Annotated in this window: 52 protein-coding genes (2 of these 52 only partly in view); 28 read left to right on the forward strand and 24 right to left on the reverse strand. The window is 64.1% G+C overall.

Annotated elements, in window-relative coordinates; translation table 11 throughout:
- Positions 1 to 684, reverse strand: partial view of a succinyl-diaminopimelate desuccinylase gene (gene dapE / locus ACX1DW_RS02775; RefSeq protein WP_200595530.1) — the 5' portion only. Its footprint begins 465 nt before the window's first position; only the first 684 of its 1,149 coding nucleotides appear in the window; the start codon lies at positions 682 to 684; the stop codon falls past the left edge of the window.
- A 127-nt stretch (positions 685 to 811) separates the two neighbouring features.
- On the opposite strand from dapE, the gene tcdA reads away from it, so the two are divergent.
- The 3 genes from tcdA (at position 812) to ACX1DW_RS02790 (ending at position 4,292) form a co-directional block, all read left to right on the forward strand.
- Entirely contained in the window at positions 812 to 1,621 is an 810-nt protein-coding gene (gene tcdA / locus ACX1DW_RS02780; RefSeq protein WP_063539937.1) for a tRNA cyclic N6-threonylcarbamoyladenosine(37) synthase TcdA, read from the forward strand.
- 167 nt (positions 1,622 to 1,788) lie between these two features.
- Complete coding sequence (locus ACX1DW_RS02785) at positions 1,789 to 3,078, forward strand: OprO/OprP family phosphate-selective porin (protein WP_278390960.1); 1,290 nt, start codon at positions 1,789 to 1,791, stop codon at positions 3,076 to 3,078.
- Between the two features lie 83 nt (positions 3,079 to 3,161).
- A complete protein-coding gene (locus tag ACX1DW_RS02790; RefSeq protein WP_256069253.1) occupies positions 3,162 to 4,292 on the forward strand; it encodes a GNAT family N-acetyltransferase in 1,131 nt (376 codons plus the stop codon).
- 9 nt (positions 4,293 to 4,301) lie between these two features.
- Here ACX1DW_RS02790 and ACX1DW_RS02795 read toward each other — a convergent pair whose 3' ends face one another.
- The 3 genes from ACX1DW_RS02795 to ACX1DW_RS02805 all read right to left on the reverse strand — a co-directional run bounded on the left by ACX1DW_RS02795 (position 4,302) and on the right by ACX1DW_RS02805 (position 6,312).
- The gene (locus ACX1DW_RS02795; RefSeq protein WP_014597140.1) at positions 4,302 to 4,724 is read right to left on the reverse strand and encodes a DUF6306 domain-containing protein; all 423 of its coding nucleotides are present in this window, start codon (positions 4,722 to 4,724) and stop codon (positions 4,302 to 4,304) included.
- Positions 4,725 to 4,821: 97 nt separating this feature from the next.
- The gene (locus tag ACX1DW_RS02800) at positions 4,822 to 5,376 is read right to left on the reverse strand and encodes a peptidylprolyl isomerase (RefSeq protein ID WP_458992735.1); all 555 of its coding nucleotides are present in this window, start codon (positions 5,374 to 5,376) and stop codon (positions 4,822 to 4,824) included.
- 27 nt (positions 5,377 to 5,403) lie between these two features.
- Complete coding sequence (locus ACX1DW_RS02805) at positions 5,404 to 6,312, reverse strand: LysR family transcriptional regulator (protein WP_458992736.1); 909 nt, start codon at positions 6,310 to 6,312, stop codon at positions 5,404 to 5,406.
- A gap of 60 nt (positions 6,313 to 6,372) precedes the next feature.
- Here ACX1DW_RS02805 and ACX1DW_RS02810 point away from each other — a divergent pair, with 60 nt between their 5' ends.
- On the forward strand, positions 6,373 to 6,693 hold the full coding sequence (locus ACX1DW_RS02810; RefSeq protein ID WP_014597137.1) for a hypothetical protein: 321 nt from the start codon (positions 6,373 to 6,375) through the stop codon (positions 6,691 to 6,693).
- 30 nt (positions 6,694 to 6,723) lie between these two features.
- On the opposite strand, the gene ACX1DW_RS02815 is transcribed toward ACX1DW_RS02810, so the two are convergent.
- The gene (locus ACX1DW_RS02815) at positions 6,724 to 7,155 is read right to left on the reverse strand and encodes an anti-virulence regulator CigR family protein (protein WP_045632514.1); all 432 of its coding nucleotides are present in this window, start codon (positions 7,153 to 7,155) and stop codon (positions 6,724 to 6,726) included.
- A gap of 148 nt (positions 7,156 to 7,303) precedes the next feature.
- On the opposite strand from ACX1DW_RS02815, the gene ACX1DW_RS02820 reads away from it, so the two are divergent.
- A complete protein-coding gene (locus ACX1DW_RS02820; protein WP_458992737.1) occupies positions 7,304 to 8,635 on the forward strand; it encodes a DEAD/DEAH box helicase in 1,332 nt (443 codons plus the stop codon).
- Positions 8,636 to 8,652: 17 nt separating this feature from the next.
- On the opposite strand, the gene ACX1DW_RS02825 is transcribed toward ACX1DW_RS02820, so the two are convergent.
- Complete coding sequence (locus tag ACX1DW_RS02825) at positions 8,653 to 8,949, reverse strand: hypothetical protein (RefSeq protein WP_208216319.1); 297 nt, start codon at positions 8,947 to 8,949, stop codon at positions 8,653 to 8,655.
- A 143-nt stretch (positions 8,950 to 9,092) separates the two neighbouring features.
- Here ACX1DW_RS02825 and ACX1DW_RS02830 point away from each other — a divergent pair, with 143 nt between their 5' ends.
- Complete coding sequence (locus tag ACX1DW_RS02830; protein ID WP_063539933.1) at positions 9,093 to 9,470, forward strand: hypothetical protein; 378 nt, start codon at positions 9,093 to 9,095, stop codon at positions 9,468 to 9,470.
- A 10-nt stretch (positions 9,471 to 9,480) separates the two neighbouring features.
- Here ACX1DW_RS02830 and ACX1DW_RS02835 read toward each other — a convergent pair whose 3' ends face one another.
- A complete protein-coding gene (locus ACX1DW_RS02835; RefSeq protein ID WP_394374694.1) occupies positions 9,481 to 10,335 on the reverse strand; it encodes a LysR substrate-binding domain-containing protein in 855 nt (284 codons plus the stop codon).
- 97 nt (positions 10,336 to 10,432) lie between these two features.
- Between ACX1DW_RS02835 and ACX1DW_RS02840 the strand changes: the two genes are divergently transcribed.
- Positions 10,433 to 10,660, forward strand: coding sequence for a DUF1127 domain-containing protein (locus tag ACX1DW_RS02840; RefSeq protein ID WP_458992738.1), 228 nt, complete (start codon positions 10,433 to 10,435; stop codon positions 10,658 to 10,660).
- Here the strand turns inward: ACX1DW_RS02840 and ACX1DW_RS02845 are convergent.
- From ACX1DW_RS02845 to ACX1DW_RS02865, 5 genes are all read right to left on the reverse strand, one after another.
- Complete coding sequence (locus ACX1DW_RS02845; protein WP_133456640.1) at positions 10,654 to 11,409, reverse strand: sulfite exporter TauE/SafE family protein; 756 nt, start codon at positions 11,407 to 11,409, stop codon at positions 10,654 to 10,656. The two genes, ACX1DW_RS02840 and ACX1DW_RS02845, sit on opposite strands and share 7 nt — an antisense overlap.
- 168 nt (positions 11,410 to 11,577) lie before the next feature.
- Positions 11,578 to 12,135 carry a Tll0287-like domain-containing protein gene (locus ACX1DW_RS02850; protein WP_458992739.1) on the reverse strand — a complete coding sequence of 186 codons (558 nt, stop codon included), beginning with the start codon at positions 12,133 to 12,135 and terminating at the stop codon, positions 11,578 to 11,580.
- Positions 12,136 to 12,240: 105 nt separating this feature from the next.
- On the reverse strand, positions 12,241 to 14,223 hold the full coding sequence (gene mnmC, locus ACX1DW_RS02855) for a bifunctional tRNA (5-methylaminomethyl-2-thiouridine)(34)-methyltransferase MnmD/FAD-dependent 5-carboxymethylaminomethyl-2-thiouridine(34) oxidoreductase MnmC (RefSeq protein WP_458992740.1): 1,983 nt from the start codon (positions 14,221 to 14,223) through the stop codon (positions 12,241 to 12,243).
- Between the two features lie 48 nt (positions 14,224 to 14,271).
- Complete coding sequence (locus tag ACX1DW_RS02860; RefSeq protein ID WP_458992741.1) at positions 14,272 to 17,052, reverse strand: response regulator; 2,781 nt, start codon at positions 17,050 to 17,052, stop codon at positions 14,272 to 14,274.
- A gap of 103 nt (positions 17,053 to 17,155) precedes the next feature.
- Positions 17,156 to 17,782 carry a trimeric intracellular cation channel family protein gene (locus ACX1DW_RS02865; RefSeq protein WP_003283735.1) on the reverse strand — a complete coding sequence of 209 codons (627 nt, stop codon included), beginning with the start codon at positions 17,780 to 17,782 and terminating at the stop codon, positions 17,156 to 17,158.
- 138 nt (positions 17,783 to 17,920) lie between these two features.
- On the opposite strand from ACX1DW_RS02865, the gene ACX1DW_RS02870 reads away from it, so the two are divergent.
- The 7 genes from ACX1DW_RS02870 to ACX1DW_RS02900 all read left to right on the forward strand — a co-directional run bounded on the left by ACX1DW_RS02870 (position 17,921) and on the right by ACX1DW_RS02900 (position 25,500).
- Positions 17,921 to 18,814, forward strand: a complete 894-nt coding sequence (locus ACX1DW_RS02870) for an HTH-type transcriptional regulator ArgP (RefSeq protein ID WP_458992742.1) — start codon at positions 17,921 to 17,923, stop codon at positions 18,812 to 18,814.
- 102 nt (positions 18,815 to 18,916) lie between these two features.
- Positions 18,917 to 19,819: a cysteine synthase CysM gene (gene cysM / locus ACX1DW_RS02875; RefSeq protein WP_026012453.1), complete on the forward strand. Its 903-nt coding sequence runs from the start codon at positions 18,917 to 18,919 to the stop codon at positions 19,817 to 19,819.
- Between the two features lie 42 nt (positions 19,820 to 19,861).
- On the forward strand, positions 19,862 to 21,226 hold the full coding sequence (gene rlmD, locus ACX1DW_RS02880) for a 23S rRNA (uracil(1939)-C(5))-methyltransferase RlmD (protein ID WP_458992743.1): 1,365 nt from the start codon (positions 19,862 to 19,864) through the stop codon (positions 21,224 to 21,226).
- A 96-nt stretch (positions 21,227 to 21,322) separates the two neighbouring features.
- On the forward strand, positions 21,323 to 23,566 hold the full coding sequence (gene relA / locus ACX1DW_RS02885) for a GTP diphosphokinase (protein ID WP_102840141.1): 2,244 nt from the start codon (positions 21,323 to 21,325) through the stop codon (positions 23,564 to 23,566).
- A gap of 182 nt (positions 23,567 to 23,748) precedes the next feature.
- Complete coding sequence (mazG, locus tag ACX1DW_RS02890; protein ID WP_122098467.1) at positions 23,749 to 24,579, forward strand: nucleoside triphosphate pyrophosphohydrolase; 831 nt, start codon at positions 23,749 to 23,751, stop codon at positions 24,577 to 24,579.
- Between the two features lie 114 nt (positions 24,580 to 24,693).
- On the forward strand, positions 24,694 to 25,233 hold the full coding sequence (locus ACX1DW_RS02895) for a DUF2058 domain-containing protein (protein ID WP_003303991.1): 540 nt from the start codon (positions 24,694 to 24,696) through the stop codon (positions 25,231 to 25,233).
- Positions 25,234 to 25,338: 105 nt separating this feature from the next.
- A complete protein-coding gene (locus ACX1DW_RS02900) occupies positions 25,339 to 25,500 on the forward strand; it encodes a hypothetical protein (RefSeq protein WP_458992744.1) in 162 nt (53 codons plus the stop codon).
- A gap of 62 nt (positions 25,501 to 25,562) precedes the next feature.
- On the opposite strand, the gene ACX1DW_RS02905 is transcribed toward ACX1DW_RS02900, so the two are convergent.
- Positions 25,563 to 26,897, reverse strand: coding sequence for an erythromycin esterase family protein (locus ACX1DW_RS02905; protein ID WP_458992745.1), 1,335 nt, complete (start codon positions 26,895 to 26,897; stop codon positions 25,563 to 25,565).
- Positions 26,898 to 27,087: 190 nt separating this feature from the next.
- Here ACX1DW_RS02905 and ACX1DW_RS02910 point away from each other — a divergent pair, with 190 nt between their 5' ends.
- Complete coding sequence (locus tag ACX1DW_RS02910; RefSeq protein ID WP_011913772.1) at positions 27,088 to 27,321, forward strand: hypothetical protein; 234 nt, start codon at positions 27,088 to 27,090, stop codon at positions 27,319 to 27,321.
- Here ACX1DW_RS02910 and pdeM read toward each other — a convergent pair.
- The 8 genes from pdeM to mfd form a co-directional block, all read right to left on the reverse strand.
- Complete coding sequence (pdeM, locus tag ACX1DW_RS02915) at positions 27,299 to 27,988, reverse strand: ligase-associated DNA damage response endonuclease PdeM (RefSeq protein ID WP_458992746.1); 690 nt, start codon at positions 27,986 to 27,988, stop codon at positions 27,299 to 27,301. The genes ACX1DW_RS02910 and pdeM overlap by 23 nt on opposite strands.
- 31 nt (positions 27,989 to 28,019) lie before the next feature.
- Positions 28,020 to 30,716: a ligase-associated DNA damage response DEXH box helicase gene (locus tag ACX1DW_RS02920; protein ID WP_458992747.1), complete on the reverse strand. Its 2,697-nt coding sequence runs from the start codon at positions 30,714 to 30,716 to the stop codon at positions 28,020 to 28,022.
- Positions 30,713 to 32,419, reverse strand: a complete 1,707-nt coding sequence (locus ACX1DW_RS02925; protein ID WP_458992748.1) for an ATP-dependent DNA ligase — start codon at positions 32,417 to 32,419, stop codon at positions 30,713 to 30,715. The genes ACX1DW_RS02920 and ACX1DW_RS02925 overlap by 4 nt, the downstream gene beginning before the upstream one ends.
- A gap of 55 nt (positions 32,420 to 32,474) precedes the next feature.
- Positions 32,475 to 33,491: a ligase-associated DNA damage response exonuclease gene (locus ACX1DW_RS02930; RefSeq protein WP_011913768.1), complete on the reverse strand. Its 1,017-nt coding sequence runs from the start codon at positions 33,489 to 33,491 to the stop codon at positions 32,475 to 32,477.
- Positions 33,492 to 33,615: 124 nt separating this feature from the next.
- Positions 33,616 to 34,185: a hypothetical protein gene (locus ACX1DW_RS02935; RefSeq protein ID WP_133456649.1), complete on the reverse strand. Its 570-nt coding sequence runs from the start codon at positions 34,183 to 34,185 to the stop codon at positions 33,616 to 33,618.
- Positions 34,186 to 34,318: 133 nt separating this feature from the next.
- The gene (locus ACX1DW_RS02940; protein ID WP_458992749.1) at positions 34,319 to 36,649 is read right to left on the reverse strand and encodes a DEAD/DEAH box helicase; all 2,331 of its coding nucleotides are present in this window, start codon (positions 36,647 to 36,649) and stop codon (positions 34,319 to 34,321) included.
- Between the two features lie 59 nt (positions 36,650 to 36,708).
- On the reverse strand, positions 36,709 to 37,227 hold the full coding sequence (locus tag ACX1DW_RS02945; RefSeq protein WP_063539914.1) for a peptidoglycan binding protein CsiV: 519 nt from the start codon (positions 37,225 to 37,227) through the stop codon (positions 36,709 to 36,711).
- Positions 37,228 to 40,674, reverse strand: a complete 3,447-nt coding sequence (mfd, locus tag ACX1DW_RS02950; protein ID WP_458992750.1) for a transcription-repair coupling factor — start codon at positions 40,672 to 40,674, stop codon at positions 37,228 to 37,230.
- Between the two features lie 158 nt (positions 40,675 to 40,832).
- Here mfd and ACX1DW_RS02955 point away from each other — a divergent pair, with 158 nt between their 5' ends.
- From ACX1DW_RS02955 to sthA, 10 genes are all read left to right on the forward strand, one after another.
- Entirely contained in the window at positions 40,833 to 42,284 is a 1,452-nt protein-coding gene (locus ACX1DW_RS02955; RefSeq protein WP_020307150.1) for a glyceraldehyde-3-phosphate dehydrogenase, read from the forward strand.
- Positions 42,285 to 42,621: 337 nt separating this feature from the next.
- On the forward strand, positions 42,622 to 43,959 hold the full coding sequence (locus ACX1DW_RS02960) for a Na(+)-translocating NADH-quinone reductase subunit A (RefSeq protein WP_458992751.1): 1,338 nt from the start codon (positions 42,622 to 42,624) through the stop codon (positions 43,957 to 43,959).
- Positions 43,960 to 43,962: 3 nt separating this feature from the next.
- Entirely contained in the window at positions 43,963 to 45,174 is a 1,212-nt protein-coding gene (locus ACX1DW_RS02965) for an NADH:ubiquinone reductase (Na(+)-transporting) subunit B (protein WP_102840153.1), read from the forward strand.
- On the forward strand, positions 45,167 to 45,961 hold the full coding sequence (locus tag ACX1DW_RS02970) for a Na(+)-translocating NADH-quinone reductase subunit C (protein WP_102840154.1): 795 nt from the start codon (positions 45,167 to 45,169) through the stop codon (positions 45,959 to 45,961). Before ACX1DW_RS02965 ends, ACX1DW_RS02970 begins: the two co-directional genes overlap by 8 nt.
- On the forward strand, positions 45,958 to 46,632 hold the full coding sequence (locus tag ACX1DW_RS02975) for an NADH:ubiquinone reductase (Na(+)-transporting) subunit D (RefSeq protein WP_174214559.1): 675 nt from the start codon (positions 45,958 to 45,960) through the stop codon (positions 46,630 to 46,632). Before ACX1DW_RS02970 ends, ACX1DW_RS02975 begins: the two co-directional genes overlap by 4 nt.
- Entirely contained in the window at positions 46,632 to 47,240 is a 609-nt protein-coding gene (gene nqrE, locus ACX1DW_RS02980) for an NADH:ubiquinone reductase (Na(+)-transporting) subunit E (RefSeq protein WP_014820916.1), read from the forward strand. Before ACX1DW_RS02975 ends, nqrE begins: the two co-directional genes overlap by 1 nt.
- 12 nt (positions 47,241 to 47,252) lie before the next feature.
- The gene (nqrF, locus tag ACX1DW_RS02985) at positions 47,253 to 48,479 is read left to right on the forward strand and encodes an NADH:ubiquinone reductase (Na(+)-transporting) subunit F (RefSeq protein ID WP_174214587.1); all 1,227 of its coding nucleotides are present in this window, start codon (positions 47,253 to 47,255) and stop codon (positions 48,477 to 48,479) included.
- A gap of 127 nt (positions 48,480 to 48,606) precedes the next feature.
- The gene (locus ACX1DW_RS02990) at positions 48,607 to 49,530 is read left to right on the forward strand and encodes an FAD:protein FMN transferase (protein WP_133456848.1); all 924 of its coding nucleotides are present in this window, start codon (positions 48,607 to 48,609) and stop codon (positions 49,528 to 49,530) included.
- Positions 49,527 to 49,754, forward strand: coding sequence for a (Na+)-NQR maturation NqrM (gene nqrM / locus ACX1DW_RS02995; RefSeq protein WP_133456654.1), 228 nt, complete (start codon positions 49,527 to 49,529; stop codon positions 49,752 to 49,754). The genes ACX1DW_RS02990 and nqrM overlap by 4 nt, the downstream gene beginning before the upstream one ends.
- A 150-nt stretch (positions 49,755 to 49,904) precedes the next feature.
- A complete protein-coding gene (gene sthA, locus ACX1DW_RS03000; RefSeq protein WP_003299651.1) occupies positions 49,905 to 51,299 on the forward strand; it encodes a Si-specific NAD(P)(+) transhydrogenase in 1,395 nt (464 codons plus the stop codon).
- A 147-nt stretch (positions 51,300 to 51,446) separates the two neighbouring features.
- Here sthA and ACX1DW_RS03005 read toward each other — a convergent pair whose 3' ends face one another.
- Genes ACX1DW_RS03005 through ACX1DW_RS03015 form a run of 3 tightly spaced genes read right to left on the reverse strand, consistent with a single transcriptional unit; the run spans position 51,447 to position 53,113 of the window.
- Positions 51,447 to 52,169: a glycerophosphodiester phosphodiesterase gene (locus tag ACX1DW_RS03005; RefSeq protein ID WP_458992752.1), complete on the reverse strand. Its 723-nt coding sequence runs from the start codon at positions 52,167 to 52,169 to the stop codon at positions 51,447 to 51,449.
- The gene (locus ACX1DW_RS03010) at positions 52,166 to 52,474 is read right to left on the reverse strand and encodes a phosphodiesterase (protein ID WP_152481469.1); all 309 of its coding nucleotides are present in this window, start codon (positions 52,472 to 52,474) and stop codon (positions 52,166 to 52,168) included. The genes ACX1DW_RS03005 and ACX1DW_RS03010 overlap by 4 nt, the downstream gene beginning before the upstream one ends.
- Positions 52,475 to 52,477: 3 nt before the next feature.
- A complete protein-coding gene (locus ACX1DW_RS03015; protein ID WP_081253726.1) occupies positions 52,478 to 53,113 on the reverse strand; it encodes a PilZ domain-containing protein in 636 nt (211 codons plus the stop codon).
- A gap of 33 nt (positions 53,114 to 53,146) precedes the next feature.
- Here ACX1DW_RS03015 and ACX1DW_RS03020 point away from each other — a divergent pair, with 33 nt between their 5' ends.
- The 3 genes in view from ACX1DW_RS03020 to ACX1DW_RS03030 are tightly spaced (at most 7 nt apart) and all read left to right on the forward strand, a layout consistent with a single transcriptional unit that may run on beyond the window.
- Positions 53,147 to 54,394 carry a lipoprotein-releasing ABC transporter permease subunit gene (locus ACX1DW_RS03020; protein WP_458992753.1) on the forward strand — a complete coding sequence of 416 codons (1,248 nt, stop codon included), beginning with the start codon at positions 53,147 to 53,149 and terminating at the stop codon, positions 54,392 to 54,394.
- 7 nt (positions 54,395 to 54,401) lie between these two features.
- Entirely contained in the window at positions 54,402 to 55,100 is a 699-nt protein-coding gene (lolD, locus tag ACX1DW_RS03025) for a lipoprotein-releasing ABC transporter ATP-binding protein LolD (RefSeq protein ID WP_444816259.1), read from the forward strand.
- Positions 55,100 to 55,954, forward strand: partial view of a lipoprotein-releasing ABC transporter permease subunit gene (locus tag ACX1DW_RS03030; protein WP_458993439.1) — the 5' portion only. The gene runs 390 nt beyond the window's last position; only the first 855 of its 1,245 coding nucleotides appear in the window; the start codon lies at positions 55,100 to 55,102; its stop codon lies beyond the right edge, outside the window. The genes lolD and ACX1DW_RS03030 overlap by 1 nt, the downstream gene beginning before the upstream one ends.

The raw sequence follows: 55,954 nt of genomic DNA on the forward strand, positions 1-55,954 counted from the left end.
GCCATCGTCCCAGTGTTCGGCAGCCAGCTCGGCCAGTGCCGGCGCGGCCAGGTGGATCGGGTTCTTCGCCAGATGAGGGTAGGCCACATGGCCCTGCTGACCGCGAACGGTGAGCGTGCCGCCCAGCGAGCCGCGGCGACCATTCTTCACCACGTCGCCCACCAGACTGGTGCTCGAGGGTTCGCCGACGATGCACCAGTCCAGGCGCTGGCCACGCTCGCGCAGGCGCTCGACGACGGCCTTGGTGCCGTGGTGCGCAGGCCCTTCTTCATCACTGGTGATGAGAAAGGCGATCTGCCCCTTGTGCTTCGGGTGATCGGCGGTGAAGCGCTCCACTGCCACGACCATCGCCGCCAGGCTGCCTTTCATATCTGCCGCGCCACGGCCGTGGAGCATGCCCTGCTCGTCGATGCGCGCACTGAACGGCGGATTCTGCCAGGCCTGCAGCGGGCCTGTAGGGACCACGTCAGTGTGGCCGGCGAAGCACAGCACCGGGCCTTCGTTGCCGCGAATGGCCCAGAAGTTTTCCACGTCCTCGATATGCATCGGCTCGATGGTGAAGCCGCAGGCCGCCAGGCGCTGGCTCATCAGCTGCTGGCAGCCTTCATCCAGCGGCGTCACCGATGGGCGATTGATCAGCTCGCAGGCGAGTTCGAGCGTCGGGGAGAGGGCAGGCGCGGTCATCAGGGCTCCGGTGCGGCGGGGAAAGGGCGCCATATTAAAGCAAAGGCGCGGTTGCGGTGACGGCTGGATGCAGTGGTCGTGGCGTCATGAGGTCTTATAATCGCCAGGTTTTTTCCGGGGAGTCGGCATGTCTATCGATGATCAGCGTTTCGGCGGTATTGCCCGCCTGTATGGCCGCGTCGGCCTCGAGCGGCTGACGGCTGCGCATGTGGCGGTGGTCGGCATCGGTGGCGTCGGCTCGTGGGCGGCCGAGGCGCTGGCGCGCAGCGGGGTAGGCGAGATCAGCCTGTTCGACCTGGACGATGTGTGCATCACCAATACCAACCGGCAGATTCACGCCCTCGATGGCGCAGTGGGCAAAGCCAAGGTCGGCGAGATGGCCGCACGTATTCGCGCCATCAACCCGGCATGTCGGGTTCATGCCGTGCCCGACTTCGTCACCCGCGAAACCATGGCCGAATACATCACCGAAGACATGGACTGCGTCATCGACTGCATCGACAGCGTGCCGGCCAAGGCGGCGCTGATCGCCTGGTGCAAGCGCCGCAAGATCCAAATCATCGCTACCGGTGGCGCGGGCGGGCAGGTGGACCCGACGCAGATCCAGGTCGCCGACCTGAACAAGACCTTCAACGACCCGTTGGCGGCCAAGGTGCGCTCGCTGCTGCGTCGCGAATACAACTTCTCGCGCACGCCGGGGCGCACCTACAGCGTGCCCTGTGTGTTCTCCACGGAGCAGTTGCGCTACCCGAAGCCGGACGGCGGCGTGTGCCAGAGCAAGAGCTTCGTTGGTGAGGGGGTCAAGCTCGACTGCGCCGGAGGCTTCGGCGCGGTGACCATGGTGACCGCCAGTTTCGGCATGGTTGCAGCCGCCAGGGCCGTCGACAAGCTGGTCGCCGGAGCCCGTCGCCCCAGCGAGCGCAACGTTCGCAGCTGACGAAAAAGTGCCGCAGCCGCTCTGTGATGCGGCTCCACGGAAAGTTCCGCTGTCACAAAAGCTTTACATATCTGCCATTTGGCTGACATACGCCGTCGCCAAGATTCCCCCAACACAAAGAGCCCATCTCGTGTGTTTCCGACGCTAAACATAAAGGGGAATTTTGGATGATCCGTAAGCACTTCGCCGGTTTCGCTGCCAGCGCTCTGGCTCTGGCCGTTTCCGCCCAGGCTTTCGCCGGCACCGTCACTACCGACGGCGCCGATCTCGTTATCAAGACCAAGGGCGGCCTGGAGGTCGGAACCACCGACAAGGAGTTCTCGTTCAAGATCAACGGCCGCCTGCAGGCGGATGCCGACAGCTTCGATGGTTTCTACACCCAGAACGGCGAGCGCGCAGACGAGACCTACTTCCGTCGTGCGCGTCTGGAGATTTCCGGCGTCGCTTTCACCGATTGGGGCTACACCTTCAACCGCAACTTTAGCAACGATTCCAGCGATTGGAACGAGCTGGCCATCCACTACAACGGCTGGAAGCCGGTCCAGGTTTCGGTTGGTCGTATCAAGCCGACCTTCGGCCTGGAAGAGGCTGTCAGCTCGAAGTGGATCACCGCCATCGAGCGCTCTGCGATCTATGACCTGGCGCCCTGGCTGAACAGCCACGAAGACGGCGAAGGCATCCGCGTGCGTACCACCGTCGGCATGTTCCATGGTGAGGCTGGTGCTTACCGTCAGGACGCCGGTGCCGGTGCCGACATGCTGGAAGACGAAGATGGCTCCAACAACACCAGCTTCGTGCTGCGTGGCGTGGTAGCTCCGATCGTCGAGAAGGACCAGGTGCTGCATCTCGGCGCCAGCTTCGGTAAGCGTGACGTGGAAGAAGGTTACCTGGAGCGCATCCGTCCGCGTCTGTCCGTGCGTGGCACTACCGAAGACAGCGCCAACGGCAACCGTGCCACATTCGGCGGCACGGTTACCGACGGCAGCGATCAGGCCTGGGGGCTGGAAGCGGCTTACATGATCGGCCCGTTCTCGGTTCAGGGCGAATACCTGACCCGCACTGTCGACGCTCAGGATGGTTTCGAGGATCTGGAAGCGTCCGGCTACAACGTCCAGCTGGCCTACACTCTGACCGGCGAGTCGCGTTCCTACAAGCTCGATGGCGGCAAGTTCGACAAGATCAAGCCGGAGAACAAGCAGATCGGTGCCTGGGAAGTGTTCTACCGCTTCGACGACATCACCGTCGATGAAACCGGTGTTGCACCGAGCGGTTATGTCGGTGCGCTGGACAGCGCAGAAGCTGGTGCGAAGACCCACACCATCGGTCTCAACTGGTACGCCAACGAGTCGGTGAAGCTCTCGGCCAACTACCTGAAGACCAGCGTGGACGACGTGGTAAACGCCAATGGCGACGACGACGGCGACGCCATCAGCCTGCGCGCCCAGTACGTGTTCTAAAACATCACCTCATCCGTGATGCTCCATTGAGCCCCGCCCTGGCGGGGCTTTTTTTCGCCTGCGGGACAGGCCAGACTGCGCGCATGCCTATCCAGACCGTACAACGCCTCGCCGAACTCGATCCCGCCGAATGGGATGCCTTGCTGGCCGATTCCCAACCCTTTCTGTGTCACGCGTTTCTCAGTGCGCTCGAGGACAGCGGCAGCGTCGGCGGGCGCAGTGGCTGGCAGCCTGCCCATCGCCTGCTGCGCGATCCGCAGGGTGGGCTGCGGGCCGCATTGCCGCTGTATCGCAAGAGCCATTCCTACGGCGAATACGTGTTCGACTGGGCCTGGGCGGATGCCTGCCAGCGCGCCGGCATCCGCTATTACCCCAAGCTGCTGTGCGCCGTACCCTTCACACCGGTCGCAGGCCAGCGTCTGCTCGGCGATGTCGAGGCGGCGGCAGCGCTGCTCGATGGGCTCACCGAGCAGCTGGATGCCCAGGAAATGTCCGGAGTCCATGTGAACTTCACCGAGCCACAGGCCGATCAGCTGATGGCTGGCCGGGAGGGTTGGCTGGAGCGCATCGGTTGTCAGTTTCACTGGCATAACTGGGGCTATCGGGACTTTCAGGACTTTCTCGATGCGCTGACCTCACGCAAGCGCAAGCAGCTGCGCAAGGAACGCGAGCAGGTGGCGGGGCAGGGCATCGTCTTCGACTGGCGCGAAGGCCATCAGCTCAGCGAGGCGGAATGGGATTTCGTCTACGCGTGCTATGCCAATACCTATCAGGTGCGCGGGCAGGCACCGTACCTCTCCCGCGCCTTCTTCAGCCTGCTGGCCGAACGCATGCCGCAGGCGATTCGGGTGGTGTTGGCCCAGCAGGGTGCGCGCCCGGTGGCGATGGCTTTCAGCCTGCGTGACGACAGCGGGCTATACGGCCGTTACTGGGGCTGCCTGGCGGAGTTTGACCGTCTGCACTTCGAGACCTGTTTTTACCAGGGCATCGACCAGGCCATCGCGGACGGCCTGCAGCGCTTCGATGCCGGCGCGCAGGGCGAGCACAAGCTGATCCGGGGCTTCGAACCGGTGATCACGCGCTCCTGGCATTACCTGCAGCACCCCGGTTTGCGAGCCGCGGTGACGGATTTTCTGCAGCAGGAGCGCGTCGGTGTGCTGGCCTATGCCGAGGCGGCGCGGCAGGCGCTGCCGTACCGGCAGGCCGGCAGCTAGCCACTTGCGTCAGGCGTGGGACGCGGCGCTGTTTTCCTCGTGGATATCCAGCATGCGCTGCAATTCGCTGCGCAGCAGGGGGTCCTGGCAACCCGGCAGGTACTCGCGCAGCTTGCGGATCACCCATTGCTGCCCCTTGTCGACGAACGGCAGACGGTCGTCCAGCGACTCGATGGCCATCGCCTTGCCGTAGAAGGCGCCGGTGTCCTTGTTGGGCTCCACGCCCAGATGCTGCAGACAGTTGAGCAACAGTTTGCAGCTCTCGATCTCGCCCTGGCGGATCTGCTCCAGTAGCTGCCGCTGTTCCGGGTCCGTGGCCTGTTGCAGCGATTCGCCGGCAACCTTGGCGCCCGCGCGTTCGGCGCTGAGCAGGTCCTGCAGCAGCTGGGCTTCGCCTTCCGGTGTGTTCAGCGGGCTTTGCGGGGTAGTCATATCGCGATCTCCTGTCGGTTGAGGGTTTCGCACGTTGGCGGCAGCGGGGTACGCGCCGCCGTAAATGCGAAGGGCCGGTGAACCGGCCCTTCGGGGATCAGAGCTTCTTCGCGGTGATGATCTTCACCGGAGACAGTGGCACGTTCTGCATCATGGCGCGGTTGCCGGTGGGCACCTGGGCGATCTGGTCGACCACCTCCATGCCGCGTACGACCTTGGCGAACACCGCGTAGCCAAAGTCGCGGCCACCGTGATCGAGGAAATCGTTGTCGCGATGGTTGATGAAGAACTGGCTGGTAGCCGAATTCACGTTCTGGGTCCGGGCCATTGCGACGGTGCCGCGCACGTTGTGCAGCCCATTGTCCGCCTCGTTCTTGATCGGGGCCTTGGTCGGCTTCTGGTTCAGGCCTTCGCCGAAGCCGCCGCCCTGGACCATGAACCCGGGAATGACGCGGTGGAACACGGTGCCGTCATAAAAGCCGCTGTCGACGTAGCCGAGGAAGTTTTCGACGCTGATCGGTGCCTTTTCCGCTTCGAGCTCCAGCTCGATCTCGCCCAGGCTGGTGGTCAGCAGTACGCGAGGGTTTTCCGCGGCGAACAGGTTGCCGGCCAGCAGAACGGTACAGGCGGCGAGGGCAATGCGTTTCAACATGATGTCTTTCCTGATGTTGGGGAGCTGTCAGCCGGCCAGTGGAGTGGCCTGGCCAGCATCGTACGTCTTGATCAGCTCGATGAGAATCCGGGTAGCCGGCCCGAGCGGTCTGTCGTGGTTAGTGTAGAGATAGAACAGTGGCCGGCGAATACTGCCTTGGACCAGTGGCAGCGGCTTTAGCAGACCTTCGGTCAGTTCGCGGCTGATCAGGTGCCGCGGCAGCCAGGCGAAGCCGAGACCGCTGCTGACGAAGGCTACCGAGGTGGCCAGGCTGCCCACCGTCCAGCGCTGTTCGGCACCCAGCCAGCCGGCATCACGAGGTTGGCGCAGGCCCGTATCACGCACCACAATCTGCATCTGGCTCTGCAGGTCCTGCACGCTGAGCTTGCGTCCCAGTTGATGCAGGGCGTGGTCGGCATGGGCGACGGCGACGAACTCGACAGTGCTGAGTTCGCTGCCCAGATAGCCAGTGATGTCCAGGCCGCTGATGGCCAGATCCGCCGTGCCGTCCTTGAGCACTTCTTCCACGCCGGACAATACCTCCTCGCGCAGCCGAACCCGGCAGCCGCGGCTCTTGGGCATGAAGTCGCTGAGGGCGCGGATCAGCTTGGCGCTGGGGTAGGCCGCATCGACCACCAGCCGCACCTCGGCTTCCCAGCCCTGCTCCATGTGGTGCGCCAGCTCTTCCAGCTGGCTGGCCTGGGTGACCAGTTGCCGTGAGCGACGCAGCAGCACCTCACCCGCTTCGGTCAGCACCGCCTTGCGGCCGTCGATGCGCAGCAGTGGTACGCCGAGCTGCTCCTGCATGCGCGCCACGGTATAGCTGACCGAAGACTGCGAGCGATGCAGGGCTTCGGCCGCCTGGGCGAAGCCGCCGTGATCGATGACCGCCTGCAGGGTGCGCCACTGATCGAGGGTCACACGGGGCACTTTCATTCCTTCGGTTCCTTTAGCAAGGTCTGTTACGCTGGCCCTTCTGTCGAGGAGCTCAGTCAAATGAAAACAATCGGTTACCTGCTCTTTGCCCTGCTGCCTTTTGCGGCCAGCGCCGCCTCCTATCCCGTGGACATCGACCAGCAGCTCAACGGCGCCGAAGTCACCGTGACGCCGCAGGTCATCGATCGCGATCTCGCCGGCCTTCTGCTGCACAACTACGGGGAGATGGCAGCCGTTTGCACTGCCGTGTTCCGGAACGGTCCGGAGGCACCGCGTACCCGGCGCACGGAGCTGCAACCCGGTGAGCGCAAGGCGCTGACGTCGAAGTTCAAGCGCGACGTGATCCGGTTGCGCATCAAACTGACCTGCGAACCGAAGTAGCTCGGCCGCCAAGGCGCCAGCCGTACGGGATCAATCCAGTACGTTCTCCAGGATTTCGTAAACGATGCCCGTGGCGATGGCCACCAGGATCACGTCACGCCCCAGCTGCTTCCATTCATAGCCTTCGTAGCGTGGCAGATGGCCGAGCAGGCGATTGTCCAGGTTCTTGGCGATGCCCGGCGGTAGTGGTTTGCCGCGCGACAGGTTCTTCTGGATGCCAGGGGGCAGGGACGATGGCGGCATGAGCAGCTCGCGGTGGTTGCGCAGCGTGATGCGAACCGCGCCGATATCCACGGACGGCCCCTGGTGATGATATTGCTGCGCCGGCGCCTGCCCCTGGCCGCGCTGAGCCTTGTACTTACTGTTGCCGGGGTGATCGTTGTTCGGCTGCGCCGCCGTCACCGTGGAGAGTGCCAGTGAAAGCGCGCCGGCCAGCAGCGCGATCCGCTTCATCGAGTTCATGCGAACCTCCTGGGCATTAAGCCGCTTCGCTTTGTCAGCTTAGCCTGTGTTTGCCAGAGAAAACATGCCGGCTGTTACAGAACGCGCCTTTGCCGGGCAGACCGGGTAACCTATGCCATCGTTCTTTTCGACCTCCGAGGTAGCTCCCTTGTTTGACCAATTCGCCCTGCACGAACGCCTGCTCAAGGCCGTCGCCGAACTCAAATTCGTCGAGCCGACCCCGGTGCAGGTGGCGGCGATTCCGCCGGCGCTGGAAGGGCGCGATCTGCGTGTAACGGCCCAGACCGGCAGTGGCAAGACGGCTGCGTTCGTGCTGCCGATGCTCAACCGTCTGATCGGCGATGCCCAGCCGCGGGTCGACGTGCGCGCGCTGATCCTGTTGCCGACCCGCGAACTGGCCCAGCAGACCCTCAAGGAAGTCGAGCGCTTCTCGCAGTTCACATTCATCAAGTCCGGTCTGATTACCGGTGGTGAGGACTTCAAGGTCCAGGCCGCGATGCTGCGCAAGGTGCCGGACGTGCTGATCGGCACGCCGGGCCGGCTGATCGAGCATCTGAACGCGGGCAACCTGATCCTCAAGGATGTAGAGGTTCTGGTGATCGACGAGGCCGATCGCATGCTCGACATGGGTTTTGCCGAAGACATGCAGCGTCTGGTAGGAGAATGCGAAAAGCGTCAGCAGACGCTGCTGTTCTCTGCCACCAGTGGGGGCGCCGGGCTGCGCGAGATGGTCGCCAAGGTGCTGAGTGATCCGCTGCACCTTCAGCTCAACCGCGTCAGCGAGCTGAACGAGTCGACCCGGCAGCAGATCATCACCGCCGACGATCCGGCGCATAAGGAAAAGCTGGTGCATTGGCTGCTGGCCAACGAGACCTATCAGAAGGCGGTCATCTTCACCAACACCCGCGCCCAGGCCGATCGTCTGTACGGTCATCTGGTGGCAGGCGACATCAAGGTCTTCGTGCTGCACGGGGAGAAGGACCAGAAGGAGCGCAAACTGGCCATCGAGCGGCTCAAGCAGGGCGGCGTGAAGGTGCTGGTGGCCACCGATGTGGCTGCGCGCGGCCTGGATATCGAGGGCATGGACCTGGTGATCAACTTCGACATGCCGCGTTCGGGTGACGAGTACGTGCACCGCATCGGCCGTACCGGACGCGCCGGCGCCGAGGGCATGGCGATCTCGCTGATCTGCCATAACGACTGGAACCTGATGTCGAGTATCGAACGCTACCTCAAGCAGCGCTTCGAGAAGCGGGTGATCAAGGGGCTGAAAGGCACCTATCAGGGGCCGAAGAACCTCAAGGCTTCGGGCAAGGCCGCTGGCAGCAAGAAGAAAAAGATCGACAAGAAAAAGGGCGTAGAGAAGAAGTCCAAGCCTGCCGGCAAGCGCCCGAACGGCGCCAAGCGGGAGACGCCGTCACCTGTAGTCAGCCAGGACGGCATGGCACCGCTCAAGCGCAAGAAGCCGACGGCCGAGTGACACTCGGCTGATTCGCCTTAGCGTTGCGCGTCGGCCGGCGGAATGTCGGCCTCGCGCTCCGCTTGCTCGATCTGCTGCAGGCGTTTGTCATAGGCTTCGCACTCGTTGCCAAGCTGATCGGCGCTGCGCTTGGTGTCCATCTGTCGAATCTCCTCGTTGATCTCTTCTGCCCGGGCCGGGTTGCTCTTGGTGAGCTGATTGACCCGTTCGGCCAGCTGTTCCGCCTTGGCATTGACCTCGTCCGGCGTGCAGGCCGCATGGGCGGTCGGTGCGGCCAGCAGGGCGGCGGTCAACGTAATCGTCAGCAGTTTCATGGCTGTGTCCTCGCTCAGTCGTTCCTAAAGGTGGATTGCCGCCCAGCCGCTTTAGTTCAGCGCGAACCGGCGGCCAGCGAAAGCGGTCGGTATGTACAGGCGCCCTGTCTACGGGGCGGAATACCTGCTACGGGAGAATGGCCATGAGCTACAAATGGGACCTGATCCAGCGCTTGCTGCATGAAGTGCAGGGCAGCGCGAACGATACATTCAAACCACGTCGCTATGCCGAGGAGCATGCCGCGCAGCTGGAGAGCGAAGGCAAGTCCATGCCCAATCTGGACAGCCTGCGTGCCGAGGCGGCCGACTACGAGAGCCTGTTGTTCGAGGGAGGGTTCATCGCCAGTCGCCCCGAGGAACAGGGCGGGAACGGTGAGAATTTCGTTCTCACCGAGCGTGGCTCGCGCCTGCTGGCGATTCTCGACTCGCCTGCTGAGCAGGACCGGCGCCAACGCCTGGCGGAAAAGGGCGAGGCTGCTCTGGTACCGGAGGTGTTCGACCAGCTGGCCGCCGGCGTTTAAGTCGTCGCAACTACAGCCGGAAACCGTCGACGATATAGCCGGCCAGGGTCTCGCTGACCGGTGAATGCCGTTGCGGATTGCGTAACAGGACGATGCTGGTTTGCGGCAAGCCGGGCAGCCCGTCCGCCTCGCCAAGAATGTTCAGCTCAGCCGGGATCAGACTCTGCAGCTGCGCTGTCAGTGCCAGCCCGGCGCCGACGATGGCCATGATCGCGGCGAGACTGGGGCTGCTGTAGGCGATCCGGTAGTCGATTTCGCGGGCATCCAGCGCATTGCAGACCCAGGCCCGGCAAAAGCAGTCGGAGTTGAAAGTCGCAAGCGGCAGTGGACTGTGGTCTTCGAGATTGAAGCCTGGTGCGGCCGCCCAGACCACGTGCTCCTGACGCAACAGTTGGCCGATTTCGGTGCCTGGCTCGCGGGTAACGATGCTCAGGTCCAGGTCGCGGCGCTGCAGCAGCTGGCTGGACGGCTCGCAGTGCACCTCCACCTGGACCAGGGGAAAGGCCTGGGCAAAGCGCGCCAGGATGCCCGGCAGGAAGCGCATGACGTAGTCGTCCGGCGTGCCGATGCGAACGGCACCGACCATGTGCGGCTGGCGCAGCGTGGTCATCACCTCGCCATGCAGCTTGAGGATGCGCCGGGCGTAGCCCAGCAGTATCTGACCCTCAGCTGTGAGCCTGACCTGACGGCCGCTGCGTTCGAACAGCGGACGTTCCAGGACGTCCTCCTCCAGACGCTTCATCTGCATGCTGACCGCCGACTGAGTGCGGTTGACCGCTGCGGCGGCGCGAGTGAAACCGCCATGGTCGGCGATGGCGACGAAGCTGCGCAGCAGTTCGGTGTCGATGTTCGGGTAGCTCGCCATTCATCAATCCCCAAGATGCAAGGCATCAGAAACATTCGTTGGATTGATCATAATCGCCGCGCGAGACTGGCGCCAATCCAAACCGGAGGGCGTCGTGATGAACATGCAGAAGATCGTTTCGTACAGGCTTCAGCTGCCAGAGAGTTCTCTGACCACGGTTCTCGCGCGGGCCTGGTCGAAGGCACGCCGTTGGCGCGAGCTGGCACGGCAGCGGCGGCAGCTGGCCAGTCTGAGCGACGAGATGCTCAAGGACATCGGCCGCAGCCGTGCCGACATCGAATGGGAAGCGAGCCGGCCGTTCTGGGATGACGCCGAGCGTCAGTGACCCAGCACCAGCTTTTGAATCCCCAGGGAGAGGCTGACGAGTACCAACATGAGGGCGAACAGGCGTTGCAGCAGGCTGCTGTTGAGGTATTGCGCCAGGCGGTTGCCGAACAGCACGCCGCAGGCACCACCGAGTGCCAGGCCGCCAAGCAGTGCCAGCGGAGGTTCGGCGTCGGTGAGATAGAGCAGGAAGCCGCCACCGCTGACCAGCGCGATCACCGCCATCGACGTGGCCATGGCGCTGAGCAGTGACAACGAGGTAAACCAGAGCAATGCCGGGACGATGAGGAAGCCTCCACCGACACCCATCAGCCCCGACAACAGGCCAACCCCAAGGCCGATGCCGAGCAGCGCCGGATAGCGATTCTCGACGTTTTCCTTGGCCGGCAGGCTGGCGCCGCGCCACATCCGCCAGGCCGACCAGAGCACCAAGAGGCAGAAGCCGATGATCAGGGCACGTTCGGGAATGAACTGCCCCAGCCACTGGCCGGCGGCATTGCCAGGCAAGCCGCAGGTCGCCAGCAACACCACCGGGCGCCAGGCGACCTGACCGAGCCGGGCCCGGGGGATCGCGCCAATGAGCGCAGACATCGCCACTGCGCCGAGGCTGACGCCGATGGCATCGCGCAGCGGTAGGTGCAGGCTTAGCAGCAGCGGCAGCGCCACCAGAGAGCCGCCGGCACCGGTCAGGCCGAGCAGCAGCCCGAGGATCAGGCCGATGCCCAGCGCTTCGAGCAGCAGTACATCCATCAGGCGCAAGCGGCCGAAAGAGAAGCAATGCGGGGGGTGGTATCTGGCTGCATGAATACTCCATCGTGAGCGCTCGTCTCCATCGTTGGTACGTCCGTTTTGATGAGCGTTCCCCACGAGGATGACGGGCCGTGGCGGTGCGCGACCGTTCGAGGAGTGTAAAGCCTATCAGGGCGCCAGGGCACGGCTCAGGGTGAATGCGCCTCGCAGGTCGCCTTCGCGGAAGCCGCGCGCCTGGTCCTGCGGGTAGTGCTTATCGAGCAGCTGCAGCAGTTCCGGTTTGATGTTCTCGCCATGGCAACCCAGGCAGGCCTCGGCGGTGCCGATAGCCTGCATGTAGCGATATTCGCCGGCAACCGCTTCGCCATGGCTGAGCTGTTGAACAGGTTCACCGGCAGCGGCGCGCTGGGCGAATTGCTCCAGCACACGACGCTCCCAGGCATCCGGCGCGTTGTCCGGATTGCGCAATTTGAGGGCGGTGCGGCCGACGGTCCACGGCGCCTGGCTGTGCTGGGCGGCAATGCTTGGCGCCAGGGACTGACAGGCTTCGACCGCTTGCGCCGGACCGCCATCGGCCATCGCCTGTTTGACGGTGCCGAGCAGCTGTTGCTGGAACGGGGCGATCAGGCCGACGGCTTCGACGCGCAGTTGCTCCGGATCGGCCGCAGGGGCCGCTTGAGCGCTGACGGAAAACAAGCCGAGAGCGAGCAGAGACAGGGTTTTCATGGGACCTACGCCGGTTGCTTTGTATAGTGGGGGGAGTATCTTTCGGTGCGCGCTTCGATGCAAGCCGTCACCCGCTCGGATGACGGCTTGCACTGCCAGGTGAGGTCAGCTGCCGCGAATCAGCTTGCGCAACAGGAAGCGGTTGGGATGGCAGGCTTCCGTCACAGCCCGTGGTAACGGCAGCGGTTCGTCATCCAGCCAGGCGGCCAGCAATTCGCCAGAGAGTGGCGCGCTGATCATTCCTCGCGAGCCGTGGGCGGTATTGACATAGAGACCGTCCAGCCAGGGGCAGGGCGCGTTCTGATTCGCCCGTGCATTTCTGGCCAGTCCTGCATAGGCTTCGGCAAAGGCTTGCGAGTCGGCCATTGGACCGATGATCGGCAGATAATCGGGGCTGGTGCAACGGAACCCGACGCGCCCCTGCAGCGATTCGGTGCGCTGTGGATCGGCCTCCAGGCGTGTGTAGAGGTCGGCCGAGATCTGTTCGAGCATTTCCAGGTTCGCCTGGTGTTCGGCAACACTGGGCGCAGCGTCGGTCTCCTGGAAGTTGAAGCTGGCGCCCAGGGTGTGCATGCCGTTACGTGGCGGTGCGACGTAGCCCTTGGCGCAGAGCACGGTGCGTAGCGCCTCGCTCTGTGGGGTCGCCGGCAGGCAGGATATCTGGCCGCGTATGCGCTTGAGCGGCAACCAGGCGCTCTGGCCGAAGCGCGCAACCTCGGCCGCACCTGCGAGCACCATTACCGGCGCCTCGGCAAGCAGCGTTTCCCCACTCCAGGCCTGCCAGGATCGACCAACGCGTCGTACATCCAGAACTTCTTGGTGGCGCAGCAACTCGATGCCGGGCCGTTGCAGCAACCAGTGACATAGCGCAGGCGGATTGGCCCAGCCCGCCTGCGGATAAAACAGTCCCCCTTCGGGCAGTTCGACACCGGCCAGCGCCTCGGCTTCGGCCTTTGACAGGGCGCGGACCAGATCGGCCGGAAAGGCCTGCGTCAGTTCGGCCTGGCGCTCACGTTCCTTTTCGTCGTAGACCAGCTGCAGCACGCCGCAAGGCTGCCAGTCTTGGCCTCCGTGCAGGTTCTCCAGCAACCGACGGGTATAGCCGAAACCGCTGACCACCAGCCGCGACAGGGCCGTGCCATGGGCGGACAGCTTGAGGTACAGGACGCCCTGTGGATTGCCGGAGCCTTCCTGCGCAGCATCGGCATGGCGTTCGACCACGCTGACCTGCCAGCCGCGCGCGGCCAGCGATGCGGCCGTGGCGCAGCCGGCCAGCCCGGCCCCGACGACCACCGCCCGGCGCTCGCTCGAGGCGAATCCGGGCCGGGCGAACCAGGGCTTGTCGGTTGCCGGCGTGTTGGTGGCGAGGAAGCGCCCGCGCAAGATCTCGCGCTTATGCCCATGGCCGGGCACGCGCTGCATGTCGAAGCCGGCCTCCATCAGCCCGCGGCGAACGAAACCGGCGCTGGTGAAGGTGCCCAGGGTCGCCCCGGGTGCCGATAGCCTGGCCAGCTCGGCAAACAAGGCTGGCTGCCACATCTGCGGGTTCTTCGCCGGTGCGAAACCATCAAGGAACCAGGCATCCACTCGGGCATCGAGGTTCGGCAGGCAGTCGGCGACATCGCCGATGAGCAGGGTCAGTATGACCCGGCCGCCGGCCAGGACCAGGCGCTGATACCCGGGGTGCAACGCGACGTACTGCGACAGCAGCTGTTCGGTCTGTGCCCGCAGCTCCGGCCAGAGCGACAGGGCGCGCTGCATATCATCACAGGTTAGCGGGTGTTTTTCGACACTGACGAAGTACAGGCGCGCCTGTGGATCGGCGGTGCGTTCGAACAACTGCCAGGCGCAAAGGAAATTGAGGCCGGTACCGAAGCCTGTCTCGCCGACCACCAGACGCTCGCCGGCCTGCAACGCGGCGAAGCGTCGTGCTAGATCGTTCTGTACAAGAAACACGTGTTCGGTTTCGGCAAGCCCGCTGGCTCGCGAGAAATACACATCGCCGTACAGGCGTGACTGCGGCAGGCCATTTTCGTCCCAGTCGAGTTCGGCGTGGGTGAAAACATCGGGGACGGGACGGTCGGTCATTGAGATTCCTGATAAGCAGGGGCGGGGCAGCGGCCCGGCCCGTTCGGGTCAACTGGCGGCTTCTGCTTCCTGCTCGAGTCGGGCGATGGCCGCGTCCAGTTCATCCAGCGCGGCTTCGCTGTCCGGATGGTTCTGCTTGAGCAGCGTTTCGCTCTGCTGGCAGGCGTTGCGCAGTTGCGGTACGCCACAATAGCGAGTCGCTCCATGCAGGCGGTGCACCCGCTCGATCAGCGCCTGGCGATCACCGGCCTGGCGCGCTTCACGGATGGTGCGCCGATCGGACTCCAGCGACTGCAGCAGCATGCCGAGCATGTCCGCGGCGAGGTCCGCCTTGCCGGCGGCCAGGCGCAGGCCTTCTTCTTCGTCGAGAACCTTGAGGGCCGGCTGCGGCTCCGGCAGCGGTTCCGGCTGTGGCTGCGTCGACGGTTCAGCCTGGCGCTGCGGCTGGCTGCGCAGCGCCAGGCCGGTCCACTTGAGCACCACCTGCGCGAGCTGGCGGTCGCTGATGGGCTTGGTCAGGTAGTCATCGAGGCCACTCTGCAACAGGGAACGTTTTTCGTTCGCCAGGGCGTGAGCGGTGAGGGCGATGATCGGCAACGGCGTGTTGCCACTGGTGTGCTCCCAGTGGCGTATGGCCTCGGTGGTCTGGCGGCCATCCATGCCCGGCATCTGAACGTCCATCAGCACCAGATCGAAGGCGCTTTGCTTGACCGACTCCAGAGCGGCGAGGCCGTTGTCCACGGCGACCACGTCTGCCCCCATGTCGCCGAGCAGGGTTTTCACCAGCAGCAGGTTGGCGGGATTGTCGTCCACGCACAGCACACGTGCCGGGCGGCCGACCGCCGGGGCGCTGGGTTCGGCATATGCCTGGTGCGGACGTACCAGCTCGACGAGCACGCGCTGCAATTTACGCGTGCAGGTCGGCTTGCCCTGCAGCTGGGTGTAGCTGTGAGCTTCGGGCAGGGCGTCGTGGAACACGGACTGTTCGGTGGTCGGGCACAGCACTACGCACTTGCAACCGAGCGTCTCGATCTCTGCCAGTCGGCGACCGAGGACCTCGGGCCGGATTTCCCGAGCGGTGACGCCCAGCACCGCCAGATCGATCAGCTGACTACCCTGACGCTGAGCGGCGATGGCTTCCTGCATCTGGTCCAGCGTATCGAAGGCATGAACTTCCAAGCCGAGGCTTTCCAACTGGTGCTGCAATGCCTGGCCGGCCAGCAGGTGTCGTTCCAGCAGCGCGACCCGGCGCCCCTGCAGGGCAGGATGAGGCAGGTCTTCGACATCGTCGCGCGCCTTCGGCAGGCTGAGGCTTATCCAGAACTCGGAGCCTTCGTCGGGGATGCTGTCGACGCCGATCTCGCCGCCCATCTGTTCGATCAGGCGTTTGGAGATCACCAGACCCAGGCCGGTACCGCCGGGCTGGCGAGAAATGGAATTGTCCGCCTGGCTGAACGCCTGGAACAGCGCGCGCAGATCCTGATCGGTCAGGCCGATGCCGGTGTCCTGCACGCTGATACGCAGCTGCGCCCGCTCGGCATTGTCGTCCTCGACCATGGCGCGCACGGCGATGGTGCCGTCGTTGGTGAACTTGATCGCATTGCTGATCAGGTTGGTCAGCACCTGCTTGAGGCGCAGCGGATCGCCGATCAGCGACAGTGGGGTGTCCCGGTAAACCAGGCTGACCAGCTCGAGCTGTTTGGTGTGCGCAGACGGGGCGAGGATGGTCAGGGTGTCCTCGATCAGGTCGCGCAGGTTGAAGGGGATGCTGTCGAGCACCAGCTTGCCGGCCTCGATCTTCGAGAAGTCGAGGATCTCGTTGATGATCCCGAGCAGGCTGTCGGCGGACTTCTCGATGGTGCCCAGGTAGTCCTGCTGGCGCGGCGTCAGGTCGCTCTTCTGCAACAGCTGGGTGAAGCCGAGGATGCCGTTGAGCGGGGTGCGGATCTCGTGGCTCATGTTGGCGAGGAATTCGGACTTGATACGGCTGGCCTCCAGCGCCTCCTTGCGCGCCAGGTCCAGCTCGATGTTCTGGATCTCGATCGTCTCCAGGTTCTGCTGCACGTCTTCGGTGGCCTGGTCGATGCTATGCTGCAGTTCCTCGCGGGCGCTGAGCAGGGCCTCGGCCATGCGGTTGATGCCGGACGCCAGCTCGTCCATTTCATGGCTGCCCAGGGGGGGCAGGCGCGTTTCCAGGTGGCCGTCCTTGAGCTGGGCGACGGCGGCCTTGACCCGTTGCAAAGGCAGGCTGATGGCGCGACTCATGCGCAATGCCAGCAGTGCGGTGATGATCAGCCCTGCGCCGACCAGAAACAGGCTGGTCAGCAGGCTGCGATAGCCGCGCAGCAGGGTGTTGTGGTGCGACAGTTCCAGCTCGAGCCAGCCGATGAGTTTCTCGTCCGGGCCGCGGGCTTCGTCGGCAAGGTTCAGGTGGCGGCTGAGGATCGGCATAAGGATGCGCGTGTGATCCATGCTGCTGACGCGCGTGAGGCCTTCCGGGTCGCCTGGTGGAGGGGGGGTCAGCATTCGCGGCCCGGCATGCACGCGCTGGGTACGCTCCGGATCGAGGATGGTAACGGCGCGGACATCGGCCTGGTCCAACACCTGGGTCAGGATGCGCTGCAGGCGCTTGTCATAACCAAGGTTCATGGCCGGTGCGGCCAGGGGGGCCAGTTGCTCGGCGATCAGCTGGCCGCGCTCATCGAGCTGGTGGCGCATCTCCGACAGTTGCATCCAGGTGAAGTAGGCGCCGAGCACCACCGCCAGCAGGGTGCTGGGCAGCAGCGTCAGCACCAGTACGCGGCCACGAATTCCAAGGTCTTTCAGCACAGTCCGTTCACCGATCCCGGTTTGCCAGCGCGCTAGTGTAGCGGCTCGGACCGGTGGAATCTGCACGCGACATCAAGCCCTGATGTCGCGTGGCAGCGGGTGGTCAGTCCAGGCCGCGAATTTCCTTGCCATTGAAGTCCGGCAGCTTCCAGTGGAAGGTCATCGCCAACACACGGAACAGGAAGCCGCTGCCCAGCGCCGCCAGGGTGGCCAGGGTGGTGTTGATCTCCAGCCAGAGCATTCCGACATAGAAGACGCCGGTGAACAGTGCCACGGTGGCGTAAAGCTCGCGCTGCAGGACCATCGGCACCTGGTTGCACAGCACGTCGCGCATCAGCCCGCCGAAGATGCCGGTGATGACGCCAGCCAGCACGACGATGGATGGGTGTGCGCCCATGCCCATTGCCACGTCGCAGCCGATCACGGTGAATGCCACCAGCCCCAGGCCGTCCACCAGCAGGAAGACCATGCGCAGGTGATGCAGGTGACGGGCGATGAAGCCGGTAACGATCGCTGCACCGATGGTGAAGGTGAGGTACTCGGGGTGGGCGATCCAGCCAACCGGGTAATGGCCGAGCAGCACGTCGCGCGCCGTGCCTCCCCCGAGCGCGGTCACGGTGCCGAGCAGGCAGATGCCGAACAGGTCCATACCGCGGCGCATGCCCATGATGGCCCCGGACATGGCTTCGGCGGTGATCGCGATCAGATAAATGGTGTGCAGCAGTTCCACGGCATACTCCGGACAGACTCGCTGCACCGCCAACGCGCGCTGCAGCTCGAGGTGCGCGATTATGGGGCAAAGCGTCGCTTTAGTTTTCTTTGCTAAGTATTTTTAGGCTATGCAAACATTTTCTTTATCGGTGCCGTCATGAATCTCGATCCGAAGCAGACCGAAGCCTTCCGTGCCGTCATTCGCACCGGCAGCTTCGAGCAGGCTGCGCAGCGGCTGCATCTGACGCCACCGGCCATTTCGCAGCGCGTGCGTGCGCTGGAGAGTGCGCTGGGCAGCGCCCTGGTGGTACGCAGTCGGCCCTGCCGTCCCACCGAAACCGGACAGCGCCTGCTGCAATACCTCAAGCGCGCCACGCTGCTCGAGGCGGATCTGCTGGCCGATCTGGCCGAGCGCAGCGATGCACCGCTGGTGGTGGTCGCGGCGCTCAATGCCGACAGTCTGGGTACCTGGTTCTTTCCGGCGCTGGCCGAGGTGCTGATCCGCGAGCGCGTGCTGCTCGATCTCACTGTCGAGGACCAGGACCACACCTACAGCCTGCTGGAGACTGGCCTGGCGATCGGCTGCATCAGTACCGAGCCCAAGCCGATGCGTGGCTGCACGGCCAGCGCGCTGGGCCGCATGCGCTACCGACTGGTGGCGTCGAGCGAATTCCGGCAGAAGCACTTCGCCAACGGACTCAACCGCAACGCCGCGCGCAAGGCGCCGGTGGTCGCCTACACGCGCAAGGACACCCTACAGTCTTCGTTTCTGCTGCGCCGCTTCGGCCTCCCCGAGGGCGCCTATCCCTGCCATTACGTACCTGGCGCGGAGCCGCATTTCAGCGCGATTCGCTACGGCCTGGGCTACGGCATGGTGCCCGAACTGTTGCTGCATGATGCGCTGCAATCCGGCGAGGTGGTCGATCTGGCGGCCGACGAGCCGTTGGAAATCGCCCTGTACTGGCATACCTGGAAGGTGCAATCGCCGCGAATGGAGCATCTTTCGCGACAGATCGTCGAGGCGGCGCCGAGGATTCTCGCTCGCCCCTAGCCGCGTTCCGCCGCCTCTCGCAATTTGGCGCAGACAATCACGGCTGCCCGTCGTCGAACGATGCCGGTATCATGTCGACCTTCTCAGATGCCGTGCGACGCCATGACTACACACTATCCGACCATTGCCGATTGCATCGGCAACACCCCGCTGGTTCGTCTGCAGCGGATGCCGGGTAAGACCAGCAACACCATCCTGGTCAAGCTCGAGGGCAACAACCCGGCCGGTTCGGTCAAGGATCGTCCGGCGCTGTCGATGATCAATCGGGCAGAACTGCGCGGTGACATCAGGCCCGGCGACACGCTGATCGAAGCCACCTCCGGCAACACCGGGATCGCTCTGGCCATGGCAGCCGCGATCAAGGGCTACCGGATGATCCTGATCATGCCGGATAACTCCAGTGCCGAGCGCAAGGCAGCGATGACCGCCTACGGTGCCGAGCTGATTCTGGTGTCCAAGGAGCAGGGCATGGAAGGTGCTCGCGACCTGGCGCTGCAAATGCAGGCCGAAGGCCATGGCAAGGTGCTCGACCAGTTCGCCAATGGCGACAATCCCGAGGCCCACTACACCAGCACCGGCCCCGAAATCTGGCAGCAGACCCAGGGCAGCATCACGCACTTCGTCAGCTCCATGGGCACCACCGGCACCATCATGGGCGTGTCGCGCTACCTCAAGGAACAGAATCCGGCTGTGCAGATCGTCGGCCTGCAGCCGATGGAGGGCGCAGCCATCCCCGGTATCCGCCGCTGGCCGCAGGAGTATCTGCCGAAGATCTATCAGGCCGAACGGGTCGACCGCGTCATCGACATGTCCCAGGCCGAGGCCGAGCAGGTCATGCGCCGCCTGGCCCGCGAAGAGGGCATCTTCTGTGGCGTATCCTCCGGCGGTTCCGTAGCGGCAGCGCTGAGGCTTTCGCAGGAACTGGAGAACGCGGTGATCGTGGCGATCGTCTGTGACCGCGGCGACCGCTATCTGTCGACCGGCGTATATGACGCACCGAATTGATCGGCTGGCCGGCCGGCCTTCCCGTAGTGCAGGTTCCAACTGATGGCCAAACGTAGCGGCGCTCTGCGCTTTCAACCCAGTGGCGGCGAGCGCAGGCCTCAGGTACCGGTCGGTAAGAAGCAACGGCTGAGTATCGAGCGGCTGGCCAATGACGGACGCGGTATCGCCTTCATCGAGGGACGCACCTGGTTCGTCGAGGGCGCGTTGCCCGGCGAAGAGGTCGAGGCGCGCGTGCTGGCTGCGCGCAGTCAGATCGTCGAGGCGCGCTGCGAGCGTGTGCTTCAGGCCAGTGCGCAGCGTCAGGTCGAGCCCTGTCCACATGCCCGTCTGTGTGGCGGTTGCAACCTGCAGCATTCGCCCTTTACCGATCAGCTTGCGCTGAAGCAGCGCACGCTTGCCGAGCAGCTCGCGCGGGTGGCCGACTTGGAGCCGGAGGCATGGGCCGAGCCGCTGGTGGGCCCAGCCTTCGGGTATCGCCGCCGGGCGCGGCTGGCGGTGCGCTGGAACGTCAAGAGCAAGAACCTCGATATCGGTTTCCGCGCCAGCGCCAGCCAGGACGTCATCTCCATCCGTGAATGTCCGGTTCTGGTACAGCCCTTGCAGTCGCTGCTGCCGGCATTGCTGGCAGCGCTACGTGATCTGGGCAAGCCGCAGGCGATCGGTCATGTCGAACTCTTCAGTGGTACGGCCGAGGCGGTGCTGATTCGTCACACCGCCGCCCTGCCCGAAGCAGACGTGGCACGTCTGCGCAGCTTTGCTAGCGCCAATGCAGCGCAGCTCTGGTGGCAGGGCGAAGGTGAGCCGGAGCCGGATGATCCCGCGGCGAAGCTGGGTTACCGGCTGGATGCCTGGGATCTGGAACTGGCCTGGCGGCCGGGGGATTTCGTCCAGGTCAACGCGTCGGTCAACGATGCGATGGTGGTTCAGGCGCTGGAATGGCTGGGCGCTGGCAAGGACGACGCAGTGCTGGATCTGTTCTGTGGGCTGGGCAACTTCAGCCTGCCGCTGGCGCGCATCGGCGCTCGGGTGGTGGGCGTCGAAGGTGTCGAGGCGATGGTGGCGCGTGCGCGGGAAAACGCCCGGTACAACGGCATCGAGACGGCGCACTTTTATCGTGCCGACTTGTCGAAGCCGCTTGCCGATGCCCCCTGGGCGGACGGCGGTTTCGCTTCGGTGCTGCTCGATCCACCGCGCGATGGCGCGCTGGAAATCGTTCGACAAATGTCGATGCTGAGGGCGCAGCGGGTGGTCTATGTTTCATGCAATCCTGCCACCCTGGCGCGCGACGCACGTGAGCTGGTCAGCCAGGGCTACCGACTCAAGCGTGCAGGTGTGCTGGACATGTTCCCGCAGACGGCCCACGTCGAGGCCATGGCACTGTTCGAGGGGCCCGACGCACCGCGGTGATGCATTCTTGGCAGGCAACAGGCCTGTGGTTCAATCGACCGGCACGCAGAATGCCGGCGTTCATGGCGCAGTAGGTGCGCAGAAGGGAAGGTTTAGATGGTACAGGTCAGAGCGCTTCAGCCGATCAATACGGACGGTAGTATCAACCTGGATGGCTGGCTCGATCATGTGCTGGGCATGGACCCGGCACTCGACCGCGCGGCCCTGAAGGAAGCCTGCGAGTTCGCTCGCGAGGCGGAACAGCAGGCCAACGCGGCGCAGAATCTCTGGAGCGAGGGGACCTCCAGTTACCAGATCGGCCTCGAGATCGCCGAGATTCTCGCCGATCTGAAGCTCGACCAGGACAGCCTGGTGGCCGCGGTGATCTATCGTGGCGTGCGCGAAGGCAAGATCAAGCTGGCCGACGTGCATCAGCGCTTCGGCCCGGTGGTGGCCAAGCTCATCGAAGGCGTGCTGCGCATGGCAGCGATCAGCGCCAGTCTCAATCCCCGCGAATCGCTGGTGCTGGGCTCCCAGGCGCAGGTGGAGAACCTGCGCAAGATGCTGGTGGCCATGGTCGACGACGTGCGCGTCGCGCTGATCAAGCTGGCCGAACGCACCTGCGCCATCCGCGCGGTCAAGCTGGCCGACGACGAGAAACGCCAGCGCGTCGCCCGGGAAGTCTTCGACATCTACGCGCCGCTGGCCCATCGCCTGGGCATCGGCCACATCAAGTGGGAGCTGGAGGACCTGTCCTTCCGCTACCTCGAGCCCGAGCAGTACAAGCAGATTGCCCAGCTGCTGCACGAGCGTCGGCTCGATCGCGAGCAGTACATCACCAATGTCGTCCAGCAGCTCAAGGACGAACTGACCGCGGCCGGCATCCAGCCGGAGATCGATGGGCGCGCCAAGCACATCTATTCCATCTGGCGGAAAATGCAGAAGAAGGGCCTGCAGTTCAGCCAGATCTACGACGTTCGCGCCGTTCGCGTGCTGGTTCCGGAAGTGCGCGACTGCTACACCGCGCTGGGTATCGTGCATACCTTGTGGCGACACATTCCCAAGGAATTCGACGACTACATCGCCAACCCGAAGGAGAACGGCTACCGCTCGCTGCATACCGCGGTGATCGGTCCCGAGGGCAAGGTGCTGGAGGTGCAGATTCGCACCCACGCCATGCACGAGGAGGCCGAGCTGGGGGTCTGCGCGCACTGGCGCTACAAGGGCACCGACGTCAACTCCGGTTCGGACCACTACGAGGAGAAGATCGCCTGGCTGCGTCAGGTGCTCGAATGGCACGAAGAGCTGGGCGACATCGGCGGGCTGGCCGACCAGCTGCGCGTCGACATCGAGCCCGACCGCGTCTATGTGTTCACCCCGGATGGCCATGCCATCGACCTGCCCAAGGGCGCCACGCCGCTGGACTTTGCCTACCGCGTGCACACCGAGATCGGCCACAACTGCCGCGGGGCGAAGGTCAACGGGCGCATCGTGCCGCTCAACTACAGTCTGCAGACCGGCGAGCAGGTGGAAATCATCACCAGCAAGCACGGCTCGCCGAGCCGCGACTGGCTGAACCCCAACCTGGGCTACATCACCACCTCGCGCTCGCGGGCGAAGATCGTTCACTGGTTCAAGCTGCAGGCACGCGACCAGAACGTCGCGGCCGGCAAGGCGCTGCTGGAGCGTGAACTGGGACGGCTGGATCTGCCCCCGGTGGATTTCGACAAGCTGGCCGAGAAGGCCAACCTGAAGAACGCCGAAGACATGTTCGCCGCGCTGGGCGCCGGCGACCTGCGCCTGGCGCATCTGATCAACATGGCGCAGCAACTGGTCGAGCCGGAGCGCGGTTACGACCAGCTGGAACTGATCCCGCGGCGTTCCGCACCGCACAAGCCAGGCAAGCGCGGCGATGTGCAGATCCAGGGCGTCGGCAACCTGCTGACGCAGATGGCCGGCTGCTGCCAGCCGCTGCCGGGCGATCCCATCGTTGGTTACATCACCCAGGGCCGCGGTGTCAGCATTCACCGCCAGGACTGCCCTTCAGTGTTGCAACTGGCCGGGCGCGAGCCGGAGCGGATCATCCAGGTCAGCTGGGGCCCGGTGCCGGAAAAGACCTATCCGGTGGAAATCATGATCCGCGCCTACGACCGCGCCGGCCTGCTGCGCGACATCTCGCAGATGCTGCTCAACGAGCGCATCAACGTGCTGTCGATGAACACCCGTTCGAACAAGGAAGACAGCACCGCGCAGATGACGCTGACCATCGAGATTCCGGGGCTGAACGCCCTGGGGCGCTTGCTCAGCCGCATTTCGCAGCTGCCGAACATCATCGAAGCCAAGCGCCAGAGAGCCACGTAAGGCGCAGCACAGTGCAGGCGCGCCTAGCGCGCCATTGTGGATCGGTGAAGCGTCATCCACCTGCGATGGTACGGTTTCGGGCGTTCTGGCCCGCGGCCGAACCGTAGGTGGATGTCGCTTTTTACATTCACCGTTGATGCCGTCAGCGCCCCTCACCCGCCCTCGATTCGCTGAGGAATCCCATGTACCAACTCAACGACCTCCTGCACCTGATGGCCCGCCTGCGCGATCCGCAGCATGGCTGCCCCTGGGATCTGCAGCAGGACTACGCGAGCATCGTGCCGCATACGCTGGAAGAGGCCTACGAGGTGGCCGATGCCATCGAGAGCGGCGACTTCGATCATCTGCCCGGCGAGCTGGGTGACCTGTTGTTCCAGGTCGTCTACTACAGCCAGCTGGCCCGGGAGGAAGGGCGCTTCGAGTTCGCCACGGTGGTCGATGCCATCACCCGCAAGCTGATCCGTCGGCATCCCCACGTGTTCCCGGATGGCGACCTGTACGGCTCGCCGGAGCTGCCGCGCCTCGATGAAGCGGCCATCAAGCAGCGCTGGGAGGCGATCAAGGCCGAGGAGCGTGCCGAGAAAGCCGCCGCACCTGAACAATTGTCCCTGCTCGATGACGTGCCCAGCGCGCTGCCGGCGCTCAGCCGGGCCGCGAAACTGCAGAAGCGCGCCGCCCAGGTCGGCTTCGACTGGCCCGAGGCGTTGCCGGTGGTGGACAAGGTTCGCGAAGAACTCGGCGAAGTGCTGGAGGCGATGAGCGAGAACGATCCGCAAGCCATTGCCGAAGAGCTGGGCGATCTGCTGTTCGTCGTGGTCAATCTGGCGCGCCATCTAAAGGTCGATCCGGAGAACGCCTTGCGGGCCGCGAATGGCAAGTTCGAGCGGCGTTTTCGCTTCATCGAGCAGGCGTTACGCGAAGCGGGGCGGCCCATCGAGAACTGCGATCTGGACGAGCTGGATGCGCTCTGGGGCGAGGCGAAGAAGGCCGAGCAATCGTCGTCCTGCGGCTAACTGCACTTTCCGGGGTGGATGTGGCTTTTCACATCCACCACAATGCCGCTCGGTGGAGCGATGCAGCGTCGCTCACCGGCGCCCACTTGAATTCATGACGAGACGAGCCGAAACATGAGTCTTTCCCTCCGTGACCAGCTGCTCAAAGCCGGGCTGGTCAACGAAAAGCAGGCCAAGCAGGCCGTCAAGCAGAAGCAGAAGCAGCAGCGCCTGGAGAAAAAGGGCCAGGTCGAGAAGGACGATTCGCAGCGCGAAGCGGCGCTGAAGGCCCAGGCCGAGAAGCTCGCCCGCGATCAGGAGCTCAACCGCCAGCAGCAGCAGAAGGCCGAGCAGAAGGCCCGTGCAGCGCAGATCAAGCAGTTGATCGAGACCAGCCGCCTGCCGAAGCTGACCACCGAGGATTACTACAACTTCGTCGACGACAAGAAGGTCAAGCGCCTGTCGGTCAACAAGCTGATGCGTGACAAGCTGGCCAGCGGCTCGCTGGCCATCGTGCGCCACGGCGGCGGCTACGAGGTCATTCCGCGCGAGGCTGCGCTGAAGATTCAGGAGCGCGATCCGCAGCGCGTGGTGCAGCTCAACACCCGCACCGAAGAGCCGGATGCCGACGATCCGTACGCCGCCTATCAGGTCCCGGACGACCTGATGTGGTGATCCACAGGGGCAGCGTCGCCCGACGGAAGGTGGGATAGAAAGCGCCTGCCCCGACCTCTACTACAGACCTGCCCGCCGTCGCGGGTGCATGCAGTGGAGGACATCATGCCCGCTCAATCGCTTCACCAGATCCCCAACCCAGACAGCCAGTACTGGCTTGCCGCCGGCGCGCCGGGCGACCCGGAGGAGCCGGGTGTGCCGACACAGCCATCGGAGCCCGGTGAACCCACCGTGCCGGATCAGCCGCCGCCAGCGCCGGTGGCGTAAGCCGGTCGACTGTCTCTTCTTGCGTGACCGCGTCGCAGCGCTCCAGCGCCGCGACGCATGCTTCATTCGCCGAACGGGTAGGTATCCGGTACGACGCTCGAGTCGATGTCCTGCGGGCCGATGGGCGTTACCGCCTGCGTCTGTTCAAGCCAGATCAACGCATCGAACTGCTCGGCGAGAATGGCTCGGAAGTAGTGGCTCTGCCGCTCGGTCAGCGGCCGGTAGATGACGCCGATCGCGCGCTCCAGTCGGGGATGGCTGAGCGCTTCGCGCAGTTCGTCGCGATCATCGCGCCAGTCGGTCAGTGAGGCCGGCACGCCGGCGCGCAGAAACAGCTGCTCCCAGCTGTCCGGCCGCGACGGGATGACCTGCTTGATCTGCATCGGCTCGTCCCAGTTGTCCGCAGCGGCCACCTCGCCGCGATCGGTCGCCATGCCGATCAGCACGGCATCGCGCCCGAAGGCGGTGCGGCAAAGCTCGCCGATGTTGAACTCGCCACCCCAGCCCATCGACGTCGCCGCTGCATTGCCAATATGCGAGTTGTGCGCCCAGATGACCGCTTTCGCGTTTGCCCCGCGATGGTCGAGCAGGGCCCGCAGCGTGTCGAACATATGCCGGTCGCGCAGGTTCCAGGATTCCGTAGAGCCGCGGTACATGGCCCGGTAGTAGCTCTCCGCGGCCAGTACCACCCGTGCGTTGCGTTCGGCATTGAAGAACCGTTCGCCATCCTGGCCGATGTACTCGAGGCGCTGGGCGAGCAAGGCCTGCAACTGCTCGATCACCGCGTTTTCGCAGGTTGGCTGACCGAGCATGACGTTGCGGCCATAGATGGCCGGGTCTTCCTGCCAGGGGCTCAGGCAGCCATAGCGCTGGCGTGCATCTGCCGCAGCTTCAGGGTCGGTATGGTCGAGGTAACGCAGTACCTCGCGGATCGAGCTGCCGAGGCTGTATACATCCAGGCCGCGAAACTCGACGCGCCGTGACGCATCCAGCGCCGCATTGTGCTCGCGCAGCCAGCGGACGAATGCCTCGACTTCGCGGTTGCGCCACATCCAGATCGGGAAGCGTTTGAAGGCATCCTCTGTCCAGGCGACCGATTCACGCTGGCGACAGTAGCAGTCGATTCGCGCGGCATCGGGCCAATCCGCCTCGACCGCGACGATGGAAAAACCATGGCGCTCGATCAGGCGCTGGGTGATCGCGGCGCGGGCGCGGTAGAACTCGGAGGTGCCGTGGCTGGCTTCACCGATCAGCACGACTCGCGCGTCGGCGAAGCGTTCGAAGCTATCGGCGAAGCGTGGATCATCCAGCGCGGGCAGCGGCTCGGCGTGCTGGCGCAGCAAGCTCACCAAATGCTCTTCGGACGGTTCGGTAACGCGCAGAGGCGAGGCGTTCATGTTCCCGACTCCTTGGTGTTTGAATACGGATGACCGGGCGTCCGCATGGTTGTTCCTGGCATTTCAATTAAAGCTGCTAACTTTGAAGTGAGGGACCGAACTGCCGACGCCGGATGGGTCTAAAAACTTACAAAAACCAAAATGGGCGTTATTACGTTCACACGGGTTTCTTTAAGGCGAGGGGCATACCATGACGACCTGGATCATTGCGTACAACAAAGACGGCAACACTTCGATGCTGAAGATCGACTCCGAACACCAGCCGGACATCGACGACGCGGTCGAACTGGTGACGCGCAAGGCGGAAGAGCTCTATCCGGATCAGGAAAGCGAGCACGAGCACGATCCCGATCTCGAGGACACTCCCGCCACACGCCTTGCCGAACGCTACGGCATCACCATCACCGGTATATCCCAGGCCTGACCGGCGCCGAGTGCGCCACAGGCCACACCTCTCCATCCCCCACCACATAGATTCGCCAGCTGTCTTCGGTTGCCACCGTCATCGTGCCGGTGAAGCTGCCGAAGGCTGGCAGCAGGCTGAGTCGTTCGCCGATGCAGAAGCAGGGCAGGCGCAGGCGCTGGCGCCCGCGACCCTGTAGCGGGAAGGCAGGGTGAACGTGGCCGGCCAGCACGTGGTGGCTGGGGTGCGGCTGCGGTTCGTGCTGCAGCGCGTACGGCCCGAGCAGCAGCGGCTCGTTCACCACCTCGATGCCGAGCTGCCCCGGCGGGTCCCCCGCACGGCGGTCGTGGTTGCCGCGCACCAGTGTGATGGTCAGCTGGGGATGGCGCGAGCGCCATTCGGCCAGGCGCGCAAGCGTGGCCGGCGCGTGGGATTCGGGTGCGTGCAGGAAGTCGCCGAGAAAAATCAGCTGGCGGCAGCAGTATCGCGCCAGCAGGCCGTCCAACTGGCGCAGGTTGGCATCGGTGGTGCCATGGGGCACCGGCTGGCCGAGGCGACGATAGGCTGCGGCCTTGCCGAAATGGATGTCGGCCACCAACAGGGCCTGCTGTGCGGGCCAGTAGATCGCCTTCTCCGCCAGCAGCCAGAGCGTGGCGCCGGCCAGTTCGATGGGCTGGTAGGCGTTCATGATCCGTCGGTTCGTCCTGTGCTTTGGTTCATCAGGCTGGTTTGGCCTTCCTCGTGCGCGGCGTGCCGTCCTTGCGTGCGCGCGGCTTGCGTGGTCGCGGGGCGTCGCGCTCGACGGTGATCGTCGATTGTGGCTCGGGCTGGTAGCCGCCGGGACCGGCAGCCTTGTCCAGCTCCGCCACCATGCGGCGGATGCGGTCGGCGAGCTTCTCCGAGGTCATACTTTCGCGAAAGCGCTCGACCATCAGCGGAAAGGCCAGCGGGGTCGCGCGCCTGACCTGATGGACGTCCAGACGGCGCTGTTGCAGGCGCTGCAACGTCTGCTGCAAGCGCTCGACTTCCAGCTCCTGGCGCAGCACCTCTTCCTCGGCCTGGGTCAGCAGCAGATTGCCCGGATCGTACTGGCGGAACACATCGAAGAACAGGCCACTGGAAGCCTGCAGCTGACGCGCGCTCTTCTGCGCACCTGGGTAGCCGGAGAACACCAGCCCGGCGATGCGTGCGATCTCGCGAAAACGGCGACGCGCCAGCTCACTGGCATTGAGGCTGGCGAGCACGTCGTGCAGCAGGTCGTTTTCGCTGAAAAGCTCCGGCGTCAGCCAGTGCAGCCAGTCCACCTCGGTGGCCGAAAGCAGTTCGAAGCCATAGTCGTTGACCGCGATGGAGAAGGTCAGCGGTTGACGCTGGCCCATGCGCCAGGCCAGCAGACTGGCCAGACCCAGGTGCACATGGCGCCCGGCGAAGGGGTAGAGGAACAGGTGCCAGCCTTCGCGTGACTTCATCACCTCGGCCAGCAAGGTGGTCTTGGTGGGCAGCGCCGACCAGTCCATCTGGACGCGAAGCAGCGGTTCGACCAGACGCATTTCGGGCGTGCTGAACTGCTCGCGCGAGGCAGCACCGAGCTGCTCGACCACGGCATCGGCCAGCTCGCTGGATAGCGGCATGCGACCGCCGTTCCAGCGCGGCACGGCAGCCTTCTTGCCCGTCGCGCGGCTGACGTAGGCGGTCATGTTCTCGACCCGCACCAGCTCCAGCAGGCGACCGCCGAAGAGGAAGTTGTCGCCGGGGCGCAGGCGTGCGATGAAACCTTCCTCGACGCTGCCCAGCGAACGCCCGCTGCCGCCCTTGGCCCAGAACTTCACCGTCAGGCTGGCGTCGCTGACGATGGTGCCGATGCTCATGCGATGGCGCAGCGCCACGCGGCGACTGGGCACTTTCCAGAGGCCGGTTTCATCCGGCTCGACCCGCTGATAGTCGGGGTAGGCCGTCAGCGAATGCCCGCCATGGCGCACGAAGGCCAGCGCCCATTGCCAGTGCTCGTCGGTCAGCTCCCGGTAGGACCAGGCCTGGCGCACCTCGGCATAAAGTTCATCCGGGCGGAAGCCGCCGCCCAGGGCCATGCTCACCAGGTGCTGCACCAGCACGTCGAGCGGGCGATGCGGTGCGCTGCGGGCCTCGATGCGACGCTCGGCGATAGCCACCTGGGCGGCCGCAGCTTCCACCACCTCCACGCTATGGGTCGGCACCAGGGTGACCCGCGAGGTTCGCCCCGGTGCGTGTCCGGAGCGGCCGGCGCGCTGCATCAGCCGCGCCACGCCCTTGGGCGAGCCGATCTGCAAAACTCGCTCGACCGGCAGGAAGTCCACGCCCAGATCCAGGCTGGAGGTGCAGACCACGGCCTTGAGGGCGCCCTGCTTGAGGCCCAGTTCGACCCAGTCGCGCACCTCGCGTGCCAGCGAGCCGTGGTGCAGGGCGATCAACCCGGCCCAGTCCGGCCGCGCATCCAGCAGCGCCTGATACCAGATTTCCGACTGCGAACGGGTATTGGTAAACACCAGGGTGGTCGCGGCGGAATCGATCTCTTCGACCACCTGCGGCAGCATGCGCAGGCCCAGATGACCGGCCCAGGGGAAGCGCTCGATGCTCGGCGGCAGCAGGGTGTCGACGCGCAGGTCCTTGTCCATCTTGCCCTGCACCAGCCTGCCGCTGCCGGGGTGCAGCAGCACGTCCAGCGCGTGGGGCTGGTTGCCGAGGGTGGCGGAAAGGCCCCAGACGATCAGCTCCGGCATCCACTGGCGCAGGTGCGCCAGGGCCAGTTGCAGTTGCACGCCGCGCTTGTTGCCCAGCAGTTCGTGCCATTCGTCCACCACCAGCATGCGCAAACCGGCGAAGGCCTGGCGTGCATCGGCGCGGGTCAGCAGCAGGGTCAGGCTTTCCGGCGTGGTGACCAGCGCGCTGGGCAGACGCCGTCCCTGCCGCGCACGTTCGGCACCGCTGGTATCGCCGGTGCGCAGGCCGATGCTCCAGCCAATGCCAAGGTCGTCCAGTGGCGCCTGCAGGGCGCGGACGGTGTCGGCGGCCAGGGCGCGCATCGGGGTGATCCAGAGCACCGTCAAAGGCGCCGGCTTGTCCGTCGCGGTGGGAGAGGGTGCCTTGGTCGCAAAGCGATTCAGGGCTCCGAGCCAGACGGCGTAGGTTTTGCCGGAGCCGGTGGTGGCATGCAGCAGGCCCGATTCGCCATCGCCTATCGCTTGCCAGACCTCCTGCTGGAACGGGAAGGGTTGCCAGGCACGGCTGGCAAACCAGCCGGCAGCGAGGCTCTCGGCCCCGTCTCTCACCCCCAGCCCCTCTTCCTGAGGGAGTGGGTGGTGATCGTGTGGCCGCTCGGCTCGGCTCTTGGGAGAGGGTTGGGATGACGGCCGAGCGGCTGCCGGGTGCCTTGGTTTCATCCCAGCAGTTCCTTCAGCGTCTCCAGCGTATCGGCTTCGTCAACCGGCTTGTCGAGGCGCCAGCGCAGCATGCGTGGGAAGCGCACGGCGATGCCGCTCTTGTGGCGGCTGCTGGCGGCGATGCCTTCGAAGCCGAGTTCGAACACCAGGGTCGGGGTGACGCTGCGGACCGGGCCGAACTTCTCCACGGTGGTCTTGCGCACGATGGCGTCGACCTTGCGCATTTCCTCGTCGGTGAGACCGGAATAGGCCTTGGCGAAGGGGACGAGCTTACGCTCCGGGTCGCCCGGCTCGCCGTCCCAGACGGCAAAGGTGTAGTCGGTGTAGAGGCTGGCGCGGCGGCCATGACCGCGCTGGGCATAGATCAGCACGGCATCGACGGAGTAGGGGTCGATCTTCCATTTCCACCAGACGCCGACGTCCTTGGTCCGACCGACGCCGTACTGGGCCGCGCGCGCCTTGATCATCATGCCTTCCACGCCCAGCGCGCGTGAGGCTTCGCGCTGGCGGGCCAGGTCCTGCCAATCCGTTCCGCTCACCAGTGGCGACAGCATCAGCTGCGGGCTTGGGCATTGCTCGACCACCGCCTCGAGCTGCTCGCGGCGTTCGCGGTGCTCGCGCTGCCGCCAGTCGTCGCCCTGCCATTCCAGCAGGTCGTAGGCAAGCACCGACACCGGCGCTTCCTGCAGTACCTTGGCGGTCAGGTTCTTGCGGCCGATGCGCTGTTGCAGCAGGGCGAAGGGCTGCACGCCGAAGGCACCGGCGCTGGGCTCGCCGGTGCTGGCGGCGTCGAACAGCTCGCCGGCCGGCGTCTCCGGGTCATGCTTCCAGACCAGGATCTCGCCATCGATCACCGTGCCGTCGGGCAGGCAGCGGGCCAGTTCGCACAGCTCGGGAAAACGCTCGCTGACCAGCTCCTCACCGCGCGACCAGACCCAGATCTGCCCGTCGCGCTTGACCAGCTGGGCGCGGATGCCATCCCACTTCCATTCGATGAACCAATTGCCCGGCGCGCCAAGCAGGGTGTCGAACTCTTCGGCCGGCGCCTGCAACGGATGGGCGAGAAAGAACGGATAGGGCTGGCCCCCACGCTGGGCATGCTCATGCTCGGATTCTTCGGCGATCAGCGCGCGATAGCCCTCGGCGCTGGGCCGATGGGACAGGTCGGTGTAGCCGACCAGGCGCTGCGCGACGCGCTTGGGGTCGAGGTCGACCAGCGAGGCCAGCGCGCGGGTGACCAGCAGCTTCGAGACGCCAACGCGAAAGGCGCCGGTGATCAGCTTGATGCAGACCATCAGGCTGAGCCGGTCCAGCTGTGCCCAGAGTGCGGGCAATCGCTCAGCCAATTCTTCCGGCGGCAGACCGCGCAAGGGCAACAGTTTTTCCTGCATCCACACGGCGAGCCCGTCCTCGGAGCTGTGTTCGGCCTCGGGCATCAGCAGCGAGATGGTCTCGGCCATGTCGCCGACCGCCTGGTAGCTTTCCTCGAACAGCCATTCGGGCAAGCCAGATGCCTGCATGGCGGTTTCGCGCAGGACGCGGGTCGGGACCAGCTGGCGCGGGCGGCCGCCGGCGAGGAAGTAGACCGCCCAGGCAGCGTCGGCCGGATCGGCCTCGCGAAAGTAGTCGCGCATGGCCGCGAGCTTGGCGTTGCTCGACGTGGTGGCGTCCAGGCGGCTGTAGAGCGTGGCGAAGGCTTTCATGCGGCGCCTCCGCTTCGGCGGTCGCCGCGGCGCGGGCGGGCGGCGTGGCCTTCGATCATGCGGTGCCCTCCGTCGCGGCATCGTCCTCTTCGCCGTATTCGGTGGCGAAGGCCTGGGCATCAAGGCCGCGCATTTCGCGCAGGTAGCGCACCAGCACCGCAACGGAGCCGTGGGTGACCATTACCCGTTCGGCGCCGGTCTGCTCGATGGCCCAGAGCAGACCTGGCCAGTCGGCATGGTCGGAAAGCACGAAGCCGCGGTCGACGCCGCGCCGACGGCGGGTGCCGCGCAGCATCATCCAGCCGCTGGCGAAGGCGTCGGCATAGTCACCGAAGCGGCGCATCCAGGTGCTGCCGCCAGCCGAGGGCGGGGCGAGGATGATGGCCTGCTTCAGGCGCGGATCACCCTTCTTCAGGTCACCGGCATACACCGTCGGCGGCAGGTGGATGCCCCCCTCGCGATAGACCTTGTTCAGAGGCTCTACCGCGCCATGCACGACGATGGTGCCGATGCTTTCATCCAGGCCGTGCAGGATGCGCTGCGCCTTGCCGAAGGCATAGCAGAACAGCACCGAGGCCCGTCCGGCCGCGGCGTTGGCGCGCCACCAGTCATTGATCTCGCGGAAGACCTCGGTTTGCGCCGGCCACTTGTAGATCGGCAGGCCGAAGGTCGATTCGGTGATGAAGGTATGGCAGCGCACCGGCTCGAATGGCGCGCAGGTGCCGTCCGGCTCGACCTTGTAGTCGCCCGAGGCGACCCACACCTCGCCCTTGTATTCCAGGCGCACCTGGGCCGAGCCGAGTACATGGCCAGCGGGATGGAAGCTGAGCTTTACGCCGTGATGCTCGATGGATTCGCCATAGGCCAGCGTTTGCAGCGGCATGTCGGCGGCGATGCGCGAGCGCAGGATCCCTTCGCTGTCGCTGGAAGCCAGGTAATGGCCCATGCCCCAGCGTGCGTGGTCGCCATGGGCATGGGTGATGACGGCGCGATCGACCGGCCGCCAGGGGTCGATATAGAAATCACCGGGCGGGCAATACAGCCCTTCGGGGCGGGCAACGACAAGATCCATGAGTACAGGCGCTTTGCGGGCTTGTAGGTTTGGAGCATGGTGCAGCGCTGCGAGTTCGCCTGATCAGCGCGAGGTGGGCCGAAGCCCACCCTACCTGGCGGCTGTTTCTTGCGGTGGGCTGCGATCAGTCCGCCAGCTTGAGGTGCGATATGTCCGGCTTGGGCCCGTCGACGGCGCGCGGCATCTCGCCCATGTCGCTGCCCACCGGAGCCAGGCTGAATTGCGAAAGGTCCACGCGAGGGGCCTCGGGTTCGGGATGGGCGTCCTGCAGGTCGACGCCAACCGGTGCGATACCGAAGTCCGGCGCCTCGACGTCGCTGAAGGCGGCCATGTATTCATCCCGCGGCGCCAAGTTCAGTGCGCCAGGTGTCTCGCCGGGCCGAGCCGTTGCAGGTGCGGTGCTCGCAGGGGTAGCGACAGGCGTGGCGGGTGGTGGCGGCGCCAGTTCGATTTCCTCGACATCCACCGGCATCGGTTTGACCTCGACCTGGGCACCGGCGCGCTCCATGGCCTGGCGGTATTTTTCCACCGCAGCGAAGTCCAGGTTCTGCTTGATCACGATGCGCCGCCCGGAGAACAGCAGCGCGATGCGCTGGGCATCGGCCTGGAACAGCCTGGTCAGGTTGGCTTCGACCTGTTCGAGCTTCGCGCCGGGGAGCAGCTGGCCGGAAAAGGCAATCTCGTAGAGGCTCATGGGTTGCTCCTTGTAGCGCTGGCGGGTGCGGACGGCCATGCCGTCGTCTGGTGAGAAGTTAAACGAGGTGGCGATGATCTGGCAAAGCGCGAAATGCTGCGCTTGTCGGCGTCACAACTTCGCCAGGCATGGCTCAAGGCAGCGGCGCAAAGAGCGCTTCGATGTCCTGCTCGGCCAGCTGCCAGCCGCCTTCACCGCTGCCCTCCAGCACGCCGGCGGCCAGCTCGGCCTTGCGCGCCTGCAGCTCGCGGATACGCTCCTCGACGGTGCCGCGGGTGATCAGACGATAGACGAACACCGGCTTGTCCTGCCCGATGCGGTAGGCGCGGTCGGTGGCCTGGTTCTCGACGGCGGGGTTCCACCAGGGGTCGTAGTGGATCACCGTGTCGGCGGCCGTCAGGTTCAATCCGGTGCCGCCGGCCTTCAGGCTGATGAGAAACAGCGGCACTTCGCCGGCCTGGAAGCGTTCGATCGGCGTGCGTCGATCGTCGGTCTCGCCGGTCAGCTTGACGTAGGTGATGCCGCGCTTGAGCAGCGCCTGTTCGATCAGCGCCAGCATCGAGGTGAACTGGGAAAACAGCAGCACGCGGCGTCCTTCGCTCATCAGCTCGTCGAGCATGTCCAGCAGGCTGTCCAGCTTGCCCGAGCTGCTGCCGCGAGACGTCGCAACGGCATCGCCCTTGAGCAGGCGCAGATCGCAGCAGACCTGACGCAGCTTGAGCAGCGCCTCGAGGATGACCATCTGGCTGCGCGCCAGGCCCTTGCGCTCGATTTCATCGCGGACCTTGCGGTCCATGGCCAGGCGTAGCGTCTCGTAGCGTTCACGCTGGGCGGGCGACAACTCAACCCAGTGGACGAACTCGTTCTTCGCCGGCAGCTCGGTGGCCACCTGTTCCTTGGTGCGGCGCAGCAGGAACGGCCGGATGCGAGCGCGCAGATGCGCTAGACGGGCCTCGTCACCGTGCTTCTCGATGGGGTTGCGGTAGTCCTGGGTGAAGCGCCGGGCATCGCCGAGCCAACCGGGCATGAGGAAGTGGAACAGCGACCACAGCTCGCCCAGGTGGTTTTCCAGCGGCGTGCCGGTCAGGCACAGCCGTTGCCGGGTCTGCAGCTCGCGCACCGCCTGGGCGGCCTTGCTGGAGGGATTCTTGATGTGCTGGGCCTCGTCGAGGATCAGCAGATGCAGCGGTTGCTCGCGCAGCACGGCGATGTCGCGTGTGAGCAGGGCGTAGCTGGTCAGCAACAGGTCGTGATCGGCGAGTTCGGCGAAGTGCTTCTGTCGGCCGCTACCGGCAAGCGTCAGCAGACGCAGCCCAGGCGCGAAACGGGTCGCTTCATCTTGCCAGTTGGGGATCAGGCTGGTAGGCATCACCACCAGCGCAGGGCGATCCAGACGTCCGGCCTGCTTTTCGGCGAGGATGTGCGCCAGGCTCTGCAATGTCTTGCCGAGACCCATGTCATCGCCGAGGATGCCGCCGGCGCCCAGTTCGCGGAGGGTCTGCATCCAGGCCAGACCCTGCAGCTGGTAGGGCCGCAGGGTGGCGTTCAGCGCGCTCGGCGGTTGGCCAGGCTGAGTGCCTGGGCTGTGCAGACGTCGGGCGAATGCACGCAACCGCTCGCCTCCGCGCCAGTGTGCTGCCACGCTTTCTAGACCGGCCAGGCGTGCGCCGTCGGCCTTGCTCAGACGCAGCGCAGGGCCATCCATCGGCTCGCGCATATAGAGTTCGCCAAGCGTCGCCAGGATCGGCTTGATGCGGGCGAAGGGCAGGGCGACCTGCAGCGGTTGTCCGTCGCTTCCGCCCGGTCGCTCCAGCTGCACGCGCAGTTGCTCGTCATCGCCCCGCTGGGCCAGTGCACGCGGCGTGAGCAGCTGAGGGCTCTGGCGGATCAGGCGCAGGAGCACGGGCAGGATGCCGACGCGCTGGCCATCGACGACGATACCGAGGTCGAGGTCGAACCAGTCGTCCGCCGCGGATTCGTCGATCTCGGCGTACCAGCTGTCGATGGCGGTCAGGTCGTAGGCGAAGCCCGGGTGAATGTCGATCTGCCAGCCCTGACGACGCAGCTCCGGCAGCTGCTGCTGGACGAACCTGATCCAGGCCTCTTCGCCGGGCAGCTGGAACATCTCCGCCGACTCCTTCGGCAAGGCCAGGCTCTGGCGCAACGCGGGACGGAAGCCCAGCTGCTCCAGTCGCTTGCGCAATGCCTGCTCGGCCTGCGGCTGGCGGGCGATGAGCTGCAGCTCGTCGTCCGCCGGATGGCGAATGCGCTCGCCGTCGCGCTTGCCATGCACGCGCGCTGAGCCATAGAGAAACGCCAGGCCCGCCCGGTGCTGGTATTCGCTGACCATGCGCCGGTTGCCGGGCTGGTAGTTGGTCGCCAGATGGCTGCCCAGGCTGAGCAGCGGCACCGGCGCGAGATCGTCGATCCGCCGCTCCGGACGCGAAGGCAGTGCTGGGACCAAGGCTCAGGCCCCCGCTGCAGGGATGTGATGCAGCCGCCGGAGGCGCAAAGGCGACAGGCTCATAGCCGTCTGAGCTCGATCAGCAGCCCGAGGCTGTCGTGATCGATGTAGGTCAGCCGGCCGGGTACCAGGCGGACCCGCTGCGTCAGGCGTTCGCTGGCGAGCAGCTGGCCGTACTCGCCGAAGCGGTTGACCCAGAACGTCACGTCCGTCTGCATGTAGCGGCCCGGTCGCAGCTTCAGCGTGCCCTGGATCGGATAGTGTTCGAAGTAGCGCTGGCCCTGGTGAATGGCGATGGCTGGGCCGTCGTCGCTGACCGGCTGCTGCCAGGCGCGGTGCAGCAGCACCTGATAACCCTGCTCTGGGGTCAGCCGGGCGGCGATGTGCTCCAGCGCCGGCTGCCGCTCGGCGCGGCGCTCCAGCGGCCGGGCTTGCCGTGCCCAGTCGTAAGGCGCGTGCTGGCTGGCCTCCAGCGGCGTGGCGTGGCGGAACAGGATCAGCTCGACGCGATACAGCGCCTCGGCGTGCACCTGCGGCGCCAGCCACAATAACAACAGGGCCAGATAGCGACGCGGCATCTAGGAACCTTGCTCGTTGGGCGCCAGCCGCTCAAGCAGCGCTTCCAGGGTGTTGAAGCGCTCCTCGGGACGCTCTATGGGCACTTGGAATTTGAACAGCGTGGCGCCTTCGAACTTGTAGCGGTTCGGCTGGCTCTGGATCAGCTTGATCAGCACCATCGGGTCAACCGAAGTGTCGGCCGAGAACTCGATGCGTCCGCCCTGCGGGCCGGCGTCGATCTTGGTGATGCCCAGCTTTTCGGCCTGCAGCTTGAGCAGGGTCAGGCGCACCAGGTTCTTGGTCGGTTCGGGCAGCAGGCCGAAGCGGTCGATCATCTCTACCTGCAGTTCCTTCAGGCCGTCCTCATCGGCGGCGTTGGCGATGCGCTTGTAAAGAATCAGGCGCGCATGCACGTCCGGCAGATAGTCCTCGGGGATCAGTGCCGGTAGGCGCAGGTTGATTTCCGGGCCGCCACCGAGCGGCTGCTCCAGGTTTGGCTGTTCGCCCTTGCGTATGGCCTTGACCGCGCGCTCGAGCATTTCCATGTACAGGGTGAAGCCGACGGCCTGGATCTGCCCGCTCTGGCCTTCGCCGAGCAGCTCGCCGGCACCGCGGATTTCCAGGTCGTGGGTGGCCAGGACGAAGCCGGCACCGAGGTCCTGGGCGTTGGCGATGGCTTCCAGACGCTTCTGCGCATCATCGGTCATGGCCTTGCGCGGCGGGGTGAGCAGATAGGCATAGGCCTGGTGATGGCTACGGCCGACGCGGCCGCGCAGCTGGTGCAGCTGGGCCAGGCCGAACTTGTCGGCGCGCTCGATGATGATGGTGTTGGCGCTGGGCACATCGATGCCGGTTTCGATGATGGTCGAGGCCACCAGCACGTTGAAGCGCTTGTGGTAGAAGTCGCTCATCACCTGCTCGAGGTCGCGTTCGCGCATCTGTCCGTGGCCGATGGCGATGCGTGCCTCGGGCACCAGCGCCTGCAGGTCGGCGGCGCACTTCTCGATGGTCTTGACGTCGTTGTGCAGGTAATAGACCTGGCCGCCGCGCAGCAGCTCGCGCAGCAGCGCTTCCTTGATGGTCGGGTTGTTGGCCTCCATGACGAAGGTGCGCACCGACAGCCGGCGCGCCGGCGGCGTGGCGATGATCGACAGGTCGCGCATGCCGGCGATGGACATGTTCAGCGTGCGCGGAATCGGCGTGGCGGTCAGGGTGAGGATGTCCACCTCGCTGCGCAGCGCCTTGAGCTGCTCCTTCTGACGTACTCCGAAGCGATGTTCCTCGTCGATGATGACCAGCCCCAGGTTGCTGAACTTGACGTCGTCCTGCAGCAGCTTGTGGGTACCGATGAGGATGTCGATCTTGCCGTCGGCCAACTCGGTGATGGCGTTCTGCACTTCCTTGGCCGACTTGAAACGGCTCATCACCTCGACCCGTACCGGCCAGTCGGCGAAGCGGTCGCGGAAACTGTTGTAGTGCTGCTGGGCGAGCAGGGTGGTCGGTACCAGTACGCCGACCTGTTTGCCGCCATGCACGGCGATAAAGGCGGCGCGCATGGCGACTTCGGTCTTGCCGAAGCCGACGTCGCCGCAGACCAGACGGTCCATCGGCTTGGCCGAGAGCAGGTCCTCGCGCACCGCGTCGATGGCGGCCTGCTGGTCTGGCGTTTCCTCGAAGGGGAAACCGGCGGCGAAGGTCTCGTAGTCGACCTGCGGATCCTTGAAGGCATAGCCCTGGCGCGCGGCGCGGCGGGCGTAGATGTCGAGCAGTTCTGCAGCCACGTCGCGTACCTGCTCGGCGGCCTTGCGCTTGGCTTTCTGCCAGGTTTCCGAGCCGAGCTTGTGCAGCGGTGCCAGGGCGTCGTCGCTGCCGGTATAGCGGGCGATCAGATGCAGGCTGGCGACCGGCACGTAGAGTTTGGCCTCGTCAGCGTACTGCAGCAGGAGGAATTCCTGCGCCTGGCCTTCGATTTCGAGGGTGACCAGCCCCTGATAGCGGCCGACCCCATGATCGATATGCACCACCGGCGCGCCTTCGCGCAGCTCGGTAAGGTTCTTGATGACGTTGTCGCCGCCGTCGCGACTCTTCTCGCGCCGCCGGCGTTGCATGACGCGCTGGCCGAACAGCGGGCTTTCCGCGACCAGGGCGACTTCGTCCAGCAGCAAGCCTTCGTCGAGCGGGGCGATGGCGATCGCCAGGCGCTCCTCGCTGGAGAGGAATCCGTCCCAGCCTTCGACTTCCTGCGGGCGCAGCTTCAGGCGCGCCAGCAGCTCCAGCAGCACTTCGCGGCGCCCGGCGGACTCGGCGGTGAACAGCACGCGCCCCGGAAAACCGTCGAGGAACTGGCGCAGCTTGCCCAGTGGCTCGCTGGCCTTGGATTCGATCGCCAGTTCCGGCAGGGCCTGTGCGGGGAAGCGCTCGCGGCCGATACCCGGTTCCACGTCCTGCTGGCTGGCAACCACCCGCGGCCACAGCTTGAGTCGGGCGAAGCAGTCTTCCACCGGCATGAATAGCTCGGCCGGCGGCAGCAGCGGGCGCTCGGGGTCGACGCGGCGCTCCTCGTAACGATTGCGCACGTCATTCCAGAATTGCTCGGCGGCCTGCTCGATGCCGGGCAGGGAGAACACCTGGCTGTCTTCGGGCAGATAGTCGAAGAGGGTTGCCGTCTCCTCATAGAAAAGCGGCAGGTAGTATTCGATACCGGCGGGCGTGATGCCGGTGGACAGGTCCTGGTAGATCGGGCAGCGACGGAAGTCGACGTCGAAACGCTCGCGGAAACGCGCGCGGAAGCCGGTGACCGCTTCCTTTTTCAGCGGAAATTCCCGGGCTGGCAGCAGACGGATCGACTCCACCTTGTCGATGGAGCGCTGATTCTCCGGATCGAAGGTACGCAGGGTTTCGATCTCGTCATCGAACAGGTCGATACGGTAGGGCAGGGCGCTGCCCATGGGGAACAGATCGATCAACGCGCCACGCACGGCGAACTCGCCATGTTCGTAGACCGTGTCCACGCAGCGATAGCCGGCTGCTTCAAGACGCAGGCGCATCTGCTCGACATCCAGCTTCTGCCCAACATCCAGCACCAGGCTCGAACCGAGCAGAAAGCGCTTGGGCGCCAGCCTGTGTAGGGCAGTGGTGATCGGCACTACCAGTACGCCATGGCTCAGCTCTGGCAGCTGGTAGAGCGTGGCGATGCGCTGGGAAACGATGTCCTGGTGCGGCGAGAACAGGTCGTAGGGCAGCGTTTCCCAATCCGGAAAATGCAGAACCGGCAGCTCCGGGGCGAAGAAGGCGAGCTCTTCCTGCAGGCGCTCGGCGCTCTGGCTGTCGGCGGTGAGGAGGAGCGTGAAGCGTTCGGCGTTGTTGGCTGCTTCGGCAATCGCCAGGCTCAGCGCGGCTCCTGGAAGATTGCCCCAGTGTTGCTTGCCGCTGGCGGCAGGCAGAGGGGGAAGGCGCAAGACGGACACGAGTGGGCGTGGCTCCGATCAAAAAATAGGCCGCCGGGATTGTAACTATCGAGGTGCTCGGCTGTCAGTGTTTCGTCCGCTGCAGATTGCCGGCGCTAGGGTGCGCCGTCATAATGTAGCCCCTTTTCTCAGCCCCTACATGTTGGAAGGAACTGCCCGTGACTCAGAAGCCCGACCAGTGTCTTGGTGAATGGATTGACCGCGAAGCCCTCGCCGAAGCGATGATTCCGCTGATTGGTCAGCTGTATCGCAACAACAACGTGGTGACTTCGATCTACGGTCGTGGCCTGATCAACCGTTCGGTGATCGCCATCCTCAAGGCGCACCGTTTCGCCCGTCACCGCATCGCCGACGAAACCGAGCTGTCGGTGCATGACACCTTCCAGATCCTCAAGACCATGAGCGAGATGAACCTCGGCGCCGCCTCGGTCGATCTCGGCAAGCTGGTCGCCAAGTACAAGGATGCCGGCAACGGCCGCAGCCTCGAGCAGTTCGTGCGCGAAGAGCTGGCCGAGGTCGCCGACAAGCGTCACGCGGCTACCGGGCACAAGGGCACTGACGTCGTGTTGTACGGCTTCGGCCGCATCGGCCGCCTGCTGGCGCGCATCCTGATCGAGAAGACCGGTGGTGGCGACGGCCTGCGCCTGCGCGCCATCGTCGTGCGCAAGGGCGCCGACAACGATCTGGTCAAGCGCGCCAGCCTGCTGCGTCGCGACTCGGTGCATGGTCCTTTCGATGGCACCATCACCATTGATGAAGAAAACAACACCATCACTGCCAACGGCAATCTGATCCAGGTGATCTACTCCAACGATCCGGCCTCGGTCGACTACACCCAGTACGGCATCGAGAATGCATTGCTGGTGGACAACACGGGCAAGTGGCGCGACGCCGAAGGTCTGGGTCAGCACCTCAAGTGCCCGGGTGTCGCTCGCGTCGTATTGACCGCGCCAGGCAAGGGCGAGCTGAAGAACATCGTGCATGGCATCAACCATGGCGACATCACCGCCGATGACAAGATCATCTCTGCCGCGTCCTGCACCACCAACGCCATCGTGCCGGTGCTCAAGGCGGTGAACGATCAGTACGGTATCGTCAACGGTCACGTCGAGACCGTGCATTCCTACACCAACGACCAGAACCTGATCGACAACTTCCACAAGGGCAGTCGTCGTGGTCGTAGCGCCGCGCTGAACATGGTCATCACCGAGACCGGTGCCGCCACTGCAGCCGCCAAGGCGTTGCCGGTGCTCAAGGGCAAGCTGACCGGCAACGCGATCCGCGTGCCGACGCCGAATGTGTCCATGGCCATCCTCAACCTGAACCTCGAGAAAGCCACGAGCCGTGACGAGATCAACGAGTACCTGCGCCAGATGGCCATGCACTCTGACCTGCAGAAGCAGATCGACTTCGTCAACTCGCAGGAAGTTGTATCCACTGATTTCGTCGGTTCGCGTCATGCCGGCGTAGTGGACGCTGAGGCGACCATCTGCAACGACAACCGCGTCGTGCTGTACGTCTGGTACGACAATGAGTTCGGTTACAGCTGCCAGGTCGTGCGCGTGATGGAGGACATGGCCGGGGTCAACCCGCCAGCCTTCCCGCGTTAAGCGCTGCGGGAAGTGACAAATAACGGGAGCCTCGGCTCCCGTTTTTCATTTTCTGGACGGCTGGTCTCGTGTTGCGACCGGGCTAGCCTGAGCCGTCGCCCGCCCGACCCGCCACAGTGCTTCGGTATTTTTGCTTCTCTTGTTTCGAGTCAAAAATCCGCAATGCTTGGGTGGTCAGTCAAGGTGCGCGACCTCTATAATCGGGCGGATTTTTTACCTGGGTCCGCGACATGGTGTCGCGCCAATAACCTATTGGCGCGCGCGGCGCAATCCTACTTTGCGCCATGCCGCTGGATCTGCAAAAAAAGCTTTCTAAAATCAGTGGTTAGGCAAACCGATGATCAATATAAAACGAGGGCTCGATCTGCCCATAGCCGGTGCCCCGGCGCAGCGTATCGAGGCCGGCAGGCCCGTGCGCAGCGTCGCGGTCATTGGCTTCGACTATCCGACGATGAAGCCGACCATGGCCGTTCAGGTCGGTGATCGGGTCAAGCTGGGGCAGCTCCTTTTTTCCGACAAGAAGTCGCCGGGCGTAAACTACACCGCGCCCGGTGCCGGCGTCGTCAGTGCGGTGCATCGCGGCGAGAAGCGTGTGCTGCAATCGGTGGTCATCGACCTCGATGGCGATGAGGAAGTCACCTTCGCGAGCTATTCTGCAGCCCAGTTGGATGGTCTGAGCAGCGAGCAGGTGCGTGAAAACCTGCAGCAGTCCGGCCTGTGGACCGCGCTGCGCACGCGTCCGTTCAGCAAGGTCCCGGCGATCGATGCCACGCCTGCCTCGATTTTCGTCACCGCCATCGATACGCATCCGTTGGCCGCTGATCCTGCGGTGATCATCGCCGAGCAGGCGGAAGCCTTCGAGGCAGGCCTGAAGGTACTCGGCAACCTGGCCAAAGTGTTCCTGTGCAAGGCGCCGAATGCCTCGTTGCCTGGCGAGTCCCTGGCCAAGGTTCAGGTCGAAAGCTTCAACGGTCCGCATCCTGCCGGGCTGGCTGGCACGCACATTCACTTCCTCGATCCGGTCAGCGCCAGCAAGAGCGTCTGGACCATCGGTTATCAGGACGTGATCGCGGTCGGCAAGCTGTTCACCAGCGGCCGTCTGTCGGTCGAGCGCGTCGTTTCCTTGGCCGGCCCGGTGGTCGAGCAGCCACGTCTGGTTCGTGCCCGTCTCGGTGCCAATCTCGACGAGCTGACCGCCGGTGAGCTGCAGCCCGGCGCCAACCGCGTCGTATCAGGCTCGGTGCTCGGCGGTCGTACCGCTCACGGCGCGTTCGCCTACCTTGGTCGCTATCACCAACAGGTGTCGTGCCTGCGCGAAGGTAAAGAGCGCGAGATGCTGCACTACCTGCGTGCCGGTGTGGAGAAGCACTCGATCCTCAACATCTATATCTCCAAGCTGATGGGTGGCAAGAAGTTCGCCTTCTCCACATCCACCAACGGCAGTCCGCGCGCCATGGTGCCGGTGGGCAACTACGAGGAGGTCATGCCTCTGGACGTGCTGCCGACCCAGCTGCTGCGCGCCCTGATCGTGGGCGACACCGAGGTGGCGCAGAAGCTCGGCTGCCTGGAGCTGGATGAAGAAGATCTGGCGCTGTGCACTTATGTTTGTGCCGGCAAGTACGAATACGGCCCGATCCTGCGGGACAATCTGACCCGCATCGAGAAGGAGGGTTAAGGCATGGGCATTCGCGCATTCCTCGACAAGATCGAGCATCACTTCGAAAAAGGCGGCAAGTACGAAAAGTGGTACGCACTGTACGAAGCGGCCGACACCTTCCTCTATCGTCCCGGTAGCGTCACCAAGACCACCGCTCACGTGCGCGACGGCATCGACCTCAAGCGCATGATGATTACTGTCTGGTTGTGCACCTTCCCGGCGATGTTCTTCGGTATGTGGAACACCGGCTATCAGGCCAACCTGATCTACGCGCAGAGCCCCGATCTGCTGGCTGCCCAGGAAGGCTGGCGCTTCGCACTAATCGGTGCACTGGCCGGCTTCGATCCCAACAGCCTGTGGGACAACTTCATCCAAGGCGCGGCCTACTTCCTGCCCATCTACGCGGTGACCTTCATCGTCGGTGGTTTCTGGGAAGTGCTGTTCGCCTCGATCCGCAAGCATGAGGTAAACGAAGGCTTCTTCGTCACCTCCGTGCTGTTCGCCCTGATTCTGCCGCCGACCATTCCGCTGTGGCAGGTCGCGCTAGGCATCAGCTTCGGCGTGGTGATCGGCAAGGAGATCTTCGGCGGTACCGGCAAGAACTTCCTGAACCCGGCGCTGACCGCGCGGGCGTTCCTGTTCTTCGCTTATCCGGCGCAGATGTCCGGTGATGCTGTGTGGACCGCGGTCGATGGTTATGCCGGTGCAACCGCGCTGAGCCTGGGCTTCGCCGGTGGTATCGAGAACGTTGTCCAGAGCGGCATCACCTGGATGGACGCCTTCGTCGGCACTATTCATGGCTCGATCGGTGAAACCAGCACCCTGGCGATCTTCATCGGTGGCGTCGTTCTGATCGGCAGCAAGATCGCCTCCTGGCGCATCGTCTCCGGCGTCATGCTGGGCATGATCGGGCTGAGCACGCTGTTCAACCTGATCGGCTCGGACACCAACCCGTTGTTCGGCATGCCCTGGTACTGGCATATGGTCGTCGGCGGTTTCGCCTTCGGCATGATCTTCATGGCGACCGACCCGGTGTCGGCTTCCATGACCAACACCGGCAAGTGGGTGTTCGGCGCCCTGATCGGCGTGATGGTCGTGCTGATCCGCGTGGTCAACCCCGCCTTCCCCGAAGGCATGATGCTGGCGATCCTGTTCGCCAACCTGTGTGCGCCGCTGATTGACCATTTCGTCATTCAGGCCAATATCAAGCGGAGGCTGGCACGTAATGTCTAGTCAGAAAGAATCCACCGTTCGCACGCTGACGGTAGCCCTGTTGGTCTGCCTGGTGTGCTCCATCTTCGTCGCAGGTGCCGCCGTGGCACTGCGTCCGACCCAGCAGGAAAACCGCCTGCTGGACAAACAGCGCAGCATCCTGGCGATCGCCGGCCTCGGCGAGCCGGGCATGTCCGGTAATCAGGTCAAGCAGCTGTTCAACGAGCGCATCGTTGCCCGTCTGGTCAATCTGGAAACCGGCAAGTTCAGCGACGAATTCGATGCCAAGACTTTCGATCCGCTCGCAGCGGCCAAAGATCCTGCACTGTCCAAAGCGCTGCCGAGCGAACAGGACATCGCTTCGATCAAGCGTCGTGAGCGTTACAGCACCGTCTATATCGTCGAAGCTCAGGGCGAAGGCGAGATCGATACGCTGATTCTGCCGGTTCGCGGTTACGGTCTGTGGTCCACCCTCTATGGCTTCATGGCTGTCAAGGGTGATCTGAATACCGTTGCCGGCTTCGGCTTCTATCAGCACGGCGAAACTCCGGGCCTCGGTGGCGAGGTCGACAATCCGAAGTGGCGTGGCATGTGGCCTGGCAAGGAACTGTACGACGACAACGGCGACCTGGCCGTACAGATCGTCAAGGGCGGTGTCGACCCGCAGAGCCCGAAAGCCGACCATCAGGTCGATGCCCTGGCCGGTGCGACCCTGACCAGCAATGGTGTCAACGCGCTGTTGCACTTCTGGTTGGGCGAGAACGGCTTCGGTCCATTTATCGCTAATCTGCGCGCTGGGGAGGCTTGATCATGTCGCAACCCACTGTCAAAGAAGTTCTGCTCAATCCGATCTTCAACAACAACCCCATCGGCCTGCAGATTCTCGGAATCTGCTCGGCACTGGCGGTCACCTCCAACCTGAACACGGCGCTGGTGATGTCTGTCGCGCTGACGTTGGTGGTGGCGTTCTCCAACTTGTTCATTTCGATGATCCGCAGCCAGATCCCCAACTCGATCCGCATGATCGTGCAGATGGTGATCATTGCGTCGCTGGTGATTCTGGTTGATCAGGTGCTCAAGGCCTACGCCTTCTCGCTGTCCAAGCAGCTGTCGGTGTTCGTCGGTCTGATCATCACCAACTGCATCGTGATGGGTCGTGCCGAAGCCTTTGCCATGCAGAACCCGCCGCTGCTGTCGTTCTTCGACGGTATCGGCAACGGCCTGGGCTACAGCGCCATGCTGATCGCGCTCGGTTTCATTCGTGAGCTGACCGGCGCTGGCAAACTGATGGGCTACACCATTCTGCCCGTGGTCAACGACGGCGGTTGGTACCAGCCTAACGGCATGATGTTGCTGCCGCCCTCGGCGTTCTTCCTCATCGGTCTGTTCATCTGGGGCATTCGTGCATGGAAGAAGGAGCAGGTCGAGAAGCCTGCCTTCAAGATGGCGCCGCAAGTCTCTAGCAAGGAGGCTTACTAATGGAGCATTACATCAGCCTGTTCGTCCGCGCCGTGTTCATCGAGAACATGGCCCTGGCGTTCTTTCTCGGCATGTGTACCTTCATCGCGATCTCCAAGAAAGTGGAAACCGCGATCGGCCTGGGTATCGCGGTTATCGTGGTACAGGCCATCACCGTGCCGGCCAACAACCTGATCTACACCTACCTGCTCAAGGCCGGTGCTTTGTCTTGGGCCGGCCTGCCTGAAGTCGACCTGAGCTTTCTCGGTCTGCTGAGCTATATCGGTGTGATCGCGGCGATCGTGCAGATCCTCGAGATGACCCTCGATAAGTACGTACCCAGCCTGTACAACGCGCTGGGTGTGTTCTTGCCGCTGATCACCGTGAACTGCGCCATCATGGGTGGCACGTTGTTCATGGTCGAGCGCGACTACAACCTGGGCGAGAGCGTGGTGTACGGCATGGGCTCCGGCCTGTCCTGGGCACTGGCCATCGCCCTGCTGGCGGGTATTCGCGAGAAGCTCAAGTACAGCGATGTTCCGGATGGGCTGCAGGGGTTGGGTATCACCTTCATCACCATCGGACTGATGTCGCTGGGCTTCATGTCTTTCTCTGGCGTACAGCTGTAAGGACGGAACGAACTGATGAGTTACGAAATTTTCCTCGCCATCGGTATGTTCACCGCCATCGTGCTTGCGCTGGTGGTGATCATCCTGGCTGCGCGCGCCAAGCTGGTATCCAGCGGCGACGTGTCCATCGAGATCAACGGTGAGCGAACCATCACCGTGCCGGCCGGCGGCAAGCTGCTGCAGACGTTGGCAGCCAACAACATCTTCCTTTCTTCTGCCTGTGGCGGCGGCGGCACTTGTGCGCAGTGCAAGTGCATCGTCGAGAGCGGTGGCGGCGAGATGCTGCCGACCGAGGAGTCGCACTTCACCCGTCGTGAGGCGGGCGAAGGCTGGCGCCTGTCCTGTCAGACTCCGGTCAAGGCGGACATGAAGATCGAAGTGCCGGAAGAAGTCTTCGGCGTGAAGAAGTGGGAGTGCACCGTCGAGTCCAATCCCAACGTCGCGACCTTCATCAAGGAGCTGACGCTCAAGCTGCCGGAAGGCGAGAACGTCGACTTCCGCGCGGGTGGTTATGTGCAGCTCGAGTGCCCGCCGCATGAAGTGCGTTACCGCGATTTCGACATTCAGGAAGAGTATCGCGGCGACTGGGACAAGTTCGACCAGTGGAAGTACGTGTCGAAGTGCGACGAGACTGTGATTCGTGCGTACTCCATGGCTAACTATCCGGAAGAGCGTGGCCTGGTGAAGTTCAACATCCGTATCGCTTCGCCGCCGCCGGGTCGTGACGATATTCCGCCGGGCAAGATGTCGTCTTACGTGTTCAGCCTCAAGCCGGGCGACAAGATCACCGTCTATGGTCCGTTCGGTGAATTCTTCGCCAAGGACACCGACGCGGAGATGGTTTTCATCGGCGGTGGTGCGGGTATGGCACCGATGCGCTCGCACATTTTCGACCAGCTCAAGCGTCTGAAGTCCAAGCGCAAGATGAGCTTTTGGTACGGTGCGCGCTCCATGCGCGAAGCGTTCTACGTCGAGGAGTACGACCAGCTTCAGGCCGAAAATCCCAACTTCGAATGGCATCTGGCCCTGTCCGACCCGCTGCCTGAAGATAACTGGGATGGTCCGACCGGCTTTATCCACAACGTGCTGTATGAGAACTATCTGAAGGACCACCCGGCTCCGGAGGACTGCGAGTTCTACATGTGCGGCCCGCCCATGATGAATGCCTCGGTCATCAAGATGCTTACCGACCTGGGTGTGGAGCCAGAGAACATCCTGCTCGACGACTTCGGCGGCTAGCATGATCCGAGCTTCACTCTGGTCCACTGCTGTCGCGTCTCTCCAGCCCGTCATCGCTGTCGCTTTCGCGACAGCCCTGACGGGCTGTCTGTTTCAGGACAAGGTCGAAGCCTTCACCGGGCCGACCATGGGCAGTACCTATACGGTCAAGTACGTGCGCAGTGGCGATGTTCCGGCCAAGGACGTGCTGCATGGTGAGGTCGAGGCCATCCTCGCCGACCTCGACAAGCAGCTATCCACCTATCGCAGCGATTCCGACGTCGAGCGCTTCAATGCCCTGCCGGGCGGTAGCTGTGAGCCGATGCCGGATATGGTGCGCGAATTAGTCGCAGCGGGCGATCAGCTATCGGCCGACAGCGAAGGCGCATTCGATCTTACACTCGAGCCTCTGCTCAACCTGTGGGGCTTTGGTCCGCAAGGTCGCGCCACACAGGTTCCGTCGGCGGAAGATATTGAGGCCGCACGGGCGTTGACCGGCCATCGGCATCTGCGCATCGATGGCGATCAGTTGTGCAAGGCGGTGGCGGTACAGCTGGACTTCAACAGCATCGCTGCCGGTTATGCCGTCGATCGCGTTGTCGATCGTTTGAAGGCGCTGGGCGTCCAGAGTTACCTGGTGGAAATCACCGGGGAGCTCAAGGCTGAGGGCCGCAAGCCTGATGGTGCACCGTGGCGCATAGCCATTGAAGCGCCCAGGGATGACCAGCGGGTTGCGCAAAAGATCGTCGAACTCGATGGTCTGGGCGTATCCACCTCCGGCGACTATCGAAACTACTTCGAGCAGGACGGTCGGCGTTATTCACATACCCTGGACCCGAAAAGCGGCAGACCGATCGAGCATCACCTGGCGGCGGTGACGGTCATCGATAAATCGACTTTGCGCGCTGACGGGTTGTCTACCGCGTTGATGGTGCTGGGCCCCGAGCGGGGGCTGGCACTGGCTGAGCGTAATGCGATTGCTGCGTTCTTCGTCGTGCGCGAGGGACAAGGCTTCGCAACAACGAGCACCAAGGCTTTCGACGAGCTGTTTGGTGCGGGAGTAGAGCAATGACTTGGTTACTGGTTTTTCTGGTGATGCTGCTTGTGGTACTCGGCATGGCCATCGGCGTAATCATGGGGCGCAAGCCCATCGCGGGTTCCTGCGGGGGCATCGCCAATCTGGGCATCGAGAAGGAGTGCTCCATCTGTGGCGGTAGCCGCGAGAAGTGCGAAGAAGTGAACGAGGCGAAGAACGCGGGTAACGCCGATCTTGCCTACGATGCCACCAAGCGTTGATGTAACCCTTCGTGCGCCCAGGCAGCCGTGAGCGGAGATGCCTGGTCGGTCCCGCTGAGAAGGCGTGCGGGCAATGCTGGTTTGCGTCCTTGGACATCGGCGAATTCGTTGACAGCGGCGGCGTCTTCCGCTGCGTTTTCAGGAGTGTATATGGCGGTCTATAACTACGATTTGGTTGTACTGGGTTCCGGTCCCGCCGGGGAGGGCGCGGCCATCAACGCCGTGAAGGCGGGGCGCAAGGTCGCCGTGGTTGACAATCGTCCGCTCGTAGGAGGTAACTGCACGCATCTGGGGACCATCCCGTCCAAGGCGCTGCGCCATTCGGTGCGGCAGATCATGCAGTACAACACCAATCCGCTGTTCCGCCAGATCGGTGAGCCGCGCTGGTTCTCCTTTCCCGACGTGCTGAAAAGCGCCGAGAAGGTCATCAGCAAGCAGGTCACCTCCCGTACCAGCTATTACGCCCGCAACCGCATCGACACCTTTTTCGGTACCGCCAGCTTCTCCGACGAGCAGAGCGTTGAAGTGGTCTGCCTTAACGGCATGGTGGAAAAGCTGGTTGCCAGCCAGTTCGTCATCGCCACGGGCTCCCGTCCTTATCGGCCGGCCGATATCGACTTCAACCACCCGCGCATTTACGACAGCGATACCATCTTGACCCTGAGCCACACGCCGCGTCGGATGATCATCTACGGAGCCGGCGTCATCGGCTGCGAGTACGCTTCGATCTTCAGCGGGTTGGGCGTGTTGGTCGACCTGATCGACAACCGCGAGCAACTGCTCAGCTTCCTCGACGACGAGATTTCGGATGCGCTCAGCTATCACCTGCGCAACAACAACGTGCTGATTCGCCACAACGAAGAGTACGAGCGGGTCGAGGGGCTGGAGAACGGAGTGATCCTGCATCTAAAGTCCGGCAAGAAGATCAAGGCCGACGCATTCCTCTGGAGCAACGGGCGTACCGGCAATACCGACAAGCTCGGCTTGGAGAACATCGGCCTCAAGGCCAACAGCCGTGGTCAGGTGCAGGTCGATGAGCACTACCGCACCGAGATCGGCAACATCTACGCAGCCGGCGACGTGATCGGCTGGCCATCGCTGGCCAGCGCCGCCTATGACCAGGGTCGCTCGGCTGCGGGCAGCATTGTCGAGAACGACTCCTGGCGTTTCGTCGATGACGTGCCGACGGGCATCTACACCATTCCGGAGATCAGCTCGATCGGCAAGAATGAGCGCGAACTGACCCAGGCGAAGATTCCCTATGAAGTGGGCAAGGCGTTCTTCAAGAGCATGGCGCGGGCGCAGATCTCCTTTGAGCCGGTGGGCATGCTGAAGATCCTGTTCCATCGCGAAACCCTGGAGGTGCTCGGTGTGCACTGCTTCGGTTATCAGGCCTCCGAGATCGTCCACATTGGCCAGGCGATCATGAACCAGAAGGGGCCGGCGAACAGCATCAAGTACTTCGTCAACACCACCTTCAATTACCCGACCATGGCGGAAGCCTATCGGGTGGCAGCGTTCGACGGGCTCAACCGGCTTTTTTGAGCGGCTCCGGCCGGCGGCCTGAGCCGGCTGGAGAGGGTTGGGACTCCCGGGATTGGCACTGGCCGAACCGGGAGAGCTTCTGATCAGGTGAGACGGTTCGGCAGCGCCAGCGCTGTCGAATCGTCGCATGGGCGTAAGGCCTGTAGGTCAGCCCTGAGCCAGTGTGCTGACGGCGATGCCCGGATAATCGGTGATCAGGCTGTCCACGCCGAAGTCTGCCAGGCGCCGCATCAGTGCCGGCTCGTTCACGGTCCACACCGAAACATGCAGCCCCTGTTTTTTTGCCTTCTCCAGGCGCTCCGGGGTGCACAGCGTCCACTTCAACGCCAGCAGATCGCAACCGTACTGACGGGCCACCTTGAGCGGGTCGAGCCAGTTGTATTCGGCTACCAGGCCACGCGAGATTTCCGGCGCCAGCCGATTCAGAGCCCGCAGAACCTCCCGTGAGCTGGAGGTGACGGTGATTCGTTCCATGAGCTGATAACGCTCGGCCAGCGCCTTGATTGCCAGCACCGTGCGCGCTGCACGATCGCGCGAAGCACTCTTGACTTCAAGTTGCCAGTGCTCGAAGTCGCACCTCTCGAACAGTTCACTGAGGCGCGGGATGGGGCAGGGTGTCTTCCAGCCTGGGCCACCCTGGCGGGCGTCGTACTTCACCAGCTCTTCGGCATCGTGCTGGGCAACCTTGCCTCGGCGGCCGGTGGTGCGCTTGAGCGTCGGATCATGGATGACCATCAACTCGCCATCGCGGGATAGGTGCAGGTCCAGCTCGCAGCGGCGTACGCCATGCTGCAGGCATTGCTCGAAGCTCGCCAGGGTGTTCTCCGGAGCTTCGCCCTTGGCGCCGCGGTGGCCGTAGATGAGTGTCACGGTTGTTGATCTTCCTTCACGGGTGGTTGAGCGCGCTGGTGGTGGCGGACGCTGTTGATGACTCGGTCGCGTTCGAAATATACGGAGAATTCCCGATAATCCCAGCGGGTGATCGGCGGCTGGCCAACGGCGGGATGCTCTTCGTCGGCCAGGCCGAAACGGTCCAGGACCTTGATCTTCGAATCGCCGCGGGCGGGCAAGGCGATCTCGGACTGGCCTTGCTGACCGACGGGTATGCGAATCTCGTCGGCGAACAGTGACGGGCTGAATGTCAGCGTGAACAGCAGGGTCGCCAGGCGGCGCATCGGTCATTCTCCTTGCAGGTTTTCCAGGGCCAGGCGCCTTTCCAACGCCTGTTTCTGCAGGATATGCCGTGCAAGCAGTTGTCGCTGTGCATCAGTCAACGCTTCGAACTCGGTACCGATGTCGTAGCGTCCGTCCTCCATTGCGGTGCAGTAGATGACCCGCGCCGGTAACAACAGGCCAAGCCCTTGCGGCAGCAGGACCAGCTTCAGCGTGACGAGCTCGCCTTCGGTCAACGGCTGTTCGCTCGCAAAGCTGATGCCACCTTCGGAAAGCACCACCGGTTGCGGCGCGCTCTGATCCTTCAGCAGATCCTGCGCCAATGCCTGTCCCAGCAGTTCGATTCGCTTGTTCTGCACCTTGAGATAGTTGGCCAGCGTGCGGTTGCTCTCGGCAATCTGGCGTAACAAATGCTGCGCCTCGAAGTCCAGCTGATGAAGCTCGCCAAGCAGGTTGAACAGCGCGGGCAGAGGCTCGCTGGCGGCGGGGTGGTCCTGGCTCGCCGGGATGATTTCCAGTGCCACGCGATCCTCGATACGGTAGTATTCGCGGCGTTCTTCAGTGTCTTGTGTCGGCATGGCGATACCCGGGTAGCGTTGATGGCCAGAGTGTATCAGGCCCCGCGGTGGCGTCAGCTGCATGTTGTTTTCCCCCGCCAGCGAACCCGTCGATCTATGTTCAGACCGCTGTCCGTGTACATCGGGGCGCGCTACACACGCGCCAGACGTCGCAGTCTCTTCGTCTCCTTCATCTCCCTGACTTCCATGATTGGGCTCGCGCTTGGCGTGCTGGTGATGATCGTCGTGCTGTCGGTGATGAATGGCTTCGATCATGAAATGCGCACCCGCGTGCTGGGCATGGTGCCCCACGCGACCATCGAAAGCCCGACGCCGATCAACGATTGGCAGGCGCTGGGCTCGCGCGTCGAGCAGCACGCGCAGGTGTTGGCCTCTGCGCCGTTCATCCAGAGCCAGGGGCTGCTGACCCATCAGGGCCAGGTGACCAAGATCCTGATCAATGCGGTGGAGCCTCAGGCGGAGCGCCAGGTTTCGATCATCGATCAGTTCTTCCGCGAGGGCTCGCTGGATGATCTCAAGGCCGGCGAGTTCGGCATCGTCATCGGTGACAAGGCAGCTGCCAAGCTCGGTGCCGGCGTCGGCGACAAGATTACCTTCGTGGCGCCCGAGGTCACCGTGACTCCAGCGGGGATGTTCCCGCGCATGAAGCGTTTCACCGTGACCGGAATCTTTCATGTCGGTGCTGGCGAGATCGACGGTTACGTCGCGCTGGCCAACATTGCCGACATGGCTCGTTTGCAGCGCTGGCAGCCGGATCAGGTGCAGGGGCTGCGTCTGCGTTTCGCCGATCTGTTCCAGGCGCCGCGTATCGCCTGGGAATTGGCCGGTCAGCTCGGCGACGACTTCTATTCCCGCGACTGGACCCGCACCCACGGCAACCTCTACCAGGCGATCCGCATGGAGAAGGCCATGATCGGGCTGCTGTTGCTGCTGATCGTCGCGGTCGCCGCGTTCAACATCATCTCCACGCTGGTGATGGTGGTGACCGACAAGCGCGGCGACATCGCCATCCTGCGCACGCTGGGCGCTACGCCGAAGCAGATCATGGCGATTTTCATGGTCCAGGGCACCGTGATCGGCGTGGTCGGCACCTTGGTCGGCGCATTGCTCGGCATGTTCGCCGCCGTCAATGTCAGCAGCTGGATCGCCGCGCTGGAGCGGCTGATCGGGCACAAGTTTCTGAGTGCCGACGTGTATTTCATTGACTACCTGCCGTCCCAGCTGATGGCGGCCGATGTGATCCAGGTCTGCGTCGCCGCGCTGATCCTGAGTTTCCTCGCGACCCTGTATCCGGCCTGGCGTGCCGCGCGCACCCAGCCGGCAGAGGCGCTACGTTATGAGTGAGCGGGTTATGAACGAGCTGTCTTCGCAAAAGCAGGCGGTGCTGAGTTGCCGCAACCTGGGCAAGCGCTACGAGCAGGGCCCCGAATCGGTGGAGGTCCTGTCCGGGCTGCAACTTGAACTGTTCCCCGGTCAGCGCGTGGCCATCGTCGGCAGCTCCGGCTCGGGCAAGAGCACGCTGCTGAACCTGCTCGGTGGGCTCGATACGCCGAGCGAGGGCAGCGTCTGGCTGGCCGGCGAGGAGTTGTCGGCGCTGAACGAGAAGGATCGCGGGCTGCTGCGCAACCGCGCATTGGGCTTCGTCTATCAGTTCCATCACCTGCTTGCCGAGTTCACCGCGCTGGAGAACGTTTGCATGCCGCTGCTGATCGGGCGCACGCCGATTCCGGAAGCGCGGCAGCGAGCGTCGGCTCTGCTGCAGCGGGTCGGCCTCGGCCATCGCCTGGAGCACAAGCCTGCGGAGCTGTCCGGTGGCGAGCGGCAGCGCGTGGCCATCGCTCGGGCATTGGTCAACGAGCCGGCACTGGTATTGCTCGATGAGCCAACCGGTAACCTGGACCATCATACCGCGCAAGGCATTCAGGATCTGATGCTCGAACTCAGCACCTCGCTGCATACCGCTTTTCTCGTGGTTACCCACGACCGCCAGCTTGCCGCCCAGATGGACCAGGTGCTGCGGCTGGAAGACGGGCGCCTGGTGGTCGAATGATGTTCAGGCCCGTCAGCGTTTTCATCGGCAGCCGCTACACCCGTGCCAAGCGGCGCAACCATTTCATCTCGTTCATTTCCCTGACCTCGCTGATCGGCCTGGCGCTGGGTGTGCTGGCGATGATCATGGTCCTGTCGGTGATGAACGGCTTCCAGCGTGAAATGAGCGCGCGGATTCTCGGGATGGTGCCCCACGCGACGGTCATCGGTGAGCAGCCGCTGGATGACTGGCAGGCGGTTGCCGCGCGTCTGTCGGCACACCCGCAGATCGTCGGCATGGCGCCGGTGACGCAGCTCGAAGGCATGCTGTCGTTCAAGGGCAGCATGCAACCGATCCAGATCAGCGGCATCGATCCGCAGGCGGAGGCGCAGGTGTCCATCGTTGGTGAGCGTCTGGTCGGCGGCAGCCTGGATGCGCTCAAGCCCGGCGAGTACGGTGTGATCATCGGTCTGATGACCGCGCGGCGATTCGGGCTGAAGCTGGGCGACAAGCTGACGTTGATCGTCCCTGAGGTCAGTTCGTCTCCCGGTGGCGTCACGCCGCGTATGCAGCGGCTGAACGTGGTCGGGGTGTTCAAGGTGGGCGCGGATCTGGACGGCAGTCTGGGGATGATCCATCGCGCCGACGCCGCGCAGATCCATCGCTGGATGCCGCAACAGGTTCAGGGCGTGCGACTCAAGCTTGACGACCTCTACCGTGCGCCGGAGGTGGCCGCACAGGTACAGGCGACGCTGGGCGAAGGCTACCGCGTGGAGGACTGGTCCTACACCCAGGGCAGCCTGTTCAGCGCGATGAAGATGGAAAAGACCATGATCGGCCTGCTCCTGATGCTGATCGTCGCGGTAGCGGCGTTC

It is taken from the genome of Stutzerimonas sp. KH-1, from assembly GCF_054483855.1.

Excerpts from the sequence above, each read along its gene's own strand:
- ACX1DW_RS02835 (WP_394374694.1), bottom strand. The coding sequence starts at position 10,335 with ATGGCGAGCTACCCGAACATCGACACCGAACTGCTGCGCAGCTTCGTC.
- ACX1DW_RS02805 (WP_458992736.1), bottom strand. The coding sequence starts at position 6,312 with ATGAAAGTGCCCCGTGTGACCCTCGATCAGTGGCGCACCCTGCAGGCG.
- ACX1DW_RS02920 (WP_458992747.1), bottom strand. The coding sequence starts at position 30,716 with ATGAAACCAAGGCACCCGGCAGCCGCTCGGCCGTCATCCCAACCCTCT.
- ACX1DW_RS02790 (WP_256069253.1), top strand. The coding sequence starts at position 3,162 with ATGCCTATCCAGACCGTACAACGCCTCGCCGAACTCGATCCCGCCGAA.
- ACX1DW_RS02870 (WP_458992742.1), top strand. The coding sequence starts at position 17,921 with ATGAATCTCGATCCGAAGCAGACCGAAGCCTTCCGTGCCGTCATTCGC.
- ACX1DW_RS02840 (WP_458992738.1), top strand. The coding sequence starts at position 10,433 with ATGAACATGCAGAAGATCGTTTCGTACAGGCTTCAGCTGCCAGAGAGT.
- rlmD (WP_458992743.1), top strand. The coding sequence starts at position 19,862 with ATGGCCAAACGTAGCGGCGCTCTGCGCTTTCAACCCAGTGGCGGCGAG.
- ACX1DW_RS02960 (WP_458992751.1), top strand. The coding sequence starts at position 42,622 with ATGATCAATATAAAACGAGGGCTCGATCTGCCCATAGCCGGTGCCCCG.
- ACX1DW_RS03020 (WP_458992753.1), top strand. The coding sequence starts at position 53,147 with ATGTTCAGACCGCTGTCCGTGTACATCGGGGCGCGCTACACACGCGCC.
- ACX1DW_RS02830 (WP_063539933.1), top strand. The coding sequence starts at position 9,093 with ATGAGCTACAAATGGGACCTGATCCAGCGCTTGCTGCATGAAGTGCAG.
- ACX1DW_RS02930 (WP_011913768.1), bottom strand. The coding sequence starts at position 33,491 with ATGGATCTTGTCGTTGCCCGCCCCGAAGGGCTGTATTGCCCGCCCGGT.
- ACX1DW_RS02785 (WP_278390960.1), top strand. The coding sequence starts at position 1,789 with ATGATCCGTAAGCACTTCGCCGGTTTCGCTGCCAGCGCTCTGGCTCTG.
- ACX1DW_RS02900 (WP_458992744.1), top strand. The coding sequence starts at position 25,339 with ATGCCCGCTCAATCGCTTCACCAGATCCCCAACCCAGACAGCCAGTAC.
- cysM (WP_026012453.1), top strand. The coding sequence starts at position 18,917 with ATGACTACACACTATCCGACCATTGCCGATTGCATCGGCAACACCCCG.
- ACX1DW_RS02895 (WP_003303991.1), top strand. The coding sequence starts at position 24,694 with ATGAGTCTTTCCCTCCGTGACCAGCTGCTCAAAGCCGGGCTGGTCAAC.
- ACX1DW_RS02935 (WP_133456649.1), bottom strand. The coding sequence starts at position 34,185 with ATGAGCCTCTACGAGATTGCCTTTTCCGGCCAGCTGCTCCCCGGCGCG.
- ACX1DW_RS02800 (WP_458992735.1), bottom strand. The coding sequence starts at position 5,376 with ATGTTGAAACGCATTGCCCTCGCCGCCTGTACCGTTCTGCTGGCCGGC.
- ACX1DW_RS02905 (WP_458992745.1), bottom strand. The coding sequence starts at position 26,897 with ATGAACGCCTCGCCTCTGCGCGTTACCGAACCGTCCGAAGAGCATTTG.
- nqrE (WP_014820916.1), top strand. The coding sequence starts at position 46,632 with ATGGAGCATTACATCAGCCTGTTCGTCCGCGCCGTGTTCATCGAGAAC.
- lolD (WP_444816259.1), top strand. The coding sequence starts at position 54,402 with ATGAACGAGCTGTCTTCGCAAAAGCAGGCGGTGCTGAGTTGCCGCAAC.
- ACX1DW_RS02925 (WP_458992748.1), bottom strand. The coding sequence starts at position 32,419 with ATGAAAGCCTTCGCCACGCTCTACAGCCGCCTGGACGCCACCACGTCG.
- nqrM (WP_133456654.1), top strand. The coding sequence starts at position 49,527 with ATGACTTGGTTACTGGTTTTTCTGGTGATGCTGCTTGTGGTACTCGGC.
- ACX1DW_RS02965 (WP_102840153.1), top strand. The coding sequence starts at position 43,963 with ATGGGCATTCGCGCATTCCTCGACAAGATCGAGCATCACTTCGAAAAA.
- ACX1DW_RS02945 (WP_063539914.1), bottom strand. The coding sequence starts at position 37,227 with ATGCCGCGTCGCTATCTGGCCCTGTTGTTATTGTGGCTGGCGCCGCAG.
- ACX1DW_RS02845 (WP_133456640.1), bottom strand. The coding sequence starts at position 11,409 with ATGGATGTACTGCTGCTCGAAGCGCTGGGCATCGGCCTGATCCTCGGG.
- ACX1DW_RS03015 (WP_081253726.1), bottom strand. The coding sequence starts at position 53,113 with ATGCAGCTGACGCCACCGCGGGGCCTGATACACTCTGGCCATCAACGC.
- ACX1DW_RS02970 (WP_102840154.1), top strand. The coding sequence starts at position 45,167 with ATGTCTAGTCAGAAAGAATCCACCGTTCGCACGCTGACGGTAGCCCTG.
- mnmC (WP_458992740.1), bottom strand. The coding sequence starts at position 14,223 with ATGACCGACCGTCCCGTCCCCGATGTTTTCACCCACGCCGAACTCGAC.
- ACX1DW_RS02910 (WP_011913772.1), top strand. The coding sequence starts at position 27,088 with ATGACGACCTGGATCATTGCGTACAACAAAGACGGCAACACTTCGATG.
- mazG (WP_122098467.1), top strand. The coding sequence starts at position 23,749 with ATGTACCAACTCAACGACCTCCTGCACCTGATGGCCCGCCTGCGCGAT.
- ACX1DW_RS02810 (WP_014597137.1), top strand. The coding sequence starts at position 6,373 with ATGAAAACAATCGGTTACCTGCTCTTTGCCCTGCTGCCTTTTGCGGCC.
- pdeM (WP_458992746.1), bottom strand. The coding sequence starts at position 27,988 with ATGAACGCCTACCAGCCCATCGAACTGGCCGGCGCCACGCTCTGGCTG.
- tcdA (WP_063539937.1), top strand. The coding sequence starts at position 812 with ATGTCTATCGATGATCAGCGTTTCGGCGGTATTGCCCGCCTGTATGGC.
- ACX1DW_RS02795 (WP_014597140.1), bottom strand. The coding sequence starts at position 4,724 with ATGACTACCCCGCAAAGCCCGCTGAACACACCGGAAGGCGAAGCCCAG.
- ACX1DW_RS02825 (WP_208216319.1), bottom strand. The coding sequence starts at position 8,949 with ATGAAACTGCTGACGATTACGTTGACCGCCGCCCTGCTGGCCGCACCG.
- ACX1DW_RS02850 (WP_458992739.1), bottom strand. The coding sequence starts at position 12,135 with ATGAAAACCCTGTCTCTGCTCGCTCTCGGCTTGTTTTCCGTCAGCGCT.
- ACX1DW_RS02990 (WP_133456848.1), top strand. The coding sequence starts at position 48,607 with ATGGGCAGTACCTATACGGTCAAGTACGTGCGCAGTGGCGATGTTCCG.
- ACX1DW_RS03010 (WP_152481469.1), bottom strand. The coding sequence starts at position 52,474 with ATGCGCCGCCTGGCGACCCTGCTGTTCACGCTGACATTCAGCCCGTCA.
- sthA (WP_003299651.1), top strand. The coding sequence starts at position 49,905 with ATGGCGGTCTATAACTACGATTTGGTTGTACTGGGTTCCGGTCCCGCC.
- ACX1DW_RS02815 (WP_045632514.1), bottom strand. The coding sequence starts at position 7,155 with ATGAACTCGATGAAGCGGATCGCGCTGCTGGCCGGCGCGCTTTCACTG.
- relA (WP_102840141.1), top strand. The coding sequence starts at position 21,323 with ATGGTACAGGTCAGAGCGCTTCAGCCGATCAATACGGACGGTAGTATC.